Source organism: Tepidiforma thermophila, from assembly GCF_002563855.1.
Classification (GTDB): Bacteria; Chloroflexota; Dehalococcoidia; order Tepidiformales; family Tepidiformaceae; genus Tepidiforma; species Tepidiforma thermophila.
In genome coordinates this window covers 786,345-842,343 of record NZ_PDJQ01000001.1, presented here as the reverse complement: position 1 = coordinate 842,343, position 55,999 = coordinate 786,345, and the positions used below count along the sequence as shown (strand labels likewise).

The following is a 55,999-nucleotide window of genomic DNA, read 5'->3' as shown; positions in this document are numbered from 1 at the left end:
CAGGGCCACGCGGCCGTCTTCGACGACGGCGGCCGCGGTCTCGTCGCAGGAGGATTCGATGGCGAGGACTTTCATTTCAGGAAAAGCATAGCAGCGGTTCGGCGGCTGGCGGGAGGGTTGACGGCAGGAGACGGGCTGCCTATGGTGCGGGCTCCGTGAACGAGACGGAATTCGCGCTGCGGTCGCGGGTCGACGGCTTCCGGCTGGTCGGCACACGGTGGGAACCGGACGGGCCAGCGCGGGCGACGGTGGTGATCGCGCACGGCGCTGCGGAGCACCTCGGACGCTACCGCCGGTTCGCGGAGGCGCTGACATCGGCGGGGTATGCGGTGGTGGGCATCGACCACCGCGGACACGGGCGGTCGGCGGGCCCGGGCGGGCTGGGGGATTTCGGGCTCGACGGGGCTGCCGCGTTCGCGGCGATGGTGGCAGACATCGGGCAGGTCGTCGAAGCAGCGAAGGCGGCCCACCCGGGGCGGCCGGCGGTGCTGTTTGGGCACAGCATGGGCGCCGGGATTGCGCAGCGGTGGGCGCCGGAGGGCTCGCGGGAGATTGCGGCGCTGGTGCTCTCGGGGAGTTCGGCGACGGAGCCGCCGCGGCCGGGGGAGGCCCCGCCGGTCTTCAACCCGAACGCCGCCTTCGAACCGGCGCGGACGCCCTACGACTGGCTGAGCCGTGACCCGGCGGAGGTCGACGCGTACATCGCGGACCCGTGGTGCGGCTTCGAGAAACAGACGGTCCGGCGGGAACGGGTGAACGTGTTCGAACTGCCGCCGGCGGAGGTGCTGGCGCGGATTCGCCCGGATTTGCCGGTGCTGCTGGTGGCGGGCGATGCGGACCCAATCAACCGGGGGCTCGAAGGGCTGCGGCTGCTCGAAGCGCGGTGGCGCGAGGCGGGCGTGCAGCGGATCGACCGGCTGTTCTACCCGGGCGGCCGCCACGAGATGCTGAACGAGATCAACCGCGACCAGGTGATGGCGGACATCATCGGCTGGCTGGACCGGGTGCTGGCCCCGGCCTGAGCGGCGGTTGAGCGGCAGCGGGCGGGTCGATATGCTCCATCGGACATGTCGCTCGAAGCAGTGCGGCGCATGGTGCGACTGCGCGGCCGTGCGCAGCTGACGGTTCGGGCAGTGCTCGGCGCGGCGACTGCGCTGGCGCTGACGGCGACGGCCGGCTGCGGGGGCGGGGCAGCCCCGGGCAGCGCGGCGACGATCGGCGGGAGCATGATCCTCGCGACGACGACAAGCACGCAGGACAGCGGGCTGCTCGACCTGCTCGTGCCGCTGTTCGAGGCGCAGACCGGGGTGCAGGTGAAGGTGATTGCGGTCGGCTCGGGGGCGGCGCTGGAGATGGCGCGGAAGGGGGACGCGGACGCCGTGCTGAGCCACGCCCCGGAAGCCGAGCAGCCGCTGGTTGCGCGGGGCGACCTGGTTGAAGGGCGGCTGGTGATGCACAACGACTTCGTCCTGGTGGGGCCGAAGGGCGACCCGGCGCGGGTCCGCGGTGCTGGCAGCATCGAGGAGGCGATGCGGCGGATCGCGGCGTCCGGCGGGTTTGTGTCGCGCGGGGACAACTCGGGCACGCACGCGAAGGAGCTGGGGCTCTGGGCGGCGGCAGGCATCGACCCCGGGAGGGTGCCCCGCCGGGAGGAGACGGGCCAGGGGATGGGGGCGACCCTGAACATCGCCGATCAGCGCCGGGCCTACACGCTGACTGACCGCGCGACCTACCTGGCGTTGCGGGACCGGCTGTCGCTGGAGGTGGTGTTCGAGGGCGGGGAGCGGCTGCGGAACGTCTACCACGTGTATGTGGTGAACCCGGAGAAACACCGCGGGGTGAAGGCGGCGCAGGCGCGGGCGTGGGCCGAGTTCCTGGTCGCGCCGGAGACGCAGCGGGCCATCGGCGAGTTCGGGAAGGACCGGTACGGGGAGCCGCTCTTCGTGCCCGACGCGTCGAGGCAGCCCGGGGCTGCGGGGCGGTAGCGGATGGGGGAGCTCTGGGGCGGCCTGGCCGAAGCCGTGCGGCTGATCGTCTCGGGGGACCGGGAGGTGCGGGAGATTGCGCTGCGGACGGTGTACGTCTCCGGGGCGGCGACGGCGCTGGCGATGCTGGCCGGGGTGCCGGCCGGGTATGCGCTGGCGCGGAGCCGCTTCCCCGGGCGGATGCTGGTGCTGGGTGCGGTGAATACGGGCATGGGGATGCCGCCGGTGGTGGTGGGGCTGGTGGTGTGGCTGCTGCTGGTGCGGTCGGGGCCGCTGGGCGGGCTGGAGCTGATCTACACGAAGGAGGCGATGGTCATCGCCCAGTTCCTGATCGCGACGCCGCTGGTCATCGGATTTACGACGGCGGCGGTGCAGGCGCTGCCGCCGGAGCTGCCGGAGCTGCTGCAGATGCTGGGCGCAGGCCGGCTGCGGCGGCTGTGGCTGCTGGCGCGGGAGGCGCGGCTCGGGCTGCTGGCGGCGGTGATGGCCGGCTTCGGGGGTGTGGTCTCGGAAGTCGGCGCGTCGATGGCGGTCGGGGGGAATCTGCAGGGGCAGACGCGGGTGCTGACGACGGCGATCGTGACCGAAACGAGCCGGGGGAACACCGAGCGGGCGCTGGCGCTGGGGATCATCCTGCTGGCGATGGCGTTTGCGGTGAACCTCGTGCTCACGCGCGTGCAGCAGCGGGCGCGCTGATGGAAGTCTGCTTTTGGGGAGTCGAGGCGCGGAAACAGGGGCGCACGGTGCTGGCGGTGCCGGAGCTGGCGCTCGGGCAGCAGGCGACCACCGCGGTGCTCGGACCGAATGGCGCGGGGAAGACGACGCTGCTGCGGCTGGCGGCGGGGCTCGAGCGGCCGGCGCGGGGGAAGGTGCTGCTTGACGGCGAACCGGCGGAACGGGCCGGGCCGCGCCGGGCGGCGTTCGCCTTTCAGCGGGCGGTGTTCCTGCGGGGGACGGTGCGGGAGAACCTCGACCTGGCGCTCCGGCTGCGGGGGGTCGGCCCGGACGGGCGGCGGCAGCGGATCGCGCGGGTGGCCGAGCTGTGCGGCGTGGGGCACCTGCTGGAGCGTGACGCGCTGCAGCTCTCGGGCGGCGAGGCGCAGCGGGTGAACCTTGCCCGGGCGCTGGCGCTGGAGGCGGACCTCGTGCTGCTCGATGAACCGCTGAGCGGGCTCGACGGGCCGTCGCGGGAGAGCCTGCTGGCCGATTTGCCGGCGATGCTGGCAGCGTCGCGGGCGACGGTGGTGCTGGTAACGCACGACCGTGATGAGGCGCTGCTACTGGCGCAGGAGCTCGTGCTCCTGCTGGCGGGGAGGGTGGAGGCGCAGGGGCCGGCGGGGCAGGTGTTCCGGCGGCCGCCAACGCTGGCTGCGGCAGCGTTCTTCGGGTACACGGTGCTGGGCAGTCTGGCAGTCCGCCCGGGGGCGCTGGCGCTGGGCGGCGAACAGCCGGCCGCCCGGTTCGTTGTAGAACGGGTGGTCGACCTCGGAACGCAGCTGGCGGCCGAGGGGCGCGCAGAGGGCCGCATCATCCGGGTGGCGGTGCCGCCGGGGGCGAACCCGCCGGCGCCGGGGGACGAGGCAGCGGCTTCGGCACCGCCGGATGCGGTGCTGCGCTACGGCGACGACGGGCGGCTGGCGGAGTAGGCTGGAGGGGCGATGTGCACGCAGCTGGCGATCGACGGGGAGGAGATCCCGACCTCGCCGGGGAAGCTGATGCCGGTGACGCTGCCGTATGCGGAGCGGAACCCGGTGCGCATCCCGCTTTCCAAGACGGCGTTCGCGCGGGAATTCCACCTCTGGCGGATGCACGGGAAGCTGCCGTGCGCGAGTGAGGCGGAGGCGTTCGAGGTCGCGAAGCGGAAGGTGACGACGAAGTACGGGGCGGCGCAGGTGATGTGGTTCCACACGGCGTTCGGGAAGGGGTACATCGCGGGGGTGACGCGGTTCGCAGAGAAGAACCCGGAGTACGATCCATCGCGGCCGACGAACGAGGAGACGAACCCGTTCTTTCTCTGGTTCGATGCGCCCGAGGGGCTGGTGGTGCCCATCGTCCTGAGCGTGGACACGTACCGGTGGAATCCGAAGAAGCAGGAAGGGCTCCGGGTGGTGGCGAACATCCTGACGCGGGACGCGGGGGTGATTGTGCCGCCGGAGATTCACGGGCGGGAGCCGTATTTCATGCGGGCGGAGGACTGGCTGGCGGAGGGCCTGCCGGCGAAGGGGGCCTGACATGCGGAAGTGTGAAAATTCGTTGACAGGGGGATCGGAGAGCGCGTAGGGTGCGGGCGTATGGATGTACCGAAAGGCATCCACCGACCGTAACGGCGGCGCCGAAAGGTGCCGCCGTTCGTGCTTCTCGAAGGAGGGTGACATGCATTCGAGCCTGATTGGCAAAATCGAGAAGGCGAAGGTCTACGCGCAGGAGCGGCACCGGATGCACGTAGAGAACCTGCAGGTCGCGTTCCACGGGGAGAACAGCGACCACGTGGTGGAGCTGGTGGATGGGAAGTGGCACTGCAATTGCGACTTCTTCGCGCACTGGTCGGTGTGCAGCCACACGATGGCGCTGGAGCGGATCCTGGAGGGCATGGTGCCGCGGCAGGAGCTGCCGGCGCTGGCAGGGGCTTGAGCAGGGGACGCTGGCCAGGGCAGTTCACCAGGGGAGTTCGACGCCCTCGAGGTGGGCGGTGTCGTTGAACGCGGCCAGGGTGACGCGGCCGCTCCGGCCGAAGGTGAGCCGCGTGACCGAGGTATTGGCCACGGCGAAGGCCCAGGTGCGTTCGAGCGGCATGCCGAGGAGCTCGGCGAGGAGCGCAGCGATGGCGTTGCCATGGGAGACGACGACGAGGCGCCCGCCCTGGTAGCGGTCGACGAGGTCGCGGAGGGCGGCTGCAGTCCGCTCGCGGAGCTGCTGGATCGATTCGCCGCCGGGCGCGGCGTGGCGGCGGCCGGTGAAGAACTCGCCGAGGAGATCGGCCTGGGTCTTGGCGATATCGCTGGCGGGCAGGCCTTCCCACTCGCCGTAGTGCATCTCGCGGAGGCGGGGGTCGGCCAGGGGGTCGAGCGGGGCCGGGTGGTGTTCGAGGGCGTGGCGGGCGGTGAGGATGGCGCGGGAGAGGTCGGAGGAGGCGGCGGCATCGAACTGCTGGCCGCGGAGGCGGAGGCCGAGGGCGCGGGCCTGGGCGATGCCGCGCGGGGTGAGGTCGGTCTCGGAGTGGCCGCAGAAGCGGCCTTCGATGTTGCCGTAGGTTTCGGCGTGGCGGATGACGAGGACTTCGGTGGGCACGGCTAACAGGATAGGGCGCGGCGGGCTTCCGGGCGTGGAGGGCGGCTTCAGCCGGCGGAGCGCCACTCTGCGGCGGCGGGGACGCCCTTGAGGCCGCGGGCGAGCTGGACGCTGCGGAGGACGGCCGTCTCGACGGCAGCGGCAGCGAGGGCGCCGAGGAGGAGGAGGTCATCGGGCGCGGCCGGGGTTTCGCCCATGGAGAGGGCGAAGGCGATGTCGCCGTCGCCGCGGGTGTGGGCGGGGACGACGCAGCGGGCGAAGCCGTCGTGGGCGTGGACGGCGAGGCGCTGGAGTTCGTGCGGTTCGAGGCGGGCGCTGGTCGCGACGCAGAGGAGGGTGGTGTTCTCGAGCGTGCCGCCGGGCGCCGGCGGAGCGGGGGCGGCCGGGGCGGCCCCCGGCTGCTGGAGGAGGGCGTCCATGGCGGCGGTGCGCCGTTCGAGGGCGGCGGGGACGGAGAGGAACTCGCCCGGGCTGTCGCCGCGGGGACTGGCGACGCACTCGCCGGTGGCGGGGTCGAAGACGGCGCCGACGGCGTTGGTGACAGCGAGCGCCCCGACGACGAAGCCGCGCGGGCCGATGAGGCTTGCGGTGCCGACCCCGCCCTTGAGGGCGCGTTCGGGGCCGAGGAGCTTGGCGACGGTGGCGCCGGTGCCGGCGCCGACGGAGCCCTCGGCGACGGCGCCGCGGCGTGCGCGGACGGCGGCGAGGTAGCCCTCCTGCGGCCCGGGGAAGGCGTGGGGGTCGCCGAGGGCGAGGTCGTAGAGGACGGCGGCGGAGACGATGGGGACCTTCCGCTTCGTCGTGGCGACGCCGATGTCGTGTTCGGCGCACCAGCGCATGACGCCGTCGGCGGCGGCGAGGCCGAAGGCGCTGCCGCCGGCGAAGACGACGGCGTGGCAGGTGCGGACGAGGTTGGCGAGGCCGAGGACGTCGGTTTCGCGGGTGCCGGGTGCGCCGCCGCGGGCATCGACGGCGGCGGCGTGGGCGCCGGGACAGAGGATGACGGTGCAGCCGGTGGCTGCGCGGCGGTCGGTGTAGTGACCGACGCGGATGCCGGGGACATCGGTGATGGCGTTGCGCGGGCCGTGGCGCCAGGGGGTCATGGTCAGGAGGGCGGCCTCCCTGCGGTGCGGCGGGCGTTGACGTAGGAGAGGAGGAAGCCGCGGGCGATGCCGGCGATATCGGCGGTAAGGTCGGCGAGGGTGGTGGCGCTGGCCTCGTCGGCGCCGAAGGAGGAGGCGACCGGTTCGCCGGAAGCGCTCACGCCGGCGAGCCAGATGGTCTCGGCGACCTTGCGGCGGGCGAGGTCGGGGATGAGGAGCATGGGGTTGCCCTCCTCGGCGGCGGCGACGAGGCCGGAGAGGTCGGCGAGGTCGGGCTGGCTGCGGAGGAGCCGGGCCCATTCGAGGGCATCGTCGCCGAGGTAGAGGTGGCGGACGACCTGCTCGGGGGAGAGGACGGCGACATCATGGACGAACTGCTGCCATTCGAGGACGCCGGGCAGCGGTTCGAGGAGACGCCGGGCGACGGGGTGGGTGCGGTCGGCGAGGGCGCGGTAGACGGCGACGAGGCGGCGGCAGGCCTCGGCGAGCTCCTGGGCGATGAGCCCGGCGAGGATGGCGCGGTCGCCGGCTTCGGCAAAGACGAGGCGGGAGAGGGCGGCATCGGCGGCGGCCTCGGGCTTTTTGAGGGCGGAGCGGGCGTAGGCCTCGACGAAATCGAGCTCGGAGAGGCCGCCGGGGTAGGTTGCTGCGGATGGTGCGGTCATGCGCGCATGGTAGGCGATTACCGGCGGGGGCGGGAGCGGGCGGCTCACGCGCCGGGTTCGCGGACGCACATCCGGCGGGTGACCTCCCAGAGGAGGCGGCAGGTGAGGGTAAAGGCCTCGATGCTGACCCGCTCGTTGTGGCCGTGGACGCCGCGGGCGACTTCGGGGGTGGTGAGGCCGGCGGAGAAGCCGTAGGAGATGATGCCGCGGTTGCGGGTTTCGGCGCTGTCGGTGAAGCCGAGGGTCATGCCGGGGACAACGACGGCGTCTTCGGTGAACTCGTGGATGACCTGTTCGATGCAGCGGAAGAGTTCGGTGTCGTACGGGCTGGTGTCGGAGGAGCGGACGTGGACCTGTTCGATGCGGATACGGGGGTCATCGATGACGCGTTCGAGTTCGGCCTGGAACTCGGCGGGGTCGACACCGGGGAGGAGACGGATATCGAGGGTGGCTTCGGCGCAGGCGGGGATGACGTTGTGCTTGATGCCGGCGCGGGCGGTGGTGGTGCTGATGGTGTTGGTGAGCATGGCGCGGATACGGGGGTCTTCGGCGGCGCGGGCGGCGAGGCCCTGCGGGGTCGGGTCGCCGCGGTAGATGCCGGCGCGGGCGAGGCGGGCGAAGTACTCTTCGAGGACGGGCGAGACGGTGAGCGGGCGCTCCCACTGCTGGATGCGGGCGAGGGCGCGGACGAGGCGGTCGAGGGCGTTGTCATCGTGTGGGACGGAGCCGTGGCCGGGCATGCCTTCGGCGACGAGGCGGAGCCAGAGGGGGCCTTTTTCGGCGACGGCGATGCTGTAGACGGGCCGTTCGACGCCGAACAGCTCGGTGGTGGCGGCGCCGCCTTCATTGATGATGTATTCGGCGTCCATGGTCTCGGGGTGCTCGCGCAGGATGAAGCGCATGCCGTATTCGCTGCCGGCTTCTTCGTCGGCCTGCGCGAAGAAGACGACATCGCGGGCGAGGGGGATGCCGAGGCGGCGGAGGGTGAGGAAGGTCATGAGCTGGGCGATGCCGAGGCCCTTCATATCGAGGGCGCCGCGGCCCCAGATGTAGCCGTCGCGGATGGCGCCGCCGAAGGGGTCGACGTCCCAGAATTCGCGCTCGACGGGGACGACGTCGGTGTGGTTGAGGAGCATGAACGGCCGTTTGGAGCCGTCGCCGGGGAGGACGGCGCGGAGGGAGACGCGGTCGTTGCCGGCGTCGTAGAGCTCGAAGGGGATGCCTTCGCGGCGGAGGATGTCGCCGAGGAACTCGCAGGCGAGCCGCTCATTGCCGGGCGGGTTGGAGGTATCGACCCGGATGAAGCGGCAGAGGAGGTCGACGGCTTCGTCGGCGAAGGCGGACCAGTCGATGGCTTGTGGCGGCATGGGCGGATGGTAGAGGATACCGGCACGCGCGTGGAGCGCGGAGACAGCACCGAACAGAGGACCGTGCCCCCGTGTCGAAGGAACGGTATGACGTCATCATCATCGGCGGCGGGATTGCGGGCAGCGGGCTGGCGACGGTGCTGGCCCGGGGCGGCAAGTCGGTGCTCCTCCTCGAGCGGACGACGCAGTTCCGGGATGTGGTGCGCGGCGAGTGGATTGCGCCGTGGGGCGTGGTCGAGGCGCGGCGGACCGGCCTGTACGAAATCCTCGCAGGGGTGAGCCAGCACCACCTCCCGTACCACGTGGAGTATGGCGAAGGGATCGACCCGGCGGAGGCAGAAGCGCAGAAGCTGGACCTCCGGGTGTTCCTGCCGGGCGTCCCCGGGCCGCTGGCGATCGGGCACCCGAACGCGTGCCAGGCGCTCTTCGATGCGGCGATGGCGGCGGGCGCGAGCGCGGTGCGCGGGGTGACGCGGTTCGAGGTGCAGGCGGGACCGGCGCCGTCAGTCGCGTGGGAGACGGCGGCGGGGACGTTCGCGGCGACGGCGCGGCTGGTGGTCGGCGCCGATGGGCGGAATTCGCAGGTGCGGAAACAGCTGGGCATCCCGCTGTACGAAGACGAGCCGCACCACCTCTTTGCAGGGCTGCTGGTGGAGGACGTGCCGGACTGGCCGGAGGAGGTGGAGAGCATGGGGACGGAGGGGAACGTGCAGTATTTCGTGTTCCCGCAGGGCGGCGGGCGGCACCGGCTCTACCTGAGCTACGGGTACGAGCAGAAGGGGCGATTCAGCGGCGAGGGGGCGGCGGAGCGGTTTCTCGAGGCGTTCCGGCTGCCATCGGTCCCGGGGAGCGAGGCGATTGCGGCCGGGCGGATTGCGGGTCCGTGCCACTCGGTGCCGAACCAGAGCACGTGGGTCGATTCGCCGGTGCGCGAGGGCGCGGTGCTGATCGGCGATGCGGCCGGCTTCAATGACCCGATTGTGGGGCAGGGGCTGAGCATTTCGCTGCGCGACGTGCGGATCGTCGGTGAGCTGCTCACGGGGAGCGACGACTGGCGGCCGGAGCTGTTCACGCCGTATGCGGAGGAGCGGGCCGAGCGGATGCGGCGGCTGCGGTTCGCGGCGCGGCTCGATGCGGTGATCCACGCGGAGTTCGGGCCGGAAGCGACGGCGCGGAAGCTCCGGTTCCGGGAGGCGCGGGCGAAGAACCCGCTGCTGGGCCTTGCGGCGGCGGCGGTGATGGTCGGGCCGGAGCTGGTGCCGGCGGAGGCGTTTACCGACGAGGCGTGGGCGGAGCTGATGGCGGTGTAGGCGGGGTTGTTGCCGCAATTCAGTGCAGAACCGATGATGCGCGCGACCGATGGCTGATCTGCGGATGCGGGCGTGGCGGGCCTTCCTCGAGGCGCACGCCCGGGTGACGACGCTGCTGGAAGACGACCTCCGGCGGGAGCGGGGGCTGCCGCTGGCGTGGTACGACGTGCTGGTTCAGCTCGAAGAGGCGGAGGGCCACCGGCTGCGGATGACGGAGCTGGCGCGGCGGGTGCTGATCAGCAAAAGCGGGCTGACGCGGCTGGTGGACCGGATGGTTGCCGACGGGCTGGTGAACCGCTGTCTCGACGACGCGGACCGGCGCGGCCGGTGGGTGGAGCTGACGCCGGCCGGGTTCGAGCGGCTGCGGGATGCGGCGCCGCGGCACCTGCGGGGGGTGCGGCAGTACTTCACGAGCGAGCTGGACGAGGAGGCGTCGGGGGTGCTGGCCGCGGCGCTGGGCCGAATTGCGGCGAAGGCGGAGCGGGAGCTTGCCGCGCGGGAGCGGCAGCGGGGGCGGTAGGCGCGTCGCCCGTTGGGCCGCCGGGCCGTACCCTCGGAGCGGATGCGGCTGACGATCGAGGCGGAGGGTGCGCCGGCGCCGTTCGTGCCGCCGGGCGAGGGGGCCGCGCTCGTCGCGTTCATCTCGTTCGCGGCGATGCGCGGGTTCGGTGCGGTGCACCCGCTGATTGTGCTCGCCGAGCAGCTGCAGGACCGCGGGGTACGGATGGGCCCGTTGACGACGTTCTACGACGAAGTGGCCGAAGACGCGGAGGACCGCGAGAAGCTCGAACTGGCGTGGCAGGACCGGGAGGGCCTCGCCGAAGCGCTCGAGGCGCTGGCGGGCGCGCTGGAGGCGGACCCCGGCGCGGCGGCGCTGGCGCGGCGGGGCGGCGCCGAGGGGCTCGCCGAGCAGGCGCGGGCGGCGGCCATCTTCCTGCGGGGTGCGCCCGGGGGGCGGGCGCGGATGGTGTACCGGCTATGATGCGGCGGCGCCGGGCGGTGATTGCGGCGCGGGAGCGCTGGCTGACGGGGCGCTGGCGGCTGCTGGCGCGGGCGGCAGGGTCGCAGGCGGGGCAGGCGCTGCTGACGCCGCGGGCCGGGCGGGTGATTGCGCTGCTCGACCTCGGGCCGGGGAAGCGGTACCTCGATATCGGCTGCGGGACGGCGGCCTATGCCCACCTGCTGGCTGACCGGGCGGGCTGCGCGGAGCCGCCGGTCTGCCTCGATATCGCGCACGGGCCGGGGCCGGTGGATGTCATCGGCTGGCCGGAGCGGCTGCCGTTCCGCGACGGGGCGTTCGACTGCATTTCGAGCTTCTATTTCATCCGGCGGTTCGACGACGATGTGGTGCACGCCTTGGCGCGGGAGCTGGCGCGGGTGCTGGCGCCGGGCGGCCGGGCACTGGTCATGGAGATTGCGCCGGTGGTGAACCCGCTGCTGAACCGGCTGCATGCGAAGGTCGTCTCCGGGGGGTGCCCGGCGGTGGACCTGCGCGGGTGGGGCAGGCTGGCGGCGACGTTCAGCGAGGCCGGCTACGACGCGATCGACCTGGTGAACGCGGGGCCGTTTCTGCTGCCGCCCGTGCCGCGGGTGGGGATTCTGCTGCGGAAAGCGCCGGCGGAGGGCTGAGCGCTACCACCAGAGGATATCGTCGAGGGGGTCGTCGTCGGAGGTGTTCGGCGCGGGTTCGCCGTCGGCGGCCCAGAGGTCGGTACCGAGGTACTTCCAGCCGCCGTCGGCGAAGATGACGAGGATGTTGCCGCGCGGGAGGCGGGAGGCGGCGCGCATGGCGGCATGGAGGACGGCGCCGCTGGAGATGCCGCCGAAGAGGCCTTCGGCGAGCATGGCTCGGCGAGCGTGAGAGAAGGCGTGGCGGTTGCCGACGAGGATGCGGCCATCGAGGACGGATTCATCGAGGATGGGCGGGATGAAGCCGTCGTCGAGCGATTTGAGGCCCTGGACGTGGACGCCGAGGCGGGGTTCGACGCCAAGGACCTGGCAGGCGGGGTTGGCCTCTTTGAGGCGGCGGCCGACGCCGGTGATGGTGCCGCCGGTGCCGATGCCGGCGACGAAGACGTCGACGCCGCCCACGGCGGCCATGTCGGCGAGGATTTCGCCGGCGGTCCACTCTTCGTGGGCGCGGACGTTCTCGTCGCTATCGAACTGGCCGAAGTAGTGGGCGCCGGTTTCGGCGGCGATGGCGCGGGCGGCTTCGCGGGCGGATTTGATGCCGGCCTGGCGGGGGACGCGGCGGACGCGGGCGCCGTAGACGGCGAGGAGCTGTTCGATTTCGGGGTAGACGGATTCGGGGACACAGACTTCGACGGGGTGGCCGAGGATCCGGCCCCAGAGGGCGAGGGCGACGCCGGTGTTGCCGGTCGAGGCTTCGATGATCGGCTGGCCGGGTGCGAGGGCGCCGCTGGCGCGGGCGGCTTCGAGGATGCGGATGACGATGCGGTCTTTGATCGAGCCGGTGGGATTCTGGCCTTCGAGCTTGGCGAAGAGGCGGACACCGGGGCGGGGGGAGAGAGAACGGAGTTCGACGACGGGGGTGTTGCCGGCGAGCTCGCGGATGGAGGCGTAGCGGGGCATGGCTTCGATTATGACGGGAACGGCCCCGGCGTGTGCCGGGGCCGCCGCTGCGGCGTGCGGGGGAGGGCTACTCCTCTTCGTAGTATTCGAGGCCGAGGTGGGTGATCTGCTCTTCGCCCATGAGCCAGCGGAGGGTGTTCTTCAGCTTGGTCTGCTGGATGAAGAGGTCGTGCTCCGGGTAGACGGTGGGCGCGTGCTGGGGGCTCTTGAAGTAGAAGCTGAGCCACTCCTGGATGCCCTTCATGCCGGCGCGCTGGGCGAGGTCGAAGAAGAGGGCGAGGTCGAGGACGAGGGGAGCGGCGAGGATGGAGTCGCGGCAGAGGAAGTCGATCTTGATCTGCATCGGGTAGCCGAGCCACCCGAAGATATCGATGTTGTCCCAGCCCTCTTTGTTATCGCCGCGGGGCGGGTAGTAGTTGATGCGGACCTTGTGGTAGATGTTGCCGTAGAGCTGGGGGTAGAGGTCGGGCTGGAGGATGTACTCGAGGACGCCGAGCTTGGATTCTTCCTTGGTTTTGAAGCTCTCGGGGTCATCGAGGACTTCGCCGTCGCGGTTGCCGAGGATGTTGGTGGAGTACCAGCCGGCGACGCCGAGCATGCGCGCCTTGAGCATGGGCGCGATGACGGTCTTGACGAGGGTCTGGCCGGTTTTGAAGTCCTTGCCGCCGATGGGGACGCCGCGGTCGTTGGCGAGTTTGACGAGGGCGGGGATATCGACGGTGAGGTTGGGGGCGCCGTTGGCGAAGGGGACGCCCTCCATGAGGGCGGCATAGGCGTAGATCATGGAAGGGGCGATGGCGTCGGAGTTGGCTTCGAGGGCCGCCTCGAAGTTTTCGAGGTTCTCGTGCTCGGCCGACTGCTCCATGAAGACTTCGGTGGAGGCGCACCAGATCATGACGAGGCGGTCGCAGCCGTTGCGGGCCTTGAAGTCGCGGATGTCTTGGCGGATCGCTTCGGCGAGCTCCATCTTGGAGCGGCCGGACTTCACGTTGGTGCCGTGGAGGCGCTTGACGTAGCGCTGGTCGAAGGCGGCGGGCATCGGTTCGATGCCGCGGAGGAAGTCGGCGATGGGGTCGAGGTGCTCGTGGCGGTCGAGGACGCCGGCCTTGAGGGCGGCCTCGTAGGCGTTATCGGGGATGGGGTCCCAGGCGCCGAAGACGAGGTCGTCGAGGCTTGCGAGGGGGACGAACTCTTTGATGAGCGGGGAGCGTTTTTCGGTGCGCTTGCCGAGGCGGATGGTGCCCATCTGGGTGAGGGAGCCGACGGGCACGGCGCCGCGGGACCGGATGTTTTCGACGCCGGCGATGAAGGTGGTGGCGACGGCGCCGAGGCCGACGAGGAGGACGCCGAGGCGGCCGGTTGGGGGCTCGATGGCGCGGGGCTGGGGCTGAACGAAATCTTTGGGTTCCAGGATGACACCTCGTTGGCGGGCGAGGGAGATGAGGACGCCGTGCCATTGGGCAGGGATGCGCCCGGTTTTCGCCCAGTGTTGGACGGTGCTCTGGCGCCTGCCGAGGAGGGCAGCGAGGGCGCTCTGGCCGCCGAAGCGCCGGATGATGCGTTCGGCGGGATTGAGCCGGTCGTCCACCCTGCAAGCCTAACGAAAATTTCGTTAGCCGTCGAGGGGGCCGGACGGACCGAAATCGGGGGACCGCCGGACGCTCGACAGGGTGATCCGCAGAGGCGCAGGCTTCATACGGATGGTAAGCAGCCGGCGCACCGGGAGGCGCCGGGCAGGAGGTACAGCGATGGGACTGGCGACGTTCATGGCATCGACGGCGGGGCGGCTGCTGCGGGTGGTGCTCGGGATTGTGCTGGTGGTGGTCGGCCTGGTCATCGGCGGGCCGGCCGGCTGGGTGATTGCGGTCATCGGGCTGGTGCCGATCGCGGCCGGGGCAGCGAACGTCTGCCTGATCGGGCCGCTGATCGGCGCGCCGTTCAAGGGCTCCGAGCTGCGGCGGTAGGCGTCAGCGGTCGTTCATCCGCTCGAGGGCGGCGGAGTACTCGCCGGTCATGCCGGCGAGTGCTGCGAGCATGTAGCCGAGGAGGATGAACGGCAGGCGGAGCAGGGAGACGCCGACCGCGACCGGGAGCGGGCCGAAGATGAACCAGAGCGCGGTCAACACGACGTTGCCGCTGAGGAAGAGGTAGACGAGGATGCCGCCCCAGGCGGCGAGGTAGATGAGGGTGCTCGCGAGTTCGGCGAGCCCGGCGATGATGACGGCTGACCCGAAGAGTGCCTGGCGCATGGGCGCACCTCCGCTGCGCGCCGGGCGGGGCCCGGCGGTCCTGGCGCGGAAGGTAGCGGGCCGGTGCGTCAGGTCGTGTCGCGGGCGGGAGCGGCGGCGGCCGCAGCGGCGCGGCGCTCGGCGGCGCGGGCCATCTTGCGGGGCATGCGGCGGAAGATGAAGTAGTGCGCGGGGGCGAGGGCGTACCAGTAGAGCAGCCCCCAGACGCCGTTGGGGTGGAAGCGGGAGGTGGTGACCAGCTCTGAGCGGCCGGGGCCGCGCTCCCGCACTTCGAATTCGAGGACGGCGGCGCCGGGCAGCCGCATTTCGGCGAGGAGGGTGAGGCGCCGGCCGGGCTCAAGGGCAACGACGCGCCAGAAGTCGACGGCATCGCCGACGCGGAGGTCGGTGGGATGGCGCCGGCCGCGGCGGAGGCCGACGCCGCCGGCGAGGCGGTCGAGCAGGCCGCGGAGCCACCAGAGGGTATCGGCGTAGTAGTAGCCGGTGCGGCCGCCGATGCTGCGCACGACCTCCCAGGTTGCCCCGGAGGGGGCCTCGACGGGGACGGTGATGGTTTCGCCTTTGGAGTAGAAGGAGGTATCGGGGTTGTAGCCGCGGTAGGCGAGGGCGCCCTCGGCCCAGCGGGCGGGCAGGGGCTCCTGCCGCTCCCGTTCGAGCGCAGCGCGCACCGCCTCTTCGTAGGTGTGGAGCGGGATGGGGAGGACGGCGCGGATGGCGGAGTCGTCGGGGAGGAGGTCGGTCTGGAGGCCTTCGACCAGGGGGCGGGCGACGTTGATCGGGACGCTCGTGACCAGCGCGAGCCAGAGGGAGGAGAGGCGCGGGGTGAGGAAAGGTACGTCGATGGCGCGGAAGGGCCGGCCGGTGACGCGGGCGTAGCCGGCGAGGAGGTCGCGGAAGCTGAGGGTTTCGGGGCCGGCGACGTCGTAGACCTGCCCGGCGGTTTCGGGGTGCTCGATCACCCCGACGAGGTAGGCGAGGAGGTCATCGAGGGCGATCGGCCGGGTTCGGTTGCGGACCCAGCGCGGGGTGATCATGACCGGGAGGTGGTTGACGAGGTCGCGAATGACTTCGAAGCCGGCGGAGCCGGGGCCGACGATCAGCCCGGCGCGGAGCTCGGTGACCGGGACGGGGCCGGCGCGGAGGGTTTCGCCGGTGGCGAGGCGGGAGGCGAGGTGCTCAGAGATTGGCCCCTGCGGGCGGGGACCGCCGAGGTAGATGATCCGTTGGACGCCGGCGGCTGCGGCAGCATCGCGGAAGTTGCGGGCGGCTTCGTGGTCGAGGCGGGCGAAGTCGCGCCCGGCGCCCATGGAGTGGACGAGGTAGCAGGCGACGTCGATGCCGGCGAGGGCGGCGGGGAGGGTCTCAGGGCGGAGGGCATCGGCGGCGACGGTTTCGACGCCGGGCCAGGCCCGCGCCTGGAGGACCTCGAGGCGGCGGGCGGCGGCGCGCACACGGTGGCCGCGTTCAGCGAGGAGCGGGACGAGGTGGCTGCCGATGTAGCCGGTGGCGCCGAGGACGAGGACGTTCACGGGTTTGCGGGGGCGGCAGGTTCGAGGTCGAGGGCTGCCCGAAGCTCGGCGAGGTGGGCGATGACGCGGTCGGGGATGGCCGGGGCAGCGTCGGTCAGCTCGAGGCGGTCGCGATGGATCCAGGTGGCGTGGAGGCCGGCGCGGCGGGCCCCGCCGACATCGGCGTAGAGGTTATCGCCGATGTGCCAGGCTTCAGCGGGGCGGGCGCCGACCCGTTCGAGGGCGTGTTCGAAGACGCGCGGGTGCGGCTTGCCGTGACCGAATTCGCCCTCGATGACGATGACGTCGAAGTGCTCGGCGATGGGGAAGCGACTGAGCTTCCAGCGCTGCATCTCGGCGGGGCCGTTGGTGAGGAGGCCGAGGCGGAAGCCGGCTTCCCGGAGGCGGGCGAGGGTTTCGAGGCTGTCGTCGAAGAGGCGCATGCGGGCGGCCTGCTCGTCCCAGTAGCGATCGGCGATGCGCGGCGCCGCGGCGGGGTCGAGCTGGAGGCGCTGGAGCGCGAGGGCGACATTGTGGCGGCGGGCATCGTGGAGGCGGGTGCGCCAGTGTTCGACGGCGGCTTCGTCCTTCCAGAAGTTGATGAGCTGTTCGCGGATGGCGGATTCGAGGCGGGCCGGCTCGATGCCGAGTTCGGGTGCGAAGGCGGCGCAGGTGCTGCGCCAGGCCTCCTGCACGCCGCCGGAGGTATCGAGCAGCGTATCGTCGAGGTCGAAGAAGATGGCGCGCGGGGTCACGATCCCATCGTAGGCGGCCCGGGCGAGGGGTGTCGATGCGCGCGGCGTCAGCTGCTGGCGATAACGGCGGCTTCCCAGGCTTCGGGGGCGATGGCGGGCGGGGCGCTGCTGCCGGGTGCGGCGCAGCGGGCGCGGGCGGCATCGTAGACGTCGGCGATGCGGAGGCCGACGGTGCTCCAGCGGAACCGTTCGACGCTGGCGCGGGCAGCGCGGCCGAAGTTGGCGCGGAGCTCGGGATTGGCGAGGAGGACATCGAGTTTTTCGGCGAACGGCTCTGGGCAGCGCCAGGGGATGAGGTAGCCGGTGACGCCATCGATGACGGTGGAGACGAGGCCGCCGACCCGGGAGGCGACGACGGGGGTGCCGCAGGCCATGGCTTCAACGGCGACGAGGCCGAAGCTCTCGTAGAAGCTGGGGACGACGCAGACGTCGGCGGCGCTGTAGTAGCGGGGGAGGGCGGCGTGGTCGACGGCGCCGGTGAACCGGACGCGGCCGGCGATGCCGAGGGCGCGGGCCTGTGCTTCGAGCTCGGCGCGGAGCGGGGCGGCGCGGTCGTCGCCCCCGACGATGAGGAGGAGGGCGTCGTCGCGTTCGAGGCCGGCGACGGCATCGAGGAGGATTTCGAGGCCTTTGAGCTTTTCGAGGCGGCCAACCCAGAGGAGGACGGGCCGGTCGAGCGGCAGACCGAGGCTGGCGCGTGCTTCGGCGCGCGGGAGGGGACGGAAGAGGTCGAGGTCGATGCCGCAGGGGACAGTGTGCATGCGGGCCGGGTCGGCGCCGTAGTAGCGTTCGAGGAGCTGGCGTTCGTGGTCGCTGGCGGTGACGATGGCGGTGGCGCGGCGGGCGATGGTGCGCTCGTGGCGGATGCGGAGGGTGGGCTCGGCCTCGCCGAAGCGGGCGCGATTTTTGACCTCGCCGAGGGTGTGGAACATGACGACGTGGGGGAGGCGGAGCTGGCGGGCGAGGATGGTTCCGGCCCAGCCGGACTGCCAGTAGTGGGAGTGGATCAGGTCGTAGCCGGGGCCGCTGCAGGCGAATGCTCGGAGGCCGCGGACGAACTCGGGGAGGTGGCGGGCGATCTCTTCCTTTTCGAGCGGCGCGGGGGGCCCGGCGGGGAGACGGACGAGGCGGAGACCGGGAGCGACGGGTTCGACGGGCGGGAGGTCGCCATCGAGGCGGGTGAAGATATCGACTTCGTAGCCCAGGCGGGCGAGCTCGCGGGAGAGTTCGAGGACGTAGACGTTCATGCCGCCGGTCTCGCGGCCGCCGAGGGGCGCGAGGGGGCTGGTATGGGCGGAGACCATGGCGATGCGCATGCGGGTTCTATTGTGCCGGATCTGGGGCGGCCGTTTGCAGCCCAACCACCTGTGCGCAAGAATCGGTGGTCTCTGGGGGTAAGCGATGCAGATGGCCGAGCTTGCTGCCGAACTGGCGGAAGGCATGTTCCCGACGGAGGTCGTTGCCGAGGTTTCGGACGTCGACGGCAGAACCGTGACCTTTATCGCACCGAGCACGCGAGTCGTCCGGCGGACGAACGGCCGGGGACAGGTGCTGGTGCGCGTTGTGCAGCAGGGGAGCCGCGGGCTGGTTGTCGAGCTGCCCGGGGATGTCTACGGGGCGGTCCGGTACATCGAGGTGCCCCTTTCGGCCGTTTCGGCCTGAGTTCCGCGGTGATCCTCAGCGATACAGCGATCCTCGATGCGCTCCGGGACGGGCGGCTGCGGATCGACCCGCCGCCGGCGGTGCCGGCTCCGGGCGGGAACCCGGGCGCTTTCGACCCGACCTCGGTGAACCTCCGGCTTGGGCGGCTGCTGCGCATCCCCGCAACGGGCGTCAGCATCACCTTCGACCCCACGGCCGGAAGGGTTGGGCCGACTCTCGAACGGCTGTACGACCCGTACGAGATTCCGCCGGAGGGCTTCGTCCTCGACCCGGGGCGTTTCATCCTCGGGATGACGATGGAGCGGATTGGGCTGCCGCTGCCCCCGGAGCTGCCGGCTGGGGTTGCGGAGCGGGGCTGCCTCGCCGGCCGAGTTGAAGGGAAGAGCTCGCTCGCCCGGATGGGGCTGCTGATCCACTTCACTGCGCCGACCATCCATGCAGGGTTTGAAGGGACCATCGCCCTGGAGATGATGAACCTCGGCCCGGCAGGAATCCGCCTCCGCGCGGGGATGCCGATCTGCCAGCTGATCCTCGAGCCGGTGGTCGGCACGCCGCTGAGCGCCGGCGGCCAGTTCCTCGGCCAGGCGGACCCCGCGGGGCGGGGGTAAGATCGCGCCACAAGGAGGGAGCCTGTGGAAGCGTTCCGGGTTGGGTTGTGCCAGGTGCCGGCGTATCCGCTGGAGCGGGCGGAGGAGAACTGGACGGCGATCCTCGCGGCGCTCGACGAGGCCGGCCACCAGGGCGCGCAGCTCGTGGGGCTGCCGGAGTGCTCGTACCCGGCCTACTATGTGCGGGACGAGCGGCCGTACGACCGGCCGGGGGTGCGCCCGTTCGCGGAGATCACCGCTGCGCTGGCGGCGAAGTGCCGGCAGTGGGGGTACTGGCTGGCCGCGGGGCTCGCAGTGCCGCACCCGGACGGCAGCCTGACCAACAGCGGGCTGGTGTTCGACCCGGCCGGCGAGATCCGCGGGCGGTACGACAAGAGCTTCCTCTGGCATTTCGATGCGCGCTGGTTCCGGCGGGGCCGGGAGTTCCCGGTGTGGGATGCGGGCTTCGCCCGGTTCGGCATTCTCATCTGCGCTGACGCGCGCCAGCCGGAAGTGGCGCGGGCGCTGGCCGTCAACGGGGCGGAGGTGATCCTCGATCTCACGGCGTGGGTCTCGTGGGGGCGGACGATGGCGGAGCTCTCGACCACGCAGTGCGAGTACCTGGTGCCGGTGCGGGCGTTCGAGAACGGCGTGTGGATTGCGGCGGCCGACCGGTTCGGCCCGGAGGGTACCTCGCTGGTGTACGCAGGGCGGTCCTCGGTGTACGACCCGGAGGGGGTGACGCGGCTCTGCGCGCCGGCCGATGTGGGGACGGTGGTGGTGTTCGACATCGAGCCGATGCAGGTGGAGCGGCCGGCACGCCGTCCCGGGCTGTACCGGCGGCTGACCGAGCCGACGGCCTCGCTGCCGGTGACCGAGCTGCTCGGGCAGCCGGTCGTGCCGGCGGCGGAGAGCCGGCGGATCGCGGTGGTCCCCTCGCGGCCGGCCTTCGACGCGGAGGCGGTGCTGGCGGCCTACCTGGACCAGCGGGAGCAGGATGCGGACCTGGTGGTTATCGGCGGGGCGCCGGCGGCGGAGGGCTGGGAGGCGGCGCTGCCCTGGCTGGAGGCGGCCGTCCGGGAGCGCGGCGGGAGCCTGCTCTTCGGCGCGGCGGGGAACGGCGCGCGGCCGCGGCAGACGGCGGTGCTGCTCCACCCGGGCGGGACAGTAGTGCATGAGGCGTCGCACGGGCGGGGGATCGCGACAGGCGAGACGCTGCCGCCGGTGGTGGCAACGCCGGCGGGGCGGGTCGGCATCCTCTGCGGGGACGAGGGGTACGTGCCGGAGGTGGCACGCATCCTGATGCTGGAAGGGGCGGAGGTGCTGGCCTGGACGCACTTCGAGGATGCGCCGATGGCGGAGAAGGTGGCCCGGGCGCGGAGCGACGAGAACCGGGTCTACACCGCGGTCGCGGGGCCGGAGACGGGCATCATCGTGGCGCCGCACGGGGCGCCGATGACGATCGCGCCGCGGGGGAGCGGGCTGGCGATGGCTGCCCAGGTGAACCCGGCGATGACGCGCTGGAAGGACATGGCGCCGGGCACGAATGCACTGACCGACCGGATCCCTGAGGCGTACGGGGTGCTGACGGCGTAGGGCAGGCGCTCAGTCGTCGAAGCCGGCCGCAATCGCGAGGACGTTCGCGACGTACTGGAGCGTTTCGTCGAAAATGCCGAACTGCTCGATGCTCCACCAGCCCTGGTAGTAGAAGGCGAGGGCGATTTCGAGGTCGCCGCCGGCCTGCCAGAGCATGTGGGCGAAGACGGCGGCGCCGAGGCGGATATTGTCGGCGGGGTCGGTGCGCCAGTTGACGGCCCCAGGGGCGAGGTACTCAAGGCCCCATTCGGCGGTGGCGGGCATCAGCTGCATGATGCCGACGGCGCCGGCGGGGCTGACCATCGCCTGGTTCCAGCCGCTCTCGAGCCAGGCGAGCCCGAGCAGGACGGACGGCGGGATGCCGTACTCGGCGGCGGCCGCGCGCAGGAGCGCCTCGACGGCGGGGCGGGAGACGCCGGCGGCCGCAGGGGCGCGGGTGGGCGCGGGGAGGATAAGCCGCTGTCCGGCGAAGATGCGGTCGTGGTCGTCGATGCCGTTGGCCTCGGCGAGGGCGTGGACCGTGGTGCCGTGGGCGAGGGCGATGGCGGAGAGGGTATCGCCCGGTTCGACGACGTAGCTGCGGGCGGCCGGGGGAGCGACGGCGCCGCCGGGCGGCGGGACGGCAGGCGACGACTCGGCGATGGTGAGCAGCTGGCCGGCGAAGACGAGGTCGGGGTTGGCGATGCCGTTGGCGGCGGCGAGGGCGTCGACATCGACGCCGTAGCGCAGGGCAATGGCGGAGAGGGTTTCGCCGGGCTGGACTTCGTGGGTGAGGGCGTGGGCGAATGCAGCGGGCACGGCGACGGACGCCGCCAGCATCGCGAGGAGGACGCGGCAGAGGAACGGCGCCCGGTTCGCCACCGCGTGCGGGGTGTGCGGCAGCATGGGGCGTTGATACTGCCGCAACTGTTATGGCGAATGCAAGGGGGCGACGGCCCGGGAGCGGCAGGGCGGCTACCGGAGGGGGCCGGTCGCGACGGGGTTCGTACGGTTGATGACGCCCTCGAAGCGCTGCCTGACCGCCTGCCAGATGTAGTCCTGCATCGGGAAGATGTAGAAGGTGTCGTTCTTGATGGCGTCGACGACCTGCGCGGCGACCTCTTCGGGCGGGAAGCCCTGGCGAAGGAGGGATTCGACGACGGCGCGGCGCTGGCGGGCTTCTGCGGGGAGGTCGGCGGCCCGGGCGGGGCCGAACTCGGCGGGGCGGTTCCGCTCGGCATCGAGGATCTGGGTATTGACCCAGCCCGGGCAGAGGACGGAGGCGGAGAGCTTCAGGTTCATGAGGCGGAACTGTTTGTAGAGCCCCTCAGTGAGGCAGACGACGGCATGCTTGGAGATGGAGTAGGCATCGGCGCCGGTGAGCAGGCCGGCGGCCGAGGCGGTGTTCACGATGTGGCCCTCTTCGCCGCCGGCGATCATGCGGGGGACGAAGGCGCGGATGCCGCGGAGGACGCCGTGGAAGTTGACGCCGAACACCCAGTCGAAGTCGGCCTGGGGAGCTTCCCAGATGGGAACGCCTGCCCCGCCGGAGACGCCGGCGTTGTTGCAGAGGATGTGGACGGCGCCGAATGCCCGGTAGGCGGCATCGGCGAGGGCCTCGACGTCGGCGTCGGCGAGGACGTTGGTGCGCACGGCGAGGGCCCGGGCGCCCTTCTGGCGGAGGCCGGCCTCGGCGATGGCGAGGGGCTCGGCTTCGATGTCGGCGAGGACGACGGCGGCGCCCTCCTCAGCGAAGCGGGTGGCGAGGGCGAGGCCGATGCCGCTTGCGGCCCCGGTGACGACGGCGACTTTGCCCGCCAGGTCCTGCATGGGCGAATCTCCTTCGGGTTTGGCGAAGGAATCTACGGGAGCCGGGCGGGGGGCACAAGCGGAAGCGGGGAAACGGTCGCGAGGCGGGAAGAGATGACGTGGCGGAGAGGGTGGGATTCGAACCCACGGTACCTTGCGGTACACACGCTTTCCAGGCGTGCCTGATCGTCCACTCCAGCACCTCTCCGCGGGGGCGGACGGTGGACCCGATACCTGATGGTAACAGGTTCGGCGGTGTGCGCTGCCCGGCGCGGGTGGAATGCGCGCGGTTACCGTGCAGTCACCGGGTAGCAATTTTCACAGGGAGCGGGCATGATGCGAGGCATGGCAGGGAAGGCCCCGCTCCTGCTGGCCGCGTTCCTGTTCGGCATCGGGGCGAGCGGCCTCTTCATCCTGTCGTTCGCCGACCGGGCGGCGTGGGGCCCGTTTCGGCCCGCCGTTCAGCTGTCGCCGCCCCAGCGGGTCATCGTCATCGACGTCGGCGCGCCGGCCACGCCGCCGGCGCTCGAAGGGCTGCTCACGGGGCAGCCGGGCGGTGCTTCGGAGGCCCTCGCGGCTGAACCGGCGCCGGAGCTGCCGGCGGGGGGCGACGCTGGCGCGGCGGGCCAACCGTCCTCGACGCCGACACCCCTCCCGCCGATCCGCATCCACGGGGTGGCGGCCGATGACGGCGTTTCGGCGGCCGGGGCGACGCCGACCACGCCGCCGGTGCGCGTCATCAACGTGGCGGCCGGCGAGGGCGAGTAGAACGGCTTCGCCGGGAACACGGGGTTTCGGGTAGACTTCCGGGCCATGGCACTCCGGGACGTGCGCGCGCTGGTCTTCGACGTCTTCGGCACGGTGGTCGACTGGCGGTCATCGGTCATCCGGGAGCTGGAGGCGGCCGGTGCACGGTACGGCGTTTCGGCCGACTGGGGCGCGTTCGCGGACGCGTGGCGGTACGAGGGGTACCTCGGCGGCATCGCGAAGGTGAACCGGGGCGAATGGCCGTTCATGACGACGGATGAGCTGCACCGGCGGAAACTGGAGGAGCTGCTGCCGCAGTACGGGCTCGGCGGCATGCCGGAGGCGGAGCGGGAGGACCTGAACCGGGCGTGGCACCGGCTCGACCCGTGGCCGGACAGCGTGCCGGGGCTCTGGCGGCTGAAGCAGCGGTACGTGATTTCAACGCTCTCGAACGGGAACGTGGCGCTGCTGGTGCAAATGGCGAAGCGGGCCGGCCTGCCGTGGGACTGCGTGCTGGGCGCCGATGTGCTGGGGGCGTTCAAGCCGAAGCCGGAGGCGTACCTGGCCGGTGCGCGGCTGCTCGGGTTCGCGCCCGGGCAGGTAATGCTGGTGGCCGCCCACAAGGCCGACCTGAGGGCCGCGCAGGCGGCGGGCCTGCGGGCGGCATTCATTCCCCGGCCGAAGGAAGCCGGGCCGAATGTGCAGCCGGACCTCGAGCCGGACCCGTCGTTCGACATCACGGCGCGGGACTTCCTCGAGCTGGCGCGGCTGCTGGAGGAGCAAGCGGCGTAGCGGACGGTCAGGGGAGCCAGCGGGGGAGGTCGCCGCCGAGGGCGAGCGGGGTGCGGTCGCCGGATTCGAGGTCGAGGGTGATGGTGGTGAACTGCTGCGCGGTCTGGACCGTGTAGACGATGGCGCGGCCGCCGGGGGCGAGGTCCCAGTGGAGGACGAGGTCGGTGCCGGCGGCGAGGTTGATCGCGCGGAGCTGGCGGCCGTCGCGGACGGATTCGAAGACGAGGTCGGTGCCGGTGCGCTGGGGGCCGATGACGCGGCGGAGGGTGGCGACGGTTTCGCTATCGAGGAAGCGGGGAGCTGAGCGGATTTCGCCTTCTTTTCCGAGGAGGAGGTCGACGGCGGCGTCGAGGCTGACGACGCGCACGGGCTGGGGCGGGGCGGCGCCCGGCGACACGGCACGGGGCACGCTTTCGAAGGCGACGATGCGGGAGTCGGGCGACCATGCGGCGGCGCCCCCGCGCGGCTGGCCGAGGTCGCGGCGCTCCCGGGTGGCGAGGTTGACGACGACGAGGCGGGCATCGCTCGGCGAGATGTAGGCGAGGTGCTGGCCATCGGGCGACCACGATGGATAGAGGGAGGGGAGGCCCTCGGGGTCGAGGGTGGCGACGAATTCACCGGAGAGGCGGACGAGCCAGGCGCGGGGGACGCCTTCGCCGCCGCCGGGGAGGGCGTCGCGGCGGACGACGGCGAGGGTGGCGCCATCTGGCGACCAGGCGACGCCGCCGACGTTGATGGCGGGGTCGAAGATGAGCGAGGTGGCCGCGCCGTCGCTCACCCGGACGAGGGCGAGGCTGCCGCGGCCGTCGGCGCCGGCGGTGACGACGGCGACCTGGGCGCCATCAGGCGAGACGGCGTAGTCGATGATGCGCGGGGCGCGGGCGAGGACGCGGGGCTCCTGGCCGGCGCGGAGTTCGAGGAGGCGCTCTTCGGTGCGGCCTGGTGCAACCTGGACGACGGCGACGCCGGGTTCGCGGATAGTGAAGCGGTGTTCGAACGGTTCGCGCAGGGGTTCGGCGCGGCGGCCCAGGGTGCCGGGGGCGAGGCGGACGCGGTACTCGCCGGGTTCGAGCGGGCCGGCGGGCACGAAGACGAGGGTGCGGCCGCGCCAGCGGACGGTGCCTTCGAGCGGGGGTTCGAAGGCAAGGGCGGCTTCGACGGCGGAGCGGTCGGGTTCGCGGTCGAAGGCGAGGGTGATTTCGCGGAGGGTAACAGGAGCGGGCGCGGCAGCGTCGGGGGAGGCGAGGACGACGCGGATGCGGCGCTGGTCGCCGAGGAGGAGGGTGGCGAGGAGGATGCCGACGGCGACCGCGGTGACGGCGCCGAGGGCGACGAGGGCGGGGCGTTCGTCACGGATAAATGTACGGATTATCTGGAGACCTCCGGCGATGACGCGTTCTCGAATCTGCGGAGTGGCTTGAGCCGATGCGCCGCTCTAGCGAGCCACCCGTCGAGGAACTGCTGCACGGTGAGCCGGCCGGGCGGCCCGGGCGCACCGCGCTCCCGCTCGACAGGAGCTGCTGCACCGGATGCTCCGCCTCGCGGCGGGTTCGCGCCCGGCGCACCCGGTACCCGCCGCCGCCCGGGTGTACCGCCGCCCACCACGGACTGCTGCGCCGCGCGGGGTCGCTCACTTTGTGGCCCGAACCGCTGCCGCAGGGTCGTCGCGCCATCGCGCCCTCCGCTGTGAGTCTGTCATGGGCCGCTGCCGCCCGCTACAGGGTGCCGCCCGCTTTTTCCCGGCAGTCCTGCTGATGTTGAACGCGCCCGATGTCGGCCAACGACGGGCACTTCCGCCGCCGTGCCCGCCAAGGTTCGTCGTCGCTCATGCGCCGCGCGCAACAGCCGTCGGCGACGGCCTGGTGCATCACCTGTGCCGATTGGCAGGGCCGGCTGAGTGGCCGAGGGCTCGGTTGGGCGCCGGCTGCCAGCGGCCTTCCGCAGTGTCGGCGCATAGCCGCAAGCGCCCGAGTCCCAGGTGGTAGCCGCGCACGGGCTCGGCCGGCAGGACCACCAGGCCTCGATTGTGGCAGGGTCAGTCGTCGCGTCCTTGACGCCGTGCCCGGTCAGCGGCTCCCTGCCGCGCACGTGGAGCGACAACACGGCCCCGCCGCGCAGGGCGCAGGTGCGGGCGGCCTCGTCCGCTGGAGCAGCCCGGATGAAGGCCCCGACAAGAGGGGGAGAATTCGGGACCTGGAGCTGAGCGCTGGCTATTTGTCCCTGGTCTAATCGGCCCCTGGTCATTCGTCCGAGGGACGAGCCTGCGGCCTGGAGAACCGGGAGAAGGCGAGGACTGGCGGCCTGTTAAGGATGGAGCGGAGAGACCGAGGAGGAGCAAAGGCCGCAGGTTGAGCTCAGTCAACGTTTGTCGTTCCCGATCAAACCATTGGATAAATTCGACCAGATGCTTCGGCGCCAGGTCCTTGCTGACGTTCCTGCTGATGTCGTTCGTCGCGGACGCTGCGTAGCCCCCGGTCGACAGGGAATGCGCAGCGGCCAGCGAGTCGACCTCATGCGCCAAAGACGACCGCGCGACACAGCGATGCCCCGCAAAGGCAGTCGCCCCCGCTCGTATCTCCTTCGCACTGCATGGCTCCACGGTAATGGGGACCGGGGCTCAGCGGATGACGCCCGCGAGGTGCGCGGTCGCGGGACTTCCGAAATGCAGTGACGCCGGCCGCCGTCACTCCCGTTCGAAGCCGAAGGATGAGAACTTCAGGGTCCGACAGTTCTCCTCGACGACGCGGCGGAGGTGGTCATCGGCGCCGTCCGGCAGGATCGCTTCGATTTCAAGCGTGACCCGGACCTTCGCGCCGAGCTTCCCCAGGAAGTGGGCGATGACCTCCGCATTGACCTGGGAGGCGTGGAGCGACAGCTTCTCGGTGTCCAGGTCGATTGTCCCGTGGAAACGGCGGTGGACGGGCAGCGGGGGCGGCGACGGCGGCGGGCCGGTTCCATCGTGTTCGTCGTGGTCGATGGGGCCAGGCCTGCCGCCATCATCGATGCCGGTTTTCGCGGTAGTTACTGATGACCGTTCGGCGTCAATTTGCCGGCGAGCGGCCTCCGGCCGAACGACGAGGCCGGCAGCATCGTGCGGCAGGGTGATGGTCTGCCCGTACTGGAGGCCCCGGTACCTTCCAGTGGCCTCATCGAAGCTTTCGGCGTAGGCGAAGGTTTCGGTTTCCCAGGTCAGGAGCGCGATACCGCCGGAGACGGCGTTCGCGAGCACAGCGGGGCTCTTGAGGCGCGGCAGGTAGAGGTAGCTGGCGAAGTCGTCGACCAGTTGCCGAATCGGTACGTGGTCGCCCCGCCACAGCGGAACACGGTCAAGCCAGGTACGCAGGACCGTGCCCCCGAGGGCTGACACCAGCACTTCGTCCGCTCGGGCTTTTTTGCCTGCGCGCGTCGCCAGCGGCTCATTCCCCGAGAGCCGCACGGCACGCCATTCAACCGACGACTGGGGCGTCTTCTGTTCGGGAACGAGGAGCCAGCAGAAGGCTTCCGGGAGCTGCGCGTTCACCGTCTCGTCGGCTGCCTTGAGCTGGGCCTCGGCCTGGCGGACCTGGAGCGGCTCGAGGTTCAGGGTCTCTTTTTCGTCGAGGATGGACCGCCAGGCAAGGTAGCGGCGCACGGCCTCGTCCAGGTCCTGGAGACGGACCCGGTCGGCCGCAAGGAACACCAGGGTATTGCGGAAGAGGCGTGGCGCATTTCCGCGCGTCTCCAGGATCCCGCGCGCCGCAAGCACGGCCTGGCTCTCCCCGTCCCTGGTGTGGGGGAAGTCGGCAGGGAGGACGACCAGCCCCGCCTCCCGTTCGTCGGGGACATCGGCGGACGAGCGGGGGAAGGCATGGACACGCGGGAACTCCCCGCGGTCGCGGAGGTCGTCGCGCACCCGGCGCTCCAGCTCCTCAGCGACCCGGTCGGGGTTGCGCTTCAGCTGCTCGGCGCGGTCTTCGGCGAGCCGGGTTACGGTGGGCTGGGTGGAGTACCAGAAGCGGGCGCCGTCCTGGTAGAGGTGGGTCGCGGCGGCGGCGAGCCGGCGGAGCGCATCGCCGAAGACGGCCGGTGGTTCGCCCGGCATCACGCAGCCGAGCTTGACGCGCCGGTCTTCGATACCGCGATGGGCGGTCGCGGCGGTTGGCGCCGACCCGAGGTAGATGGTGCGCGCCACCCGGCGGGTCGCTGCATACTTGCCGAGGTTCGTGACCTCAGCGTCGATCCTGGCGGGGGTCGAGGTCGGGCCGTCGACGTCCTTTTCGATGATTGGGACCCAGTTATCAGAGAGGTAGCGTGTGAGTTCGAACTGGACCCGGGGGTCGTCGATTGGGATGGTCGAGGGCAGGATGAGGGGCGACCGGTCTCCCGATTCCCAGAGGCTGTGGATAACGGCCGCCATGAGGCGGAGGACGCCGCGGGTGCGCTGGAACTTCAGCAGGGTCGACCAGTCGGTATAGAGCCGGTCGAAGACCTCCGGGTGGATGGGGTACGCGGCGCGGATGCGTTTTTCGTAGTCGGCCTCGCGGCACTCGGGGGGGAACTCGGCCGAGTTGCTGCGGTAGAGCTCGGCGAAGGCGCGCGCAGTCAGGTCGCGCTGGGTGAATTTGTCGGAGCCGTCGATCGGCTGGAAGAGCCGGCGCCGTACGATTTCGAACCCTTCCTCGGCGGAGGCGGGACGCCAGGAGGATTCGAGCCGGCCGATGACGTTGCGGAGCCGCTCGAGCGCCTCGCGGCCGCGCCTGCCGCCGACCTCGACGTCGTCGGCCTGGGTGTGCGGGGAGCCTTGCTCGTCGGAGGCCGGGAGCGAGACGACCAGGAGGCAGTTCCCGGCGAGCTTCGCCGCCTCGGTGAGGGCCTGCGCGAAGGTGAACTGCGTTTCGAAGTTGCCGGCGGGGAGGTCGCCCTCGTCGTGGAGCTGGCGCGCGTAGGCGACCCACTCATCGACGAGGACGAGGCAGGGGCCGTACGCAACGAACAGCTCACGCAGCGTATCGCCGGGGTTCGTTGCCCGCTCATCGTCGGCGCGGATGCGCTCGTACGCCTGGCGGCCGCCAAGCTGCCAGGCGAGTTCGCCCCAGAGGGTGTGCACCCGCGTGCCATCCGGTTTGGTGACGGGATTGCCGGGGGAGATTTTGTTGCCGACGAGGACGACGCGGCGGACGGCGGGGAGCCTGGCGACGCCCGCCTCAGCCATGACGGCATCGACACCGGGCAGCTCAGCCGGGTTGGCGCCGGAGAAGAGGTGGTAGAGGGCGAGCATAGAGTGGGTTTTGCCGCCGCCGAAATTGGTCTGGAGCTGGACGACGGGGTCGCCGCCGGCACCCGAAAGGCGCTGGACCGCACCGACGAGCAGCCGGCGCAGGCTTTCGGTGAGGTAGGTCCGGCGGAAGAACTCGGCGGGGTCGCGGTACTCGTCGGAGCCCTGGCCGAGGTGGACCTGCCAGAGGTCGGCGGCGAACTCGGCCTGCTGGTACCGGCCGCTCGCGACATCGGGATGGGGCACGACGACCTCGCGCCAGGGGCGGAGGGAGCTCGCGACCGCGGGCTCGATGAGCGAGCCGCCGGCGCGCCGCTTCTCGGTGCGGAGCTGCTGGTCGAACATGATGCGGCGCAGCTCGAGCTTCATCGCGTTCACCTCCTCGGCTTCGGGCGCCGAGACGGCGGTGAGCAGGCGGGCGATGGAATCGAGGGCGCGGTCGGCGTCGTCGCTGGAGATCGGCTCCTGGTGGGCCCATTTGTTCCGCCAGGTCCGGATTTCGGAGACGAGGCTCCGCTCGGCATGGCCAAGGGTGTCGCGGAAGACCTCGTTCCACTGCTCCCACAGCACGCGGAGGAGGACCGCGGCATCAAGGGCCGGCGTATCGGGGCTGACCCAGTTGAGCTCGTTCTTCCAGTGCTGGGTGACCGAAGTGATCCAGTACTTGCCGTACTTGCTGCGGCATTCGCGCTCGACGAAGGGAGCGAGCCCCTGGCGGAGCAGCTCGAGGGCTTTGCCGACGCGTTCCTGGTTGGTCATCGCCATGGTGGACCTCCTGCGCTAGGGGAAGAGGGCAGCCTGCGCGGGCTGCGGACGGCCGTGTTCGCGCGCGAGGCGGGTGATTTCGGGCCAGCTCTGGACGAGGGCGTTGTACCACAGCGCCTCGGACGCGCGCTTCTTGCGCTCGGAGACGGTGTAGAGGCGGTAGGCGAGTTCGCGGGCGGTCTCGGCCCGGCTGCCGAGGCGGGCAACGAGGTCGGCTGCCGCCCCCTCGCCGCCGGTTTCGAGGGCGCGGACCAGGTGATGGACCGTCTCCCAGACGGTGAGGCGCCGGTCGGCGGCGGGGTCCCAGTCGGCAGGGAGCTCACTGGGGCGGAAGAGGCGGACTTTGCCGCGCTTCGATTCGAGGATGCCGGCCTCGACCATGCCGCCGACGCTGGTGTTCTTCGCCTTGGAGAGCGTCTCGGCGACGCCGAACTCGCCCTCGGCGAAGCCGTGCTGCTCGAACCAGGCGAGCGCCCAGCGGGTATCAGCGTCGAAGTCGCCCTCCTGCTCGGCGAGGCATTCGTCGAGGACCTGGTTGATGAGCGCGAGCGCCTCGCGCACCGAGAGCGGCCGCCCTTCGGCGTCGAGCACCCTGGCGTAGCGGGTGTAGACGGCCATGCCCGGGCCGATGGCCGCCTGCGCGAGGTCCACCGGCGCGATGTTGCCGCGCTGGAGGTGCTCAAGCGCCTGCGGCAGCTCGGCCTTCAGGGCGGAGACGAACTCGCGGCGGGTGGCGGTCCCCCACCCTTCCCCTCCCCCGCCGGGGGAGGGAGTCCGCGGGCGGCAGACGAGGACGATGCTGGAGGCGAGGGCGTTGGAACCCTGTCCGATGGCACGTTCCTTGCGCTCGGTTCGCATCGGCCAAGTGCCGCTGATGGCAAAGCCGGCGCGGATCACTGCATCGAGGAAGGTTTCCCAGCCGGTGCTGGCGGTGCCCCCCTCCCTGCCTCCCACCGCCGGGTGTTGGCCCCCCTCCCTGCCTCCCCCCTCCGGGGGGAGGAGTGATGGTCCCTCCTTCGCCGGGGGAGGGGAGCTGGTTTCGGACTGTTTGAAGGCGTAGTAGATGGTGACCGGGAAGGCCGGGTGCGCCTGCTCGGCGAGGCGGTGCATCGCCTGCGTCATACCGTCGAGGAAGAACTTTTCCGCGGCGTCCTTGCTGCCGTGGCGGTAGGGCGTGGCGACCAGTTCCTCGGCCTTGGGCACGGCGAGGGTGGCGAAGAGGTCGGGGAAGACCGGGCGCAGCGAGCGGCGCAGCCAGACGTAGAAGAAGTCCGACAGGTCGGCGTAGCCGATGTTGTCGTAGTACGGTGGATCCGTGGAAACGACTTTACCTAAGGATAGGTCTTGAGTTGCCGCATCCAATTGGAACGCCATGCCTGGCCGTCGCACATCGGCGCCGACCACAGTAGGTTCCATCCCGCGTTGAATCCCCACTGCGACAACGGACCAAGACCCAGAACTAGTTGATAAGGGATTAGCTTCAGCAAAGTCCCAGGCCATCGGGATTGCTTGGCGGCTAAAGAGGTGGAGTGGGCACTCCTGAAGGTGCCCCCATGGTGCGAGTGAGTTATTGATGTCGATAAGTTTGCTGATCACAAACCCCAAATACACCCCCACCGCCTCCGCATAGGCCGTCGCGCCGGTGCCGCCGTCGCGGAGCGGCTGGCCGTCGTCGGGCAGGCCGGCGGCGATGGCGTCGCGCCTGACGCGCTCGATCGCCTCGCCCACCAGGTCCGAGAACGTCGTCAGCGCGACGAGCTGGCGGGGGGTGAAGTAGTCCCCAAAGGTATGAAAGCCGTATCGGCGTCCCTGTGCATTACTGGCCCAGGTTCCACGGCTGGGCGCATCGGGCTTCCATGTCGGCTGTGCTTGTCTCGCGATGACCTCGTGCTCGGACATCGGATCGAGATACACTCGCCCGCGCTTGCCCTCGGCGACGATAGCCATCAAGCGAGAACCCATGCGACCGGCGTTCGCTTCGGCGTCGATGTAGTCATACCTGAACGGGGAGCCCGACAACAGGCATTTGAAGGCGCCTTGTGAGAGCTTGGTGCCGTTCTTCGCGGCCTCCGCATCCTTCGGCCTGCCCACCTTCACGGTGAAGCGGTAGCCGCCGCCCTCGACCACCGGCTCGACGTAGGCCTCCTTGCCGGGTTTGGTGGAGAGCATGAAGGTGGAGGCGAGGGGGACGTCGACGTCGCGGAAGGCGGGGTTGGGGCTCTTCACGGTGCGGGCCCAGAGCCAGGCGATGACGGTGAGCTCGCGGCCGACGTAGGGTTTGAGGTCCGGGCGGTCAGCGGCCATCTCCGCGGTCACGGTGATCTTCGGGTAGAGGTGGCCGATCCGCTTCTCGGCCTCGTCGCGCATCCACTGGCCGTAGTAGCGGACGTCCTCGGCGAGGCCCTGCGCGCCCTTCCATTCGCGCGCGAAGAGGCGGCGGTCGGCACGCGCTGCGGGGTTGACGGGCGGGCGGCCGGCGAAGCGGGGCGGGATTTCGATCATCGCCTTATTGATCAGGACGGCGACGGGGTTGAGGTCGCTGGCATAGGCTTCGAGGCCGAGGCGCTGGGCTTCGAGGGGGAGGCTGCCGCCGCCGGCGAAGGGGTCGTGGAAGGCGGGGAGGCGGCTGGGGTCGAAGAGCTCGGCGGCGCGCGGGTGGTCGGCGTTGTCGCGGCAGGTGCGGCGCCAGCTCTTCCAGATCTCGGCGCGGGCCTGTGCGAGGAGGGCCTCGTTGGTGGTGTTCTCCCACTGCACGAGCTGTTCGATGAGGCGGAAGAGGCGCTGGCGCTCGGCCTCCTGGGCCTCGGGGGTGGGGAACTCCTCGGGGACGGCGGAAGGGTCATCGACCATTTGGGCGAAGATGACGGCGCGCGCGGCGGCGAGGGGGCGGCGTGCCCACCAGAGGTGGAGGGTGCTGGGGTGGCCATGGCGGATGGATTTTTCGCGTGCCGCGGCCTGGTTGATGGCCTCGAGGGGGAGGGCGACTTCGATGAGCTTTTTGCGGGAGACGGTCATGAGGGTGATCCTTCCGGCCGCGCGCTGCGGGCGACAGCGACGATGGCGTCAAGCTTTTCGCGGACCTCGTCGTCGAGCGCTTCGGCGGGGACGAAGGGCGCGAGGGTATGGTAGTCGGTCTTGCGCATCAGGTTGGGCCGGTCAAGGGCAGCGAAGAAGTTCTTAAAGACCGGGTCGAGGAACTCGTCGCTGGCTTTGAGGTCCGGGCTGTCAGGCCCAGGCTTTCCGAGTGAGGCGAGCGCATCGCGGACCTTTCCAATCGCCTTCTCCATGGCCTCACGCCAGGGGAGGCCCCAGAGCGGTCCGGTCTCGGTTTTGGCCCGCGCCTCGGCCCATGCCAGAAGGGTGGCCTCCTGGCAGAGATAGTTCTCAATCTCGCGCTTCCGCCACATCTCCTGGCGGAGATACGGATCGGCGGGCAATTCCTTTTCGAGGCGATCGTAGATGGCGACACCAGCGAGGTCTGGCTTGGCTTCGCGCAAGGCGTGGAAGTGCTCCTGGGCCCTGGGCGGCTGGTTGCCGACGTAGTAGACAAACGGGCGTTCGAGCAGCTCGCGTGCCGGGTGGTCGAGTTTCTCCGCAAATGCCCGCAGGATCGCGAGGTCAGTAGCGCCTTCGAGGTAGAGGACCCAGCCGGTCAGCTCGGCCTGGAGGTACTGGTCGAAGCCGATTTCCTTCAGCGCCTTGAGGATCTGGCTGCCGCGGTCGTCGATGCGATGCGGCCTGCCGACAAAGGCAACGACGATGTCCCGGTCGGCGGCTTCATTGAGGATGACTTCGGAGTGGCTAGCTGCGATGACCTGGCTGCCGGTTTCCTCAGCCGTCTGTGCGAGCACGCGGTAGATTTGGCGCTGGCGGAGAATTTCGAGGTGCGCATCGGGTTCGTCGAGGAGGAGAACGGCGCCGGGGTTCGCGGCCATGTGGGCGAGAAGGAGGAGCGTCTGCTGCTGACCCCGGCCGCTGGCGGAGAGGTCGAGGGTGACACCGCCCTTTGTTCGAAAGGACATGACAACCTCGCCACGTTCCTTGATGTAGGCTGGGTCGCCGAGGGTGACGCCGAAGAGTTCATCTATGCGGTTGACGATTTGGCGCCAGGCATCCGGGTTCGTTTCGAAGACTCGCCAGCAGAGGTTGCGGAGAACCTCCGCGGTGCGCCCCTCGCCGATGCGCACATCGATGGCACCGGGGTCGAGCCGCGTCTCATTGGCAGCAAGGCCTGACATGGGCGGAAGGTAGGCGACGCGTAATTCGGCGGCGGCAGCGGGAACCTGGTAGCGAGTCCCTTCGGGCCCAATGCGGGAGCGGCAGTAGAACGATTCTTCGTTCGCGTAATCGAACTCGAGGCGGGTCGTCCAGATTGCGCCCGAGGTCATGCCGTCGACGTCAATTTCGATCAGGACGTTGCGCGTCTTCTGCCGGCCTGCGTCGCGGTAGCCTTCGCGCACGTGGAGGTCACGCCAGAGGAGGTTTGCTGCGGGGACCGGGAGCGCAATCAAGTCTTTGCGGTTGATGGTGACGCCAGCTCGCTCTTTCGGGACGTTGCCGGCACCACGTTTTTCGACCCAGCGCCTGACACCTGCATGCCAGAGCGCAAGCGCCTGAAGTGCAGAGGTTTTGCCCGAATTGTTTGGGCCGACGAAAACGACGCGCTCGCCAAGTTCAATCTCGACGCTCTCAAAAAGCTTGAAGTTACGGATTGCAAGCCTGGTCAGCAATTCCGGCCTCCCTGCCGACGCGGCAACCCCATGGCACCCGCAGCGGTGGCGACAGATTCGTTACATGGCGGGAGCTGACCCCCATGCGATGTCATCCGGGTTCTCCGGCGCGGGCGAGGAGTTCGGCAAAGTCGTAGTTCACGCTGGTGACGCCGAAGTCGGGCTCGCGTCGGAAGGGGCGGCGGAGGTAGCGTACGCGATGGCCGCCATCGGTGTGGAGTTCGACGAGTGCGAGGATATAGTCGTCGGGTTTGTTGAGGCTGGTGAGGATTTCGTTGCGGGTGACGGTGACGGTGTCGGCGCCGGCGACGCGGGCCTTGACCTCGATGAATCGGATTCGGCCTCGCTGCGGCCCGGAGACGACCCGGCTCTCGATGTCGTAGCCGAGTTTGTCGGCCTCGCGGTCGATGGGGTCGTACCCGAGCTGCCGTTCGATCTCCATGACAAGCTGGCGTCCAAGGGCGGCAGCGGCCTGGGTATCGACGGCGGCTGCGGGCTGGGGGAGGGAGCGGCCGGTCATGGCGGCGAGGAGGCCGATGGGCACCACGACGAGGCCGCCGAGGACGACCGGGGGCAGCGCCGAGACCTTTGCCTCGCGGTCGAGCTCCTCGAGGCGGCGCTTGAGCCGGGCGCGAAGGTCGTCAGCCCGGCGGCGGGCCTCGATGGAGTTCATCCGCGCGGCCGGTTTACCGGCCTGCTCCTCGAGGGCGAGCTGCTCGGCGCGGTAGTCCCAGTACGCAATCTCCTTGGTCAGCCGGTCGTAGACGGCGGCACGGGTCTTTTCGATCAGTTCGAGGCGGCGGTCGCGGACCTCTTTGACGTGCTCAGGGACGACGGTGGCGATGGCGTGGTCCCGGGCGAGGGTCTCGATGTGGGCGCCGATCCAGGCGCATTCGGGACGGGCAAGGATCTCGTCGGCTGGAGGCTCGCCGGGGGCGAGCGGGCGGTAGTCGAGGTATGGGGCGTACTGGAGGTGGCGCGTTTGGCCCCCGGCGTCCATTTCGACGTAGAGGAGGCGCCGGGAGATGGTGCGGTGCTCGCCGGAGGGCAGGAGACTCGCGTCCTGGATGGCGTGCTCGAGGACGGTGAGCACGCGGGGGCTGGTGCCGTGGTCGCGCTCGTCGACAAGGACGGTGCCGCGCCTGAGGAGGTCGCGGTAGCGTTCGAGCACGAGGTCGAGGGTGGCATCGAGGAGGGGATGGCCGGGGCAGACGAACGCAGCGAGCGGTTTGCCGGGCTGGGCGATGAGCTCCTTTTCGAAGGTGATCCGTTCGTAGCGCGGGAGGACCGGTTCGCCGCGGCCGATGAGGCGATCGCGGTTGCGGACCTGGGCCGGTACGTGGGTGATTTCGTAGCGGCGCGGCTCCCGTTCGCGGATGACGCCGCCGAGCCGGCGGAAGGCTTCGAGGAAGAAGGATTCGATGTAGTGCGGCTGGAGGCGGCGGGCTTCGGCGCGCTCCATCTCCTCCCGGATGCGGGCGACCCGGCTGGAGTCCATGGAGTCGTGGGCGAGGGCGCGCTCCTCGAGCAGTTCGCGGAGGTGGTCGGCATCGACGGCGTTCTCGATGACTGTTTCGAGCCGGGCGCGCACCTCGGGCTGGTCGCCGTAGCGGATGGCCTCGATCAGGAGGTCGCGCAACGGCCGGCCTTCGAACTGCAATTTGCCGAGGACATCGAACACCTTGCCGCCGAGGGCCTTGCGGGCTTCATCGAGCTTTTCGAGCAGGCGCTGGTAGACGGTGCCTTCACGGGTTTCGGCGGCGACGAGGTTCCAGAGATGGCAGACCTCGGTTTGCCCGATGCGGTGGATGCGCCCGAAGCGCTGCTCGAGGCGGTTCGGGTTCCATGGGAGGTCGTAGTTCACCATCAGGTGGGCGCGCTGGAGGTTGATGCCTTCGCCGGCGGCGTCGGTGGCCAGCAGGACGCGGACGTCCGGGTCGTGGAGGAAGCGTTCCTGGGCTTTGCGCCGCTCTTCGCGGCCCATGCCGCCGTGGATGACGGCGATGGCATCCGGGCGACCAAAGAGCGTGCCAATCCGTTCCTCGAGGTACCGCACGGTGTCGCGGTGCTCGGTGAAGATGACGAGTTTCTGGTGCGGCGAAGCGACGGGCTTCGGGAGCGGCCGCCCGTCGTAGGCGGCGGCCTCTTCGCGTGCTGCGCCGTTGAAGGCGCGGTCCGTGAAGATTTCGTGGAGGAGGTCGGAGAGCTGGCGCCATTTGGTGTCTCTTCCGCTCCGGCGGACCCGGGCCGCCAGGCCTTCGAGGCGCTTGAGGGTCTCGATTTCGCGCTTGAGCTCGTCGACCGTCGTGGCCGCGGTGGCCTGGTCGAGGACCTGCTCCTCGAAGGTTTCGACCTCATTGTCCGGGGCATCCTCGAGGTCTTCGATTTCATCTTTGTCCAGGAGCAGCGTGGAGACGGCCGGCGCAGCGTTCGCGCCCCGGTGGAGCAACTGCTGTTCCCGGAGTTCATCCTCGAGCCGTTCGCGCCGGCGCCTGAGCGACTGGTAGATGGCTTCGGGCGAGGACGCCAGGCGCCGCTGGAGGATGGTGAGGGCGAAGCCGACGGTCCCCGCGCGTTTGTTGTTCTTCAGCGCCTCGGCGCGATTGAATTCGCCGCGGACGTACTCGGTGACCTGCTGGTAGAGGAACGCCTCGTCGTCGGAGAGCTGGTAAGGGACGGTGTAGGCAACGCGCTCGGGGAAGAGCGGCTTGCCCTCGAAGGTGAGCAGGTCCTCTTTGACCATGCGGCGCATGAGGTCGGAGACGTCGACCTGGTGGACGCCGTCGCGGAACCGGCCTTCGAAGCGGTCGCCATCGAGGAGGGCCATGAAGAGCTGGAAGTCCTCCTCACGGCCGTTGTGGGGCGTGGCTGTCATGAGCAGGAAGTGACGCGTGATCTCGGAGAGGCGCTGCCCGAGCCGGTACCGCTTGGTGTACTGGACTTCGCCGCCGAAGTAGGTAGCCGAGAGCTTGTGGGCCTCATCGCAGACGACGAGGTCGTAGCGGTTGTCCTGGGCGAAGAGCTTCTGCTGGACGTCTTCGTTCCGGGAGAGCTTGTCGAGGCGGGCGATGGCGAGGTCGTTTTCGAGGAACCAGTTGCCGGTGCGGGCTGCTTCGAGCTTGTCGTTGGTGAGGATTTCGAAGGGGAGGTTGAAGCGTCGCGAGAGTTCGTCCTGCCACTGCTCGACGAGGCTGCCGGGGCAGACGATAAGGCAGCGCTGGAGGTCGCCACGGACCATCAATTCTTTAATCAGGAGGCCGGCCATGATGGTTTTGCCGGCGCCGGGGTCGTCGGCGAGGAGGAACCTGAGCGGCTGACGGGGCAGCATCGCTTCGTAGACGGCGGTGATCTGGTGGGGCAGCGGCTCGACGAGCGAGGTGTGGACGGCGAGTACGGGGTCGAAGAGGTGCGCGAGGCGGATGCGGTGCGCCTCCGCAGCGAGGCGGTAGGTTGCGCCGTCGCCGTCGAAGCTCCAGGGCCGGCCGGCCTCGACGAGCTCGATGGTCGGTTCGTCCTCGCGGTAGAGGAGGCGGTCGGCGACTTTGCCATCGCCGGTGCGGTACACGAGGGTGAGGGCATCGGAACCGTGCCACTGCACGCTGACGACCGTGACAAGTCCGTCGGGTAAGACACCGCGGATGACCGCGTCGGGGGTGATGTCCTCGAGTTTCACGCTCGTCTCCTTTGCGGGGCAACCGGGCTGGACTGAAGGCGCGACTCCGCGCAACGCAGGGGATGGCGTTCGGCCGCACGGGTCGCTGACGGAGCTGCAGGACACGGTTTGGCCGGCGCCTGGGGCGTGATTGTAGCCGCTTCGCGGCGTGAGATGCCGCCGCCCCGCCGGGCGGACGGGCCGGGGCATCTGCCGGGCCAACGGCAGGAGGCGGTAGGTGAGTGGTTGGGGGCGGACGATATGAAGGGAGAAAGCCGGGCCCCCGGCGGCCGGCCCCGAAAGGGCCGACGCGCGGCCTGCCCTGCGCAGCGAAGGGGGCCAGGAATTCTTCGGCAGCCTGTGCGACTCCGGGACGGCATCAATCCCCCCTCTGGACGCCAACGACGGCTACGAGACGGCCGCGGGGCGAGCTGCGGAGTTGGGCGCCCGTGCCACGGTGGCGAGCAGCGTCGCCGCGCCGCACGTGACCGAGGCGGATTCGCGGAGATTCACGGGTGCCGGTGCAGTCGCGGGTGGGGGTAGCCTTGAGCGCCGCGTTCGCGCATGGCGCGATAGCGGTTCGCCGTCACGATTCCCGGGGCACCGGTACGCCGAATGCAGCCTGACCGTTGAGTTTCCTGGCGGGGATTCGAGGGTTACAACGTCTGAAACCGGTGTAATTACCGCGGTGAGGTTCCGACAAGATTCGGTCCCCTAGTGGTGACTCGATGGTTGCAACGCGGCCTGCCGCTGATGACGTACGAAACTTACGTATGCGATGCGCTGGCCCCCGACCGTAGCCGAGTCGTCGTCGCTCAGTACCTCCACCAAAACTGGAATTTCGCACCGAAGCGGCGCTCCTTCCTGTTCCCGAGCGGCCTAACAAGTTCAATGGTGCCGACCCGGGATGAATCGACCACGACGCGCAGCCGTATACGGCGCCGGCATTCGATGCCGGGACGAGAGAGGTCGATGAGCAGCGCCCCGTCAGCCTCTGCCACCTCGAGCGCGCAGGTTTTGGAGCGGACGGCTTCGATGATGTCGGCAAGGTCCTGCCTGAAATCGTCAACCCTGTTGGGCGGGGTCTCCTGCTGGCTCACGTTTTACCCTCCTCGGCGTGATGGGCGCCCGGCGCGAGCTTCCGCGACTGGCACGGCGGTCGCTTGAGATGACCTTGCTTGCCAGGTGCGCTCTCGCTTCCCGTACCACATCGCTCGTCAGCACAAGTTCAGCCAGTGTGCGCCCGGAACGGTACGCCCGGATACGGAGCGTGCGCTCCGTGATGGCCCGTCCGACGCCGAGCGCCCTGATGACAGCCTCCCAATGTCACGGCAATGATGAACGAGCTCCCTGCCCCAAACTTGACGTCTCTGCTTCACTGGCCGGGAGACTTCCCGGGGAGGGAATGGAAACGAGCTGGCGCCTATCGCTTCCCGCTATCTATTTTCCTTTGTTTCTTCGGTCGTGACCACATACCACCGGATTCCGCTTCTGGTGTGGAGGGCCAGCAAGTAGCGGTCTCCCAAGTGCCCCCTCACCACGCAGCCGGACACGGTAAGCCTGGACATGTGGACCCGGACAACGTTGCTCGGGTCGATGGGGTTATCGACCAGAGCCGACAGAAACTGTCATGCTCCGGCATGCACTGGGTCAATCCTCCTCTGGTGGAGGGACGTGGCCAGCGATGTCGGTTTCGATACCCCTGCCCAGTGGCGGAGTCCGTCTCCGGCGTGCTCGGTGTACGAGAGCAAAGAGCGGCAGACCGGGCAGACGTCCAGCCAGGAGGGCACTTCGAGGTCGGACTCGGAGAGCGCGGCGCTCATATTCGCACCAGCCCCGGCTTCAGGCCGAGGCGTTCGTGAAACTCGGGCGGGATTTCGTTCCAGCCGATGCTGGCATTGCCGCCGCCTCGCGGCGACCGTGAGGGTGTCATTCTCGCTCCGCCTGCTCCTCCAGCCGCTGCAGCAGCGCTTCGAGCCGCGGCCTGAGCGCGGGGAGGTCGCGGCTGGCCGCTTCCCAGACGATGGCGGTGTCGATATCGAAATATCCGTGCACAAGGACGTTCCGCATGCCGATGATGGCGGGCCACGGGACATCGGGGGCGAGGTCCCGTGTCTCCTGCGGCAGGGCCCGGGCGGCCTCGCCGATGACCTGGAGGTTGCGGACAAACCAGCCCTGGAGCAGCTCGTCCTGCTCGAAGGCTGCCTGCCCGCGCCCGAGGTACCGCTCGATGGCCGCGATGGCTTCGAGCATGTCGCGCAGTCGCTCCCTGGGGTCTCTCACAGGGGAACTGCCTCGCGCAGCACCCGTTCACGGAGCCGTGCCTTGAGGCCGCGCTCGGTCACGACGTCGACCGGCCGGCCGAGCAGCTGCTCGAGTTCGTATTGCAGGCCGCCGAGGTCGAGGAGGGTACGCCCGGGCTCAAGTTCGACGAGGAGGTCGATGTCGCTTTGTTCGTCTGCCTCACCGCGGGCCCTGGAACCGAACAGCCGGGGGTTGCGGGCGCCGTAACGGGCACAGAGCCGGAGAATTGCCTCGCGCTTCTCGCTGATGGGGTCAGCTCCCGACATATCCACGCTCCTCCGGGCTCCCGGCGATTGCGGCGCCGAGACTGGCGGCTTCTGCCTTCTGCTCGTCGAGTTGCGCCACAAGGCGCTGCATCGTCTCCTCGAACGGCCCGGCGTCACCTTCCTTAATTACTACTTCGATGACTACTTCAGGTCCGACGCAGCGGCCCGGTGCTGGCACGTTGCCGTGCCTGGGCTCCCGGTTGAGCGTAGCTGATTTGCAAAGGCCGGGCATATCCCCGCCGCCGGGCAGGACTCCCGTTCGACGCGCCAGGCGTGGCACGTATCGACGCTGCGCTGGATGTCCTCGCCGGTGAACGCGGGGCGGGTGCGGTCGACCATGCGATCCGGCTCCGGTGTGTCGCGAACGAGCACCCGGCCGCGGCGGCCGGGCAAGGCACCGCTGGGTTGTTGTCGCAGGCGAGGAACTGCGGGGTGGCGGGAATCCGGGTTGAGCAGCACGGCTGCGCATTGAGGGCGACCATGCAGTCGGTGCGGTAGGGCTGTCCGGTACGTTCTCGAACCTGGCCCCTGCCCGAATGGGGCGATGACCGGGAGCCGATTGCCAAATGCCCGTTGCCGCGGCTTCAGCCACTTCGCCGGCCGGGCGACCATGCCGGCTGACCCGCGGCGGGGGGCGTACACCCACCCGCTGAAGGTATCGAGCAGTACGACGGACAGGCGACCACGGGAGGGAGTGGTTTCAGTCCCCTAGCGGGGATTCGAGGATTGCAACCCGGACCGGCGTACGTTGAGGGTTGGGTGCCTGCCGATCGGCCGTTTCAGTCCCCTAGCGGGGATTCGAGGATTGCAACAATGGCGATTCGGTCACGGTGCTGCCAGTCCGGCTTGAAGCCGGGGTTTCAGTCCCCTAGCGGGGATTCGAGGGTTGCAACCGCGCGCAAACTGGCAGTCCTACGCTAGTGATGCTGACTACTGGGTTTCAGTCCCCTAGCGGGGATTCGAGGGTTGCAACTCCCGGCGCGTTCTCCTGACCATGCCGGTCAGCACCGACTATGAGTTTCAGTCCCCTAGCGGGGATTCGAGGGTTGCAACCCTTGCCGATCGGGTCGGCGGTCGTAGGGAGCGCTCCGTGAGGTTTCAGTCCCCTAGCGGGGATTCGAGGGTTGCAACCGACCTTTTTATTCTGGCCGTGAAAATGCTGGCCAAGCGTAAGCGTTTCAGTCCCCTAGCGGGGATTCGAGGGTTGCAACTTGGGCCCTTGCTGCGCAGTTCGCGCGGCAGAAGGGCCAGTTTCAGTCCCCTAGCGGGGATTCGAGGGTTGCAACTGGAACGATTGACGGCCAGCGGGCCGTCGCGATCATCCCTGCGGGGTTTCAGTCCCCTAGCGGGGATTCGAGGGTTGCAACGCGATCTTATTCGCGAACTGTACGCCGGCTACGATCTCCCCAGTTTCAGTCCCCTAGCGGGGATTCGAGGGTGGCAACAGGTCGGCGACCGGGCGATCCCGACCGAGGATCGCCGGGGGTTTCAGTCCCCTAGCGGGGATTCGAGGGTTGCAACGCTGGGCGGGGAGCCCAACCCCCGAGGAGGGAAATCCGAGTTTCAGTCCCCTAGCGGGGATTCGAGGGTTGCAACTGCCGCAGCTGGTGCTGGAACTGGCGGCTGAGTTCCCGTCGGGTTTCAGTCCCCTAGCGGGGATTCGAGGGTTGCAACTCTTCGCCGTGCCGTGCGTGCCGTGCTGGTGGAGAACGGCGTTTCAGTCCCCTAGCGGGGATTCGAGGGTTGCAACGAGGCTGCACGCAGATGGTAACACGTTCCCGTCCCGGTAGGGTTTCAGTCTCCTAGCGGGGATTCGAGGGTTGCAACGGCGCGTCGCCGCGGGCGGGCGGCAATTTCACGGCAGTTGTCGTTTCAGTCCCCTAGCGGGGATTCGAGGGTTGCAACTCCGCCGGGGATGGCCTCCCGGCGCTGAAGATGGCAGGCCACAGGTTTCAGTCCCCTAGCGGGGATTCGAGGGTTGCAACTGCTCGTCTACGAGGACGGGAGCCTGCTCGATCCGGACGGCTGGTTTCAGTCCCCTAGCGGGGATTCGAGGGTTGCAACTCTATTGACTTTCTTCCCTCCTTGTGGTAAGCGCGGGGCTCTCCCATCCGGCCATGCGGGTACTATGCCACGCCACGCGCGGTATGACAAGGGGGCGGCCGTTCACACGATGAACCACCTGGGCCGCGGCCGGGCCGGCGGGCCAGCCGGGACTTCGATCGACCGATAGCCGCGGGCGCCGAGGTGGTAGACCCGGACCTGGTCGACTGCCGGGTCGATGCGGGCGCGGATGCCGGCGAGCATGCGGGCGAATTCGGACGGCCGGAGCTGGAATTCGAACACGCTGCGCTGAACGCGCTCACCCCAACCCTCCAGCCAGGTTGCGAGGGCTTCGCGCCTGCGGTTGTCGGGGATGTCGTACGCGATGGCGTACCAGCGTTCGTCCATCGGGCGTCACCATGCGGGGCGGACCGGTCCGCCGGTGCGGATGGCGCGGGCGAAGGCCCTGGCCTGGAGTTCGAAGAGGCGGCCGACCTCCTCCCGGCGGCCTGTCGGGCGGTAGCGGGTGGCGCGTGAGAGGCGTGATTCGAAGGCGGCGATGAGCCGCTTGCGCACGTCGAGTGCAAGCCGGGTGCCGGCTTCCGTCTGTTCAAACCATCCCGTATCTCGGGAGAGGGTGGGATAGAGCCGAACAACCAGAAGATCGACCAGGGGTGCGCGAAACTCTTCGATGAGGTCGAGGACAAAAGCTGGTTGGCCGCGGGTGGCGTGATGAAGGAAGCCCTGGTAGGGGTCGAGACCGACAGCGGCGACGGCGAGGATGGCAGGGCGCATGAGGAGGGCGTAGCCGTAGTTGAAGAGGGCATTGAGCGGGTCGCGAGCGGGGCGGCGTGCCCGGCGCCAGCCGGCGAGGCTGAGGTGTGCGCGGAGCGCGGAAAAATAGATTCGGCCTGCCCAGCCCTCGGTTCCGCGGAGTTCATCGAGGGTCTCTGCTGCACGGACCCGGGGAATTAGCGCGAGGAGGGCGGAGGTCTCGGGCCGGCGAAGGGCCCGGAGGAGCCGCGCCTGGGCGGTCAGTTTGTTGCGGACGATCTCGCGCGCGATGGCGAGACGGCGGACAGGGTCCGCGGCAGCGAGGGCCTGGGCCGAGCGGAGCCTCGCGGCAGGATGTCCGATGGGCTCGAGGCGACCTTTGAGCCTGCCGTCGAGCCCGACGTAGACGGAGGGAATGCCGGCTGCAAGGAGCCGGCTGGCGGCGGGAGCGGTGAGCTGGACGGCACCGTGGAGGACGAGTGCTTCAAGGGTGTGGAGCCCTGCGGTAAGCACGGGAAGTCCATCGACGAAGATTTCAAGACATTCGCCGGTGGTCCGGATGGTGCTGCCCTGTTCCGTGACGTGAAGGATTCGCATGTCCTCTGCTGTTATGTTCGTTAGAGGCAGCGGCGGGACGCAGGGCCTGCGCAGGAGAAATGACCGGGGTCCTGGTCAGGTGCGCCATAGCTGGACAAGAGCGCTGAGACTCGAGGGAATTGTGGGAAGGCTGGAGGGGGCGGGGGCGCCGACGGCCTCGGCGAGGATCCGAAGGTAGGCTGCGGCGGCTTCGAGGGCCTCCCCGGTCACCTGGCGGCCCTGGTGGACGGCTTCGTTGCGGGCGCCGGCGAGGCGGGCGCGAAGTGTTTCGGCGTCCTGTTCTTCGACGGCGCGGCGGTAGGCGGGTGAGAGGGCTTCGAGGAGCTTTGCGCGGCGCTGGAGGCCTTCGATGCGCCAGCGGCCGCCGTCGATGCTCACGCGGTCCTTTTCGGTGAAGCCGGACGGCAACCGGGCGGGGTCGCGGATGTCGTCGGGGTCGATGCCGGCGCGGCGGAGGCCGGCGGAAATGATGACTTCGGCGGCGGTGGCTGCCACGAGGATCGCCTGGGCGGGACGGTCGGCGGCCTGGAGGCGGAGGGAGCAGGCGGCGAGCTCGGCGCCCCAGGCGAGGTCGTCGCTGCTGCACCGTTCGAGCCAGGATTTGAGGTGGGAGAGGTCGGCGCCGCCGGCCCTGGCCGGGATGTTGGCGGCGACCTGCCGGAGCCATTGCCGCTGGTAGTTTTCGACGGCGACGAGTGCGCGGGCGATGGTGACGGCGGCTTTGAGGGCTTTCTGGTCCCAGGGCGGCGGGGTGCCGGCGGGCAGGTTGAGGAGCGGTTCGCCGGCGGCGAGGGCAGCGGCGGCGTTGCCGGCGGCGAGGGCCTCGAGGGTGCGGTCGCGGGCGTCGAGGTGAACGAGGGCGTCGGGGTCGAACTCGCGCAGGGGATTGCCCTGGGCCTCGGCGGGGTTGAGGGCCTGGAAGTGGCGGGCGCGGGGGAGGAGGGAGCGGACGACGAGGGTGAAGGCGATCGACATCTGGGGGGTGCCGGAGGTGAAGCAGGTGATGACCTCGGCCTCTTTGAGCTCGGGGCGGCGGCGGATGAGGTCGCGGCCGGCGAGGAGGAGGTCGGAGACGCTGACTGCGAGGTCGGGCACGTTCCGGCGAAGGTCGTCGAGGATGTCGATGGCGATCTCGATGCCGAGGGCCTGGAGTTCGGCGGCGGTTGCCTCGGCCTGGGCGCGCACGGCGGCGGTGGCGACCAGGAGCGCGCGGTCGGGCTTCGTTTCACGCGCGAGGCGGAGTGGCCCGGTTGGTTCGCCCCTGTCGAAGGGGTCTCGTTTGCCAATGGTGGCGAGGAGGATTGTCGGCACGGGGGAAGTATGGAGAGCGCCAGCGGGTGGATGCAATTGTCGCGGAATTGTCGCCAAAAGGGGGTTCACCGGTTTCACATGGACGTGCTAGTATGCGGGCTCCTGCGGTGCCTGGAGCGCGATGATGTCCTGGGAGATTTCGGAGGAGGTCCTGCGGACATACTGCGCGGGTCTGTTCCATGACCTGGGGAAGGTGTGGGCGCAGGTGCAGGGGCGGGGGACGGAACCTTCGCGGTTTGATTGCGAGACACCGGACCAGCACCAGGTGAGGTTCGCTGATTGCGAGAGCTGCAAGCGGCGGTACCGGTACGCCCACGCGGCGATGAGCGGGACGCTGGCGCGGGAGACGCTGCCGGAGTTCCGGGGGCTGGCGGATGCGGCGGCGCTGCACCATGCGCCAGACGCGGAGGAGCTGGGCGACCTGGTGCGGTGGGTGGTGCTGGGGGACCACCTTTCGGCGGGCGAGCGGGATGACCGCTACGACCGGGGCGAGCGCGACGCAGGGACGCCAGTCCCGGCGCTGCTGAATCCGCTGGCCAGCCTGGACAGGGACGTGTACGTCTTGCCGCGGCTGCTGGATTCGGAGCTGCTGTTCGGGCAGCTGAGGAGCAGTGAGGGTGACCGGGCAAAGGCGGCGTTCGGCGGCGTGTTCGACGGGCTGCGCTCGGGGCTGGAAGCGGCGGCGGCGCTTTCGGGAGGAGACTGGCTGGCGCTCAGCGAGCACCTGACGGGGGCGGTGTACCGGGGTGCGATGGGGGTGCCGTCGGCGTTCATGAACACGGTGGCGGATATTCCGCTGGCGACGCACCTGCATCTTGCGGGGGTGTTTGCGGCGGCGCTGGCGGCTGACGGCAGCCCGGCACGGACGGCCGAGGAAACGACGGTAGGGATTGTCGCCGGGGATGTCTCCGGGATCCAAGAGTTCATTCACGACACCGGGAGCCGGAGGGCGGCCCGGGCTCTGCGGGCTCGTTCCTTTTATATTCAGCTGCTGAGCCTGGTGGCAGCCCGGTGGGTGGCAATCCGCTGCGGGGTGCCGCCCTGGTGCGCGTTCTCCGTGGTTGGGGGCCAGTTCCAGGTTGCCGTGCCTGCGAGCCGTGTCGGGATGGTGGAGCAGCTGCAGGAGGAGCTGGACCGGGTGCTGTTCCGGGCGCACGGGCCGGTCCTTTCGCTGAACCTGGCGGCGATGGTGTTCTCCGGAAAAGAAATCCAGGAATTTCGGGACGTGCACCGCCGGCTGCGGGAGGAGCTTTCCGCACGGAAATCGCGGAAGTTCGCGGGGCTGGCCCGGAGCGGGGCGCTCTTTGAGCCGCAGGCGGTGGCGTCGATGGGGCGGGCGTGCCGGACGTGCGGGCGTGAGGCGATTGAAGGCCGGACGGAGGACGACGACGGTGTGGAGCGGCGCGTTTGCGGCATGTGCGCCTCGCTGGAGGAGCTCGGGCGGGAGCTGCTCGATTCGGAGTTCGTGGTGCTGGAGCCCACGGAGCCCGGGGAGCGTGCGACGGGGTGGCGGAGGGTGATGGCCGCGCTGGGGCACCGGGTCGAGCTTGCAAGTAAGCCGCCGGAGCGGGTGGTCCGGGGGGCAGTCATCGCGCTGGATTCAGACGGGCTGCGGAGGCTGCCGTGTGCACGCCTTGTGGCGACGGGCCGGTATGCGCCGCGTTCGGAGGAGGGGCTGCTGGATTTTGGGGAAATTGCGGAGCGCAGCGAAGGTCGAAAGCTGATCGCGACGATGAAAGCTGACGTCGACGATCTCGGCCTCTTCCTGCAGCGGTACTTCGAGCGCAAGCGGCCGTCGCCTTCGCGCTTCCTGGCGATCAGCACGGCGCTATCGCTGTTTTTCGAGGCGTACCTCCCGGAGTTCGCTGCCAGGAAGTACCCGAACATCTATCTCATTTTCAGCGGAGGGGACGACACGGCGCTGGCGGGCCCGCTGTTCGACGTGCTGGACTTCGCGCGGGAGCTCAGGGAGGAGTTCCGGCGCTGGACAGCAGGCAACCCTGCGCTGCATTTTTCCGCGGGCGTGACGGTCGCCCACGCGCAACGGCCGGTGCAGGCCGGCATCGAGGCTGCGGAGGGAGCGCTGGGCAAGGCCAAGGGGGAGCGGCCGGACAAGACTCGTCCGAAGGATGCCGTGGTGGCGCTCGACGTGTGGCTGACGTGGGCGGGATTCGAGGACGTGCTCCGGCATACGCAGACGCTGGTCTCGCTGGTGCGGGGGCAGAACGGCAGGAAGCAGCTCGCCCGGCGGGCACTCCAGCACCTGCAACTGCTGGAGCACGCGGCACCGGGACGGTATGAGCCGCTGGTCTGGCGCTCGTACTACCAGCTGAACCGGGTGGCGCGGGACCACCCTGAGGCTGAGCAGGTGCTGAAGGCCCTGCGCAAGGAGGCGTTCGAGACGGAGATTGGCGGCGAGCCGGGGGGCCGGCGGGTAGCGCTCGCGGCCCGGCTTGCCGAGCTGCGGACGGCCAGCGATGGCAACACCGACCAGAGACGACGGGCAGGAGGTGCTCAGGTATGACGCAGTTTCAACGGCCAGGCCAGGGAGGCTACCAGGGCAACCGCCGGCCGCCAGAGCAGCAAGGCCGGGCGGCTGCAGTCGATGCGACGAGGTATGCGTCGGAGGCCGAGCGGATCATTGTGCGCGACGATGTGGAGGCCCTGATCGGCCTGGCGGAGCGGCTGGCGACCTCTGGCGCGACGCGGACCTCGGTGCGGCGCCTCTATGGTGAAGCGCGGAGGATCGATTTCCTGCTCGACCAAGACCCGCAGCGCGCGCTGCGGCGGGCGCGACTGCTGGAACCGAGGCTGAACTACCAGGTGAAGCGCGACGAGAAGCTGAGGGACCTCGGGGCGGTCCTGGCAGCGATGGTCCAGCAGGTTGGAAAAGCGCAGAACGAAGACGAGGGGAAGGCGCGATATCGGCGACTCACGGATTTCTTCGAGGCCGTCGTGGCCTACCTTCCTGAGAAGTAAGTGCTGGCAGATTGAAGGGGGACGACTTTGGCTGATAACCCTGCCACGATAACAAGCATCCTGACCCTGAGTTCGACGGTCGTTGCAAGGACCGGCCTGCGGATCGGCGCCCAGGAGGCATCTCTCACGATCGGGGGTGTCGATAACCCGGTGGTGCGAGACCCGCTCACGCGGCAGCCCTACATTCCGGGGTCTTCTATAAAAGGAAAGATGCGGTCGCTCCTGGAGCGGGTTCATGGGCTCGACCAGAACTGGGCCATCCAGCGCAACCGGGTCCACGTGCATGTGTGCGAGCAGGAGGAGGAGTATTCGAAGTGCACGCTCTGCCAGCTGTTCGGCGCGCCGGCGCCGCAACGGGAGCGGTGGCTCTGCCAGACACGGCTGCGGTTCTCGGATGTCTTTCTCACGGAAGCGTCGGTAAAACGCCTGATGGATGCCGCTACCGACCTGCCGTTCACCGAGCTCAAGTCGGAGGCGGCGATCGACCGGGTCACGTCGGCGGCGGTTCCCCGGACGATGGAGCGAGTCCCGGCGGGTGCGGAGTTCGGCCCATGCGATATCGGGCTGTTCGTCTACGAGGGCGATCGCATCGCGACAGGCCTGCAGTGGCTGACCGACGGGCTGGACCTGCTGGAGGCCGATGCGCTGGGCTCCTCGGGGGCACGCGGTTCCGGGAGAGTGGCGTTCACCAACATCTCCGTGCGCCAGCTGAAGGTCGATGGGCAGCGGCTGGTCCCGAGGCAGGGGCCGGCGACCTACCCGACGGTTGCCGAGCTCCGGCGGGCGCTCGATGACCTCGCTGCCTGGGCGGCGGCGTAGCAATGCCGCCCTCCGCCTGGGTCTTCGGGCTCCAGCCGCGGTCGCCGCTCCGGCTCGGGTCGCACGCCGAGGACCTCGACCGGGCTCGTGCGCTGGCTGCCTCGGACACGCTCTTCGGGGCGCTCTGCTGGGCGATGCGAGCACTTTTCGGCACCGGGGTGCTCGAAGCATGGCTCAACGAGATGCGGTCCGCAGAACCACCGATTCGCATCTCGAGCATGCTGCCGGTCCGGTGGACAGACGGGAAACTGGCCGAGGTGTTCTTTCCGCTGCCGGTTCGCAGACCGGTCCGGCAGTTTGAAGACCGCAAGTTCCTGCGGCCGGTGTCATTCATCGACCGGGGCGCCTACCGCTGGCTGTTCCGGGAAGGGGCACCCAGCGGGACTCCAAGGCGTGCGGGCGAGCTGCTGGGCTTCGGACTGGAGACCCGACAGGAAGAGGCATCGTGGGCGGTGCAGTCCCGGCCGAGGGTCACGGTCGACCGGCTCTCGGGGGCCTCGGCGCTCTACGAATCAGCGGCGACCCACTTCTCACTGAACGGCGACGGGAACCGGCGAGCCGGGCAATTCGTGCCGGGAGTCGTGGCGTGGGTGGCCGACGAGGCAGCGCTGGAAGGCCTGACGACGTGCCTCAGGCTGCTTGGGGAGGCCGGTATCGGCGGGGAGCGTTCGAGCGGGCTGGGCCGCTTCGAGCTGCTGGGACCTGAGGCGTGCGATCTGCCGGTCACCCCGGACCCGGCGGCTGGTCCGACCCTCTCGCTCTGCTGGCCAACGCAGGCCGACCTCGCTGCCGGCGCGCTGCAGCTCGACCCCGACCGCGGCTACCGGGTAGTGGAGCGGGGAGGGTGGATTTCCTCGGAGGAGTGGAGCGGGTGGCGCTCGAAACGGGTCGGCATGCTGGCCGAAGGGTCGTACCTGGGGGGAAAGGGGCCCGGGGGCGGGCTCGCGGATGTGACTCCGGAGGCGGGGCGGGGGCACCCGGTTTACCGGTACGGCCTCGGACTCTTTCTCGACGAGGTGCGCCTGTGACCCAGCCGCGATTGCTCCGGTTCCGCCTCACCGTACGGGTCCTGACCCCGCTGCATATCGGTTCAGGAATTCGGTACCACCGGGACTACGATTTTCGCGACGAGGGCGGCACGCAGGTCCGCCTGGTCGACGTGGACCGGGCGCTGGAGCTGCTGCCGGACCAGCTTATCCCGCGCATTGCCGACGGCCGGATTGCGGCCGCCCTCTCCGGGGAACTCCTGGGGCGGGCGACGCGTGCGGTGCTGCCGGTTTATGGGACGCGCGCCGTGGGGCAGGACCTGCTGGGGTTCATCCGGGATGGGATGGGCAGGGTCTACCTCCCGGGGTCCACGCTGAAGGGTGCGTTCCGGTCGGCGTTGCTCGACGCCTTCGTCCAGCAGAACCGGGATACGGTGCGGGAGCTGGTTCGCTCCGGGGGAGGGCCCCGGGAACAGGCAGCCCGGGGCGTTGAGCAACGGGCGTTCGACGTCGATGTTGAGCGCACCCGGCCGGGCGGCGATTTCCCTAACCGGGACATTAACCGCTGGTTGCGGCTGGCCGACGCCTTCCCGGCCAATGAGCCGAAGATGGTGGCCTCGGAGGTGCAGGTGCGGTCGGATTCGCCACGGGGGCGACAGGCGATCCCGGTGTGGGTCGAGGCGGTCAGCCCGGGGGCCGAGTTCTCGACCACGCTGACGATTACACCCGTCGAGTGGTCGCCGTGGAGGGAACTGGATAAAGGGCGGAAAGAGCTGTTCGGGAGCAACCTCCTTGGCGTGCTGCAGACCTGGGGGGCAGCGCTGCGGGAGATCGAGCTTGAGCACTGGCGACGACATGACCCGGACGTGGCCACGAACTTCGAAGGAAAGGTGCCGGCTGGTGAAATTGTCTTCCCGGTCGGCTTCGGCACGGGCTGGGTAGCCAAGACGATCGGCCGCCACCTGCGGGACGACCGCAACCTGATGCAGCTGCTCCTCAACCGCTACCGCCTTTCGCGTTCGAAGTCGCCTGACCCGGGGAACTTCCCGGTTGGGCACCGGGTGGTTGATGGCCCCGGCGGCTGGCTGCCGATGGGGTGGGTGATGGTGTCGGAGGCGCAGCCGGTCCAGTGAACGAGCTGGTTCGCGTCGAGGTTCCCGGCAGGTGGGAGGGCGAGGCCGAGGAGACGGCGTTTGTCGGCCGGGCGCTGCAAGCGTGGTTCTACCGGGAGCTCGCAACGCGGGACGAGGGGCTGGCGACGGCCCTGCACGACATGTCGGCGGAGAAGCCGTTTTCGATTGCGCTGCGGCGGCAGCCGGATGAACGGCTGGTGGTTACGGCCTACGGCATCCTTGCGCCGTTCGTGCTGGACCTGAGCCGAACCATGCCAGACCGGCTGCTCCTCAACGCGCGGTGGTGGCGACGGGAAGGCGAGGCGGCGGTGGAGCGGGCGACGTGGCCGGAGCTGGCTGCCGGGCTGCTTGCGCCGGCGCCGGAGACGCGGACGACCCTGAACTTCGTGACGCCGACGACCTTCCGATCGAAAGGGAACTACCTGCCGCTGCCCGTGCCGCAGCTGGTATTCGGGGGGCTGCTGGAACGGTGGCAGACCTGGGCGCCGGTCGACCTCGGCGCCGGGGCCGGGGCGGCGCTGGAGGGGATTGTGGTGCGCCGCCACCGGCTGGCGAGCGTAGCCGTGCAATTAAAGGGGCTGGTCCCGGGCTTCGTGGGAGCGGCAGAATTCGAACTCCGGTCTGCCGGGGGGCCGTACGGCGGGCTGCTTGGGGTGCTGGCGCGGTTTGCGCGGTTCGCCGGCGTGGGGGCGAAGGTCAGCACAGGTTTCGGATGCGTGGACGTGACGACTGTGGCGGGGCGACCGGCCAGCCAGGCCCAGGGCGAGACGGGCGCCAGGCCAGGGCGGGGAAACTGACGTCGCCTGCGGGGACTATTCGAATTCAGCTGCGGGGTCGACGAGGTCGGGGTGGGTTGGAGTGAGGTAGAGGTGGCCGCCCTTCCGGCAGAAGTACCGATACCCCTCGAGCGCCTTGACGGGACCGAACGGCCAATCGGGGATTGGAACGACGAAGTCGGCGTCCCCCCGGTAGATGTCTCGCTGGTGCCGCATCTTCATCCATTCGAAGAGGAATTCAGCCACCTGGTCCTCGGACCAGCCGATGAGGAGGAGGGTGAGGTTTTGGAGCTCGGGATGGCTCCAGTACCAGCACTGCCGGCAGGTGGTGTACCCGCCTCCGCTCTGGAGGCGCCTGCCCAGCAGCCGCGCCTGCAGCAGCTGGAGGCGGAAGCGGAGACGGTCGAGGCGGGAATGGGTCCTGACGCGGGAAATGTCGACGACGTAGCGTGCGCCGCAGTGCCAGTAGAGGACCCATTCATCGTCACTCGGCCCGGGGAACACGAAGGCCGCGGGATGGGCACGGCTGAGCCGCGTTGTTTCAAAGACCTCCGTTGTGGAGACGCCTCGGTATTTTTTGCCTCCGATTTCGATTTCCCTCATGTCTGAGCTACCTCCCAGAATGCGTGCGGGCGACCCGGGAGACGGGTCGGCCCAGTGCGGAGGGATGACGAGCCCCGGAAGGGGCAGGCGAAGTCCCGGGCCAGGAGCGGAGCCAGAGTACGCCGTTGCGCCCAGGGCGACCGGGCAACCGCCGCGGAGACCGCCACCTCAGTAGCGGCGCCTCACCCGGAGCTGGGGCCGGGTCGTGACGGTGACGGCCTCCGGCGGGACGACCGGCGCTGCCGCGGCTTTGACGGTCACCAGGTCGCGCCGGGCCAGGATGGCGAGGAGATCGGCCGGGACTTTGCCGGCATCGATGGTGCGGCGCCGGATGGCAAGCAAGCGGGCTTCCAGCCCCGCGGCGTCGTCGACGAGCACCGGGGTGGGCAGGTCCTGCAGGAAGACCATGAGCCGCTCTCTCAGTTCCTGCTCCTCGGCCTCCAGGCGTTCGAGTTCGGCTTTGACCCTGGCGAGCCGGCGCAGGACGTCGAGCGGGGTAGCAAGCTGCTCAGCGTGGTGGTCGCGAATCAGTTCGGCCCTCCTGTTCATCCTCAGTCGAGCGGCGATTCTTCGGCAGCAGCCAGGAACTGGTCGACCAGGTCTGGCCCATAGACGGTCGGATCGAAGGCTGTGAGGTAGAACTGGCCGGCGTGCGTCCCGGCGTACCGGACACCCCGGGAATGCACGGCGACGCTGAGCGGCCCCGCCTGGGGCAGACGGATGAACTTTGTGCTCTTCTCCATTAGTGCTGACCGGAGACCGGGGTCGAGCGCGAGAGCGTACCGGTAGGCGATTTGCTGCAAGTAGCTGTCGGGCATGGCCGCGAAGATGGCAGCCCAGGGCAAGAGCTCGTCGGACCCCAGGACCTGGCAGGCCGTGCAGGTGGTGGGTAACCGGGATACGCGGCGCGACCCCGGGACCCGGCCGAACCACCTCGCGTACTGCCGCTCGAGCACCGAGCGGATGCGGTGGAAGCGCCGGCGGGGGCGCTGCCCTTCGCTGACGGCGTAGTGCTGGCCGCAGGGCCAGACGAGGAGGCGTTCGCCGGCGTCCTGGTTGATGACGAGGACGAACGGCGGATGGTTGCGGGGCAGATCGGTCTGCTCCCAGGCGTCCACAAGCCCGGAGACACCTTCGGGCGGAGCCTGCAATCTTCCCTCCTTTCCTGGTTTGCACGGCGATGCGGACGGTTTCGAAGGCAGACGGGCAACGGACGCAGGCGGAGACCTGGAGAGGTGCATATCGCTTTGTGGCGTTTCCTCCGGAACCCGGGTCGGCGCTGTGCAAGCAGCGACTGGTGTGGAGCACGAAGCGGCGGCGGGCGAGGTCGGTGCTGCGGAACGGGTCCCGGCGCTTCTCGGCCGGGATGGACGGAACGACGGACAGGCGCCGGACACCGCGCGGGTGCGCGCCGGCGAGCACACGGGGGATGCGGGCGCTAGGCGGGCGCCCGGCGAGCCGGACGGGGAAACTGCGGGCAGCGTCCCGGCCGGGCCATCGCGGGGCGGGTCAGCGACACTGCGCGGGCGGATTGCCGGACGGCGACGTTACCGCGAGCGGCCGGGCGCGAACGCGACGCCCGGTTTCGCGGGAAGGCCATACGTCACACCCTCCTGGCGGAAGCGGTCTCGTGCGGCTGGAGCGCAAGGGCTGGGCGAGGCTCGGTGGTGTCGGACTGGTGCGGTTCGGAGTGGTTCACTGCTGGGACCGGGCGGACCGGACGTGACGAACGAAACGGCGGCTGATTCTATGTGGCTTCCACCTCGCGCACAAGGGTTTTCCACAAAAATTTTTCGCGGCCGGGGGCAGGCGCCTCAGTGAAGAGACCTTTTGGGCGTGCCATCGCGCGGGCCCTCACATACAAACGCGATCACCTGGGGAAAGTTAACGGCCCCGGCGTGAACGCGCGGAAATTTGGGGGCCGGGCGGCTGGAGGGGGGCGCAGGCGGGCGCCAGTTCCCAGGCCCCGGCGGTCTCTTTCCCTTCGCGGAACTCGTCTTCCCGGCCGGGATCTTCCCGGGCGGTGCCGGTGGCTCGTTGTCTGCGCCATATCATCTGAAGGCCAACAACCGGAAACGCCGAGGCCGGGGACCAGGTTACCGCACTGCGTTCGCGTGCCCGGGTGACCGGGCCGGAACCGGTGGACTGCGGGGAAGGCCGAGCGAAAGCCTGCGGTCAGCCAGCGAGCCACCTCGCCAGGCAGCGGACATCCCGGCGCGCCTGGCTGGCCGGGCATGGCAGGACGGGAACGGGAATTCGGCGCCACCGACGCGAGGCTTGCCGCGACTGCAGCATGGAGCAACGCGTGCCGTGTTGTTTCGCGGCGGGGGGGGGCGGTCAGAGCCTCCGGCCGACGTCCCGGGAACGGGGAGGGGCCCGCCACCTATGGCGGGAGGCCGTTGCACCATTCGCGGACCTCGAGGGCGAACGCCTCGTAGCCAGGAGCCGGGTAGACGAGGACAACGAAGCTCTCGATGGGGCAATCACACTGGACCGCCCAAGAGCGCCAGTCTGACCAGAACAGGGCGGGGGTTTGACAGCCGCCGTCGCTGAAGATCACGGCGTCGGCGGCATCGTCGCCCGGGGGTTCCAGTCCCGCATGGTGGAGGATGTACACGCGGCAGATTTCGCGGGGGGAACGCCTTATCGCGTCTGCGGTGCCGGGACGGAGGTCGTGGCGTTGGGCCATGTGGAACGCTGGGCTGCGCGGGGCGGAGGGTTACGAAGGGGGGCACCGGGGCTGGAGGCTGAGGCGGAGCGACGGTTTCAGTCCCCCAGCGGGGATTTGAGGGTTGCAACACCGGTACATCGAGGGTCTGCCGACCAGGCGGACGCTCTCCCTGTTTCAGTCCCCTAGCGGGGATTTGAGGGTTGCAACGAGGTTAATGGCGCGGGCGCCAATGACGTCCGCATCACCCAGAGGTTTCAGTCCCCTAGCGGGGATTTGAGGGTTGCAACCTCCTGACCTGAGCTGGACCAAGGCCCAGCTCATGGAGTTTCAGTCCCCTAGCGG

Annotated in this window: 52 protein-coding genes, 1 tRNA gene and 2 CRISPR repeat arrays (2 of these 55 only partly in view); of the genes, 22 read left to right on the top strand and 31 right to left on the bottom strand. The window is 69.8% G+C overall.

Features of this window, described 5'->3' with window-relative positions; all coding sequences use genetic code 11:
• On the bottom strand, positions 1-75 hold the start of the coding sequence (gene tsaD, locus A9A59_RS03985; protein WP_098503046.1) for a tRNA (adenosine(37)-N6)-threonylcarbamoyltransferase complex transferase subunit TsaD. Its footprint begins 912 nt before the window's first position; only the first 75 of its 987 coding nucleotides appear in the window; its start codon is at positions 73-75; its stop codon lies beyond the left edge, outside the window.
• 80 nt (positions 76-155) lie between these two features.
• On the opposite strand from tsaD, the gene A9A59_RS03980 reads away from it, so the two are divergent.
• The 6 genes from A9A59_RS03980 (at position 156) to A9A59_RS03955 (ending at position 4,616) form a co-directional block, all read left to right on the top strand.
• The gene (locus A9A59_RS03980) at positions 156-1,022 is read left to right on the top strand and encodes an alpha/beta hydrolase (protein ID WP_278286780.1); all 867 of its coding nucleotides are present in this window, start codon (positions 156-158) and stop codon (positions 1,020-1,022) included.
• A gap of 45 nt (positions 1,023-1,067) precedes the next feature.
• Positions 1,068-1,985 (top strand): ABC transporter substrate-binding protein, encoded by a 918-nt coding sequence (locus tag A9A59_RS03975; RefSeq protein WP_098503045.1) that lies wholly within the window; start codon positions 1,068-1,070, stop codon positions 1,983-1,985.
• 3 nt (positions 1,986-1,988) lie between these two features.
• Positions 1,989-2,681 carry an ABC transporter permease gene (locus A9A59_RS03970; protein WP_098503044.1) on the top strand — a complete coding sequence of 231 codons (693 nt, stop codon included), beginning with the start codon at positions 1,989-1,991 and terminating at the stop codon, positions 2,679-2,681.
• Positions 2,681-3,631: an ATP-binding cassette domain-containing protein gene (locus tag A9A59_RS03965; protein WP_098503043.1), complete on the top strand. Its 951-nt coding sequence runs from the start codon at positions 2,681-2,683 to the stop codon at positions 3,629-3,631. The genes A9A59_RS03970 and A9A59_RS03965 overlap by 1 nt, the downstream gene beginning before the upstream one ends.
• 12 nt (positions 3,632-3,643) lie before the next feature.
• On the top strand, positions 3,644-4,216 hold the full coding sequence (locus A9A59_RS03960) for a hypothetical protein (RefSeq protein ID WP_098503042.1): 573 nt from the start codon (positions 3,644-3,646) through the stop codon (positions 4,214-4,216).
• A 142-nt stretch (positions 4,217-4,358) separates the two neighbouring features.
• Entirely contained in the window at positions 4,359-4,616 is a 258-nt protein-coding gene (locus A9A59_RS03955) for a hypothetical protein (protein ID WP_098504790.1), read from the top strand.
• A 24-nt stretch (positions 4,617-4,640) separates the two neighbouring features.
• Here A9A59_RS03955 and A9A59_RS03950 read toward each other — a convergent pair whose 3' ends face one another.
• Genes A9A59_RS03950 through A9A59_RS03935 form a run of 4 tightly spaced genes read right to left on the bottom strand, consistent with a single transcriptional unit; the run spans position 4,641 to position 8,408 of the window.
• On the bottom strand, positions 4,641-5,273 hold the full coding sequence (locus tag A9A59_RS03950) for a histidine phosphatase family protein (RefSeq protein ID WP_165772486.1): 633 nt from the start codon (positions 5,271-5,273) through the stop codon (positions 4,641-4,643).
• Between the two features lie 47 nt (positions 5,274-5,320).
• Complete coding sequence (locus tag A9A59_RS03945; RefSeq protein WP_098503040.1) at positions 5,321-6,376, bottom strand: P1 family peptidase; 1,056 nt, start codon at positions 6,374-6,376, stop codon at positions 5,321-5,323.
• Positions 6,377-6,378: 2 nt separating this feature from the next.
• Positions 6,379-7,041, bottom strand: coding sequence for a hypothetical protein (locus tag A9A59_RS03940; protein WP_098503039.1), 663 nt, complete (start codon positions 7,039-7,041; stop codon positions 6,379-6,381).
• A gap of 44 nt (positions 7,042-7,085) precedes the next feature.
• On the bottom strand, positions 7,086-8,408 hold the full coding sequence (locus tag A9A59_RS03935; RefSeq protein WP_098503038.1) for a M20/M25/M40 family metallo-hydrolase: 1,323 nt from the start codon (positions 8,406-8,408) through the stop codon (positions 7,086-7,088).
• Between the two features lie 71 nt (positions 8,409-8,479).
• On the opposite strand from A9A59_RS03935, the gene A9A59_RS03930 reads away from it, so the two are divergent.
• From A9A59_RS03930 to A9A59_RS03915, 4 genes are read left to right on the top strand one after another with little or no spacing between them, the layout of a single operon-like run.
• Entirely contained in the window at positions 8,480-9,718 is a 1,239-nt protein-coding gene (locus tag A9A59_RS03930) for an FAD-dependent oxidoreductase (protein ID WP_098503037.1), read from the top strand.
• Positions 9,719-9,767: 49 nt separating this feature from the next.
• On the top strand, positions 9,768-10,238 hold the full coding sequence (locus A9A59_RS03925; RefSeq protein WP_098503036.1) for a MarR family winged helix-turn-helix transcriptional regulator: 471 nt from the start codon (positions 9,768-9,770) through the stop codon (positions 10,236-10,238).
• A gap of 42 nt (positions 10,239-10,280) precedes the next feature.
• Positions 10,281-10,700: a hypothetical protein gene (locus A9A59_RS03920; protein WP_098503035.1), complete on the top strand. Its 420-nt coding sequence runs from the start codon at positions 10,281-10,283 to the stop codon at positions 10,698-10,700.
• On the top strand, positions 10,697-11,347 hold the full coding sequence (locus A9A59_RS03915; RefSeq protein ID WP_098503034.1) for a class I SAM-dependent methyltransferase: 651 nt from the start codon (positions 10,697-10,699) through the stop codon (positions 11,345-11,347). The genes A9A59_RS03920 and A9A59_RS03915 overlap by 4 nt, the downstream gene beginning before the upstream one ends.
• Before the next feature lie 3 nt (positions 11,348-11,350).
• Here the strand turns inward: A9A59_RS03915 and A9A59_RS03910 are convergent, their stop codons facing one another.
• Both A9A59_RS03910 and A9A59_RS03905 read right to left on the bottom strand, forming a co-directional pair.
• A complete protein-coding gene (locus A9A59_RS03910) occupies positions 11,351-12,310 on the bottom strand; it encodes a PLP-dependent cysteine synthase family protein (RefSeq protein WP_098503033.1) in 960 nt (319 codons plus the stop codon).
• Between the two features lie 67 nt (positions 12,311-12,377).
• A complete protein-coding gene (locus A9A59_RS03905; RefSeq protein ID WP_278286779.1) occupies positions 12,378-13,898 on the bottom strand; it encodes an inositol-3-phosphate synthase in 1,521 nt (506 codons plus the stop codon).
• Positions 13,899-14,058: 160 nt separating this feature from the next.
• On the opposite strand from A9A59_RS03905, the gene A9A59_RS03900 reads away from it, so the two are divergent.
• Positions 14,059-14,274 (top strand): YgaP-like transmembrane domain, encoded by a 216-nt coding sequence (locus A9A59_RS03900; RefSeq protein WP_098503032.1) that lies wholly within the window; start codon positions 14,059-14,061, stop codon positions 14,272-14,274.
• A 3-nt stretch (positions 14,275-14,277) separates the two neighbouring features.
• Here the strand turns inward: A9A59_RS03900 and A9A59_RS03895 are convergent, their stop codons facing one another.
• From A9A59_RS03895 to A9A59_RS03880, 4 genes are all read right to left on the bottom strand, one after another.
• Positions 14,278-14,559 carry a hypothetical protein gene (locus A9A59_RS03895; RefSeq protein WP_098503031.1) on the bottom strand — a complete coding sequence of 94 codons (282 nt, stop codon included), beginning with the start codon at positions 14,557-14,559 and terminating at the stop codon, positions 14,278-14,280.
• A gap of 68 nt (positions 14,560-14,627) precedes the next feature.
• The gene (locus A9A59_RS03890) at positions 14,628-16,088 is read right to left on the bottom strand and encodes an SDR family oxidoreductase (protein ID WP_098503030.1); all 1,461 of its coding nucleotides are present in this window, start codon (positions 16,086-16,088) and stop codon (positions 14,628-14,630) included.
• Positions 16,085-16,822: an HAD family hydrolase gene (locus A9A59_RS03885; RefSeq protein WP_165772485.1), complete on the bottom strand. Its 738-nt coding sequence runs from the start codon at positions 16,820-16,822 to the stop codon at positions 16,085-16,087. Before A9A59_RS03885 ends, A9A59_RS03890 begins: the two co-directional genes overlap by 4 nt.
• 47 nt (positions 16,823-16,869) lie before the next feature.
• Positions 16,870-18,138 carry a glycosyltransferase gene (locus tag A9A59_RS03880; RefSeq protein WP_165772484.1) on the bottom strand — a complete coding sequence of 423 codons (1,269 nt, stop codon included), beginning with the start codon at positions 18,136-18,138 and terminating at the stop codon, positions 16,870-16,872.
• An 85-nt stretch (positions 18,139-18,223) separates the two neighbouring features.
• Here A9A59_RS03880 and A9A59_RS03875 point away from each other — a divergent pair, with 85 nt between their 5' ends.
• Genes A9A59_RS03875 through A9A59_RS03865 form a run of 3 tightly spaced genes read left to right on the top strand, consistent with a single transcriptional unit; the run spans position 18,224 to position 20,667 of the window.
• Positions 18,224-18,484: a hypothetical protein gene (locus A9A59_RS03875; RefSeq protein WP_165772483.1), complete on the top strand. Its 261-nt coding sequence runs from the start codon at positions 18,224-18,226 to the stop codon at positions 18,482-18,484.
• An 8-nt stretch (positions 18,485-18,492) separates the two neighbouring features.
• Positions 18,493-19,092 (top strand): dCTP deaminase, encoded by a 600-nt coding sequence (dcd, locus tag A9A59_RS03870; protein WP_098503026.1) that lies wholly within the window; start codon positions 18,493-18,495, stop codon positions 19,090-19,092.
• 24 nt (positions 19,093-19,116) lie between these two features.
• Positions 19,117-20,667, top strand: a complete 1,551-nt coding sequence (locus A9A59_RS03865; RefSeq protein WP_098503025.1) for a carbon-nitrogen hydrolase family protein — start codon at positions 19,117-19,119, stop codon at positions 20,665-20,667.
• 9 nt (positions 20,668-20,676) lie between these two features.
• Here the strand turns inward: A9A59_RS03865 and A9A59_RS03860 are convergent, their stop codons facing one another.
• The 3 genes from A9A59_RS03860 to A9A59_RS03850 form a co-directional block, all read right to left on the bottom strand.
• A complete protein-coding gene (locus A9A59_RS03860) occupies positions 20,677-21,552 on the bottom strand; it encodes a LysM peptidoglycan-binding domain-containing protein (protein ID WP_098503024.1) in 876 nt (291 codons plus the stop codon).
• Between the two features lie 69 nt (positions 21,553-21,621).
• Complete coding sequence (locus tag A9A59_RS03855) at positions 21,622-22,476, bottom strand: SDR family NAD(P)-dependent oxidoreductase (protein ID WP_098503023.1); 855 nt, start codon at positions 22,474-22,476, stop codon at positions 21,622-21,624.
• 99 nt (positions 22,477-22,575) lie between these two features.
• Positions 22,576-22,663 (bottom strand) — tRNA-Ser (locus tag A9A59_RS03850).
• Between the two features lie 137 nt (positions 22,664-22,800).
• On the opposite strand from A9A59_RS03850, the gene A9A59_RS03845 reads away from it, so the two are divergent.
• A complete protein-coding gene (locus A9A59_RS03845) occupies positions 22,801-23,223 on the top strand; it encodes a hypothetical protein (RefSeq protein ID WP_098503022.1) in 423 nt (140 codons plus the stop codon).
• 45 nt (positions 23,224-23,268) lie between these two features.
• Positions 23,269-23,994, top strand: coding sequence for a haloacid dehalogenase type II (locus A9A59_RS03840; protein WP_098503021.1), 726 nt, complete (start codon positions 23,269-23,271; stop codon positions 23,992-23,994).
• Positions 23,995-24,001: 7 nt separating this feature from the next.
• On the opposite strand, the gene A9A59_RS03835 is transcribed toward A9A59_RS03840, so the two are convergent.
• The 13 genes from A9A59_RS03835 to A9A59_RS03775 all read right to left on the bottom strand — a co-directional run bounded on the left by A9A59_RS03835 (position 24,002) and on the right by A9A59_RS03775 (position 45,690).
• A complete protein-coding gene (locus tag A9A59_RS03835) occupies positions 24,002-25,081 on the bottom strand; it encodes a TolB family protein (protein WP_098503020.1) in 1,080 nt (359 codons plus the stop codon).
• 608 nt (positions 25,082-25,689) lie between these two features.
• A complete protein-coding gene (locus A9A59_RS14430) occupies positions 25,690-26,238 on the bottom strand; it encodes a bifunctional DNA primase/polymerase (protein WP_098503019.1) in 549 nt (182 codons plus the stop codon).
• A 439-nt stretch (positions 26,239-26,677) separates the two neighbouring features.
• Positions 26,678-30,013 (bottom strand): Swt1 family HEPN domain-containing protein, encoded by a 3,336-nt coding sequence (locus tag A9A59_RS03825; protein ID WP_098503018.1) that lies wholly within the window; start codon positions 30,011-30,013, stop codon positions 26,678-26,680.
• Positions 30,014-30,028: 15 nt separating this feature from the next.
• Positions 30,029-33,028, bottom strand: a complete 3,000-nt coding sequence (locus A9A59_RS03820; protein WP_098503017.1) for a DUF1156 domain-containing protein — start codon at positions 33,026-33,028, stop codon at positions 30,029-30,031.
• A complete protein-coding gene (locus A9A59_RS03815; RefSeq protein ID WP_098503016.1) occupies positions 33,025-34,743 on the bottom strand; it encodes an AAA family ATPase in 1,719 nt (572 codons plus the stop codon). Before A9A59_RS03815 ends, A9A59_RS03820 begins: the two co-directional genes overlap by 4 nt.
• 91 nt (positions 34,744-34,834) lie before the next feature.
• Complete coding sequence (locus tag A9A59_RS03810; RefSeq protein WP_278286777.1) at positions 34,835-38,416, bottom strand: helicase-related protein; 3,582 nt, start codon at positions 38,414-38,416, stop codon at positions 34,835-34,837.
• Positions 38,417-39,210: 794 nt separating this feature from the next.
• Positions 39,211-39,495 carry a hypothetical protein gene (locus tag A9A59_RS03805; RefSeq protein WP_098503015.1) on the bottom strand — a complete coding sequence of 95 codons (285 nt, stop codon included), beginning with the start codon at positions 39,493-39,495 and terminating at the stop codon, positions 39,211-39,213.
• 829 nt (positions 39,496-40,324) lie between these two features.
• The gene (locus A9A59_RS03800; RefSeq protein WP_278286776.1) at positions 40,325-40,648 is read right to left on the bottom strand and encodes a HepT-like ribonuclease domain-containing protein; all 324 of its coding nucleotides are present in this window, start codon (positions 40,646-40,648) and stop codon (positions 40,325-40,327) included.
• Positions 40,649-40,674: 26 nt separating this feature from the next.
• Positions 40,675-40,965 (bottom strand): nucleotidyltransferase family protein, encoded by a 291-nt coding sequence (locus tag A9A59_RS03795; protein ID WP_098503013.1) that lies wholly within the window; start codon positions 40,963-40,965, stop codon positions 40,675-40,677.
• A complete protein-coding gene (locus A9A59_RS13980; protein ID WP_165772481.1) occupies positions 40,952-41,143 on the bottom strand; it encodes a type I restriction endonuclease subunit M in 192 nt (63 codons plus the stop codon). Before A9A59_RS13980 ends, A9A59_RS03795 begins: the two co-directional genes overlap by 14 nt.
• Positions 41,144-41,662: 519 nt before the next feature.
• Positions 41,663-43,029: direct repeats of the CRISPR family, unit length 36 nt; unit sequence GTTTCAGTCCCCTAGCGGGGATTCGAGGGTTGCAAC.
• 102 nt (positions 43,030-43,131) lie between these two features.
• Positions 43,132-43,416, bottom strand: coding sequence for a CRISPR-associated endonuclease Cas2 (gene cas2 / locus A9A59_RS03785; RefSeq protein WP_098503012.1), 285 nt, complete (start codon positions 43,414-43,416; stop codon positions 43,132-43,134).
• A gap of 6 nt (positions 43,417-43,422) precedes the next feature.
• Positions 43,423-44,379: a CRISPR-associated endonuclease Cas1 gene (gene cas1 / locus A9A59_RS03780; protein ID WP_098503011.1), complete on the bottom strand. Its 957-nt coding sequence runs from the start codon at positions 44,377-44,379 to the stop codon at positions 43,423-43,425.
• Between the two features lie 75 nt (positions 44,380-44,454).
• Entirely contained in the window at positions 44,455-45,690 is a 1,236-nt protein-coding gene (locus tag A9A59_RS03775; RefSeq protein WP_098503010.1) for a hypothetical protein, read from the bottom strand.
• A gap of 124 nt (positions 45,691-45,814) precedes the next feature.
• On the opposite strand from A9A59_RS03775, the gene cas10 reads away from it, so the two are divergent.
• From cas10 to cas6, 6 genes are read left to right on the top strand one after another with little or no spacing between them, the layout of a single operon-like run.
• Entirely contained in the window at positions 45,815-48,214 is a 2,400-nt protein-coding gene (cas10, locus tag A9A59_RS03770) for a type III-A CRISPR-associated protein Cas10/Csm1 (protein WP_165772480.1), read from the top strand.
• Positions 48,211-48,669, top strand: coding sequence for a type III-A CRISPR-associated protein Csm2 (gene csm2 / locus A9A59_RS03765; protein WP_098503008.1), 459 nt, complete (start codon positions 48,211-48,213; stop codon positions 48,667-48,669). Before cas10 ends, csm2 begins: the two co-directional genes overlap by 4 nt.
• Positions 48,670-48,696: 27 nt before the next feature.
• Positions 48,697-49,488: a type III-A CRISPR-associated RAMP protein Csm3 gene (gene csm3 / locus A9A59_RS03760; RefSeq protein ID WP_098503007.1), complete on the top strand. Its 792-nt coding sequence runs from the start codon at positions 48,697-48,699 to the stop codon at positions 49,486-49,488.
• 2 nt (positions 49,489-49,490) lie between these two features.
• Positions 49,491-50,516 (top strand): type III-A CRISPR-associated RAMP protein Csm4, encoded by a 1,026-nt coding sequence (csm4, locus tag A9A59_RS13975; RefSeq protein WP_165772479.1) that lies wholly within the window; start codon positions 49,491-49,493, stop codon positions 50,514-50,516.
• Positions 50,513-51,607, top strand: a complete 1,095-nt coding sequence (gene csm5, locus A9A59_RS03755; RefSeq protein WP_165772478.1) for a type III-A CRISPR-associated RAMP protein Csm5 — start codon at positions 50,513-50,515, stop codon at positions 51,605-51,607. Before csm4 ends, csm5 begins: the two co-directional genes overlap by 4 nt.
• A complete protein-coding gene (gene cas6, locus A9A59_RS03750; protein WP_098503005.1) occupies positions 51,604-52,404 on the top strand; it encodes a CRISPR system precrRNA processing endoribonuclease RAMP protein Cas6 in 801 nt (266 codons plus the stop codon). The genes csm5 and cas6 overlap by 4 nt, the downstream gene beginning before the upstream one ends.
• Before the next feature lie 15 nt (positions 52,405-52,419).
• Here the strand turns inward: cas6 and A9A59_RS03745 are convergent, their stop codons facing one another.
• From A9A59_RS03745 to A9A59_RS03730, 4 genes are all read right to left on the bottom strand, one after another.
• On the bottom strand, positions 52,420-52,986 hold the full coding sequence (locus A9A59_RS03745; RefSeq protein WP_098503004.1) for a hypothetical protein: 567 nt from the start codon (positions 52,984-52,986) through the stop codon (positions 52,420-52,422).
• Positions 52,987-53,154: 168 nt separating this feature from the next.
• Positions 53,155-53,535: a hypothetical protein gene (locus A9A59_RS03740; RefSeq protein WP_098503003.1), complete on the bottom strand. Its 381-nt coding sequence runs from the start codon at positions 53,533-53,535 to the stop codon at positions 53,155-53,157.
• 2 nt (positions 53,536-53,537) lie between these two features.
• The gene (locus A9A59_RS03735) at positions 53,538-54,137 is read right to left on the bottom strand and encodes a hypothetical protein (protein ID WP_133117503.1); all 600 of its coding nucleotides are present in this window, start codon (positions 54,135-54,137) and stop codon (positions 53,538-53,540) included.
• A gap of 1,232 nt (positions 54,138-55,369) precedes the next feature.
• On the bottom strand, positions 55,370-55,675 hold the full coding sequence (locus tag A9A59_RS03730) for a hypothetical protein (RefSeq protein WP_165772477.1): 306 nt from the start codon (positions 55,673-55,675) through the stop codon (positions 55,370-55,372).
• A gap of 74 nt (positions 55,676-55,749) precedes the next feature.
• Positions 55,750-55,999: a CRISPR direct-repeat array (repeat unit 36 nt; unit sequence GTTTCAGTCCCCTAGCGGGGATTTGAGGGTTGCAAC) (it continues 1,696 nt past the right edge of the window).

Excerpts from the sequence above, each read along its gene's own strand:
- cas2 (WP_098503012.1), bottom strand. The coding sequence starts at position 43,416 with ATGGACGAACGCTGGTACGCCATCGCGTACGACATCCCCGACAACCGC.
- A9A59_RS03925 (WP_098503036.1), top strand. The coding sequence starts at position 9,768 with ATGGCTGATCTGCGGATGCGGGCGTGGCGGGCCTTCCTCGAGGCGCAC.
- A9A59_RS14430 (WP_098503019.1), bottom strand. The coding sequence starts at position 26,238 with ATGACCAGGGGCCGATTAGACCAGGGACAAATAGCCAGCGCTCAGCTC.
- A9A59_RS03855 (WP_098503023.1), bottom strand. The coding sequence starts at position 22,476 with ATGCAGGACCTGGCGGGCAAAGTCGCCGTCGTCACCGGGGCCGCAAGC.
- A9A59_RS03795 (WP_098503013.1), bottom strand. The coding sequence starts at position 40,965 with ATGTCGGGAGCTGACCCCATCAGCGAGAAGCGCGAGGCAATTCTCCGG.
- A9A59_RS03900 (WP_098503032.1), top strand. The coding sequence starts at position 14,059 with ATGGGACTGGCGACGTTCATGGCATCGACGGCGGGGCGGCTGCTGCGG.
- A9A59_RS03840 (WP_098503021.1), top strand. The coding sequence starts at position 23,269 with ATGGCACTCCGGGACGTGCGCGCGCTGGTCTTCGACGTCTTCGGCACG.
- A9A59_RS03875 (WP_165772483.1), top strand. The coding sequence starts at position 18,224 with ATGCAGATGGCCGAGCTTGCTGCCGAACTGGCGGAAGGCATGTTCCCG.
- A9A59_RS03940 (WP_098503039.1), bottom strand. The coding sequence starts at position 7,041 with ATGACCGCACCATCCGCAGCAACCTACCCCGGCGGCCTCTCCGAGCTC.
- A9A59_RS03895 (WP_098503031.1), bottom strand. The coding sequence starts at position 14,559 with ATGCGCCAGGCACTCTTCGGGTCAGCCGTCATCATCGCCGGGCTCGCC.
- A9A59_RS03920 (WP_098503035.1), top strand. The coding sequence starts at position 10,281 with ATGCGGCTGACGATCGAGGCGGAGGGTGCGCCGGCGCCGTTCGTGCCG.
- A9A59_RS03745 (WP_098503004.1), bottom strand. The coding sequence starts at position 52,986 with ATGAGGGAAATCGAAATCGGAGGCAAAAAATACCGAGGCGTCTCCACA.
- A9A59_RS03910 (WP_098503033.1), bottom strand. The coding sequence starts at position 12,310 with ATGCCCCGCTACGCCTCCATCCGCGAGCTCGCCGGCAACACCCCCGTC.
- cas1 (WP_098503011.1), bottom strand. The coding sequence starts at position 44,379 with ATGCGAATCCTTCACGTCACGGAACAGGGCAGCACCATCCGGACCACC.
- A9A59_RS03965 (WP_098503043.1), top strand. The coding sequence starts at position 2,681 with ATGGAAGTCTGCTTTTGGGGAGTCGAGGCGCGGAAACAGGGGCGCACG.
- A9A59_RS03970 (WP_098503044.1), top strand. The coding sequence starts at position 1,989 with ATGGGGGAGCTCTGGGGCGGCCTGGCCGAAGCCGTGCGGCTGATCGTC.
- csm4 (WP_165772479.1), top strand. The coding sequence starts at position 49,491 with ATGCCGCCCTCCGCCTGGGTCTTCGGGCTCCAGCCGCGGTCGCCGCTC.
- A9A59_RS03915 (WP_098503034.1), top strand. The coding sequence starts at position 10,697 with ATGATGCGGCGGCGCCGGGCGGTGATTGCGGCGCGGGAGCGCTGGCTG.
- A9A59_RS03975 (WP_098503045.1), top strand. The coding sequence starts at position 1,068 with ATGTCGCTCGAAGCAGTGCGGCGCATGGTGCGACTGCGCGGCCGTGCG.
- A9A59_RS03730 (WP_165772477.1), bottom strand. The coding sequence starts at position 55,675 with ATGGCCCAACGCCACGACCTCCGTCCCGGCACCGCAGACGCGATAAGG.
- A9A59_RS03880 (WP_165772484.1), bottom strand. The coding sequence starts at position 18,138 with ATGCGCATCGCCATGGTCTCCGCCCATACCAGCCCCCTCGCGCCCCTC.
- A9A59_RS03860 (WP_098503024.1), bottom strand. The coding sequence starts at position 21,552 with ATGCTGCCGCACACCCCGCACGCGGTGGCGAACCGGGCGCCGTTCCTC.
- A9A59_RS03820 (WP_098503017.1), bottom strand. The coding sequence starts at position 33,028 with ATGACCGTCTCCCGCAAAAAGCTCATCGAAGTCGCCCTCCCCCTCGAG.
- A9A59_RS03740 (WP_098503003.1), bottom strand. The coding sequence starts at position 53,535 with ATGAACAGGAGGGCCGAACTGATTCGCGACCACCACGCTGAGCAGCTT.
- cas10 (WP_165772480.1), top strand. The coding sequence starts at position 45,815 with ATGTCCTGGGAGATTTCGGAGGAGGTCCTGCGGACATACTGCGCGGGT.
- A9A59_RS03945 (WP_098503040.1), bottom strand. The coding sequence starts at position 6,376 with ATGACCCCCTGGCGCCACGGCCCGCGCAACGCCATCACCGATGTCCCC.
- A9A59_RS03800 (WP_278286776.1), bottom strand. The coding sequence starts at position 40,648 with ATGCTCGAAGCCATCGCGGCCATCGAGCGGTACCTCGGGCGCGGGCAG.
- A9A59_RS03825 (WP_098503018.1), bottom strand. The coding sequence starts at position 30,013 with ATGGCGATGACCAACCAGGAACGCGTCGGCAAAGCCCTCGAGCTGCTC.
- A9A59_RS03845 (WP_098503022.1), top strand. The coding sequence starts at position 22,801 with ATGGCAGGGAAGGCCCCGCTCCTGCTGGCCGCGTTCCTGTTCGGCATC.
- A9A59_RS03955 (WP_098504790.1), top strand. The coding sequence starts at position 4,359 with ATGCATTCGAGCCTGATTGGCAAAATCGAGAAGGCGAAGGTCTACGCG.
- csm2 (WP_098503008.1), top strand. The coding sequence starts at position 48,211 with ATGACGCAGTTTCAACGGCCAGGCCAGGGAGGCTACCAGGGCAACCGC.
- A9A59_RS03935 (WP_098503038.1), bottom strand. The coding sequence starts at position 8,408 with ATGCCGCCACAAGCCATCGACTGGTCCGCCTTCGCCGACGAAGCCGTC.
- A9A59_RS03960 (WP_098503042.1), top strand. The coding sequence starts at position 3,644 with ATGTGCACGCAGCTGGCGATCGACGGGGAGGAGATCCCGACCTCGCCG.